The sequence below is a fragment of the Brevundimonas sp. LPMIX5 genome (genome assembly GCF_003576505.1).
GTDB lineage: Bacteria > Pseudomonadota > Alphaproteobacteria > Caulobacterales > Caulobacteraceae > Brevundimonas > Brevundimonas naejangsanensis.
The window spans coordinates 115,344-170,832 of record NZ_QWTZ01000005.1; the positions used below are offsets into that span (position 1 = coordinate 115,344).

Below are 55,489 nucleotides of genomic sequence, written 5' to 3' on the forward strand. Positions count from 1 at the left end.
CGGTCATCGACAGCCAGCCATAGATCACCAGGTTCAGGTGCAGGGTGCGGACCCGGCCGAAGGTCAGCGGCGCGACGTCCGTCAGCCAGTCCGGCCAGTGGAGCTTCAGCGAGGCCATCAGGCCGAAGATCGAGCCGATGACCAGCCAGGCGATGCCGCTGCCGATCAGGATCATCACGGGGCGGCGCGAAACCGCATCGATGCCCTCGCGCTCGGTGTCATAGTGATGCGGCCCGACCGATTGGGTGTCCTCGCCGGACATCGTCGCATCGTCGGGCGTGCCCGCCTCCCCGGGCGTGAAGACCGTGTAGGCCTGCCCTTGGTGCAGTTGGAGCTGCCGGTTGGTCACCGCCCAGATCAGAAAGGCCAGGGCCAGCAGCGACACGAGGAAGCTGAGCGCCAGCAGAAGGCCGATGGTCACCGACATCAGGCGAGGACTCCGTCAGAAGGCATAGGTCACGTCCACATAGCCGTAGGTGGTGTCGTCGGGCGCCGGCGCGTTCGGCGCGTCGGTCAGGGCGCGGCCCTTGAAGAGCCGGGCGCCGCCGGTCTCCAGGGTGACGTCAGGCGTCAGCTTGTAACGGACCCGCGCCTCGATCTGGGTTCCACCAAAGCGGCCGCTGTCGCCCGACGGGTCGATGACCCCCGTCGCGCCCAGGCTGTCGCGCGCGTCTTCGAGCCAGAGTCCCCGCACGGCGACGAAGCCGTCCAGCTTGCGGGAGGGCTTCATCTCCAGGCGCACGTCGGGCGACACGAGGTTGGCGCGTGAGACCGGGCCGTAGAGACCGGCGGGGCCGAACTCGAAGCGGCGTGCGCCGTAAAGAGTGTCGAACCGGCCATAGTCGCCCTGTCCCCCATCACCCGTGACATAGTCGAACTGGGCCGCCAGTCTCGGCGACCAGTCGTGCCGGAATGTGCGCCCCGCCTCCAGATGGATCAAGCCCGCCCTGACATCCACGTCCTGGGTGTCCGTCGGCGAGGCGGAGCGCCGGACCTGGCCGACCTGGGCCGCCGCCTCGACCTCAACATCCCATAGCCCGGCCGCCGGCGACTGGCGCCAACGGACGCCGGGCGTCGCCAGCCGGCGGTTGCGGGTCTGCTGGTCCGCGTCATCGCTTTCGGTCAGGCCGTAGACATAGAGGTCGAGCGACCGCCGCTGGCCGAGGTCGCGAGTCCAGAACAGGCCGGCGAACTGAAGATCGGCATCCTCGCGATCCCACGCGACCCGGTTGTCCTCGATGGCGGCCCTGTCGTCCGGCAGCCGCACCTGCGGCATGACCCAGAAGGCCGTCAGCGCCCCGTCGGCCAGGGGCGTGTCGAAACGGGCGCCTGTATAGGCGTTGGTAGTGTTGCGGAAGTTCTGGCGAGAGACGAAACGCTTGGATCCCAGGTCCATGGTGAACCGGCCCAGCTGCAATGTCCGCGCGTCTCCCGCGCCGAGACGGACTTTGGCGTAAGCCTGCACCAGCTCCAGCGCATTGACCTCGCCGACGCCGACCGACGACCGCGGCCCCTGACCGAAAGCCCGGGAATCGAACAGCTCGCCGCCGAACGTCACGCGACCCACATCCCGCTCGACGGCCAGCGTCAGCCGCGTCGTCAAAACGGCGTCGCTCGGCTCCGCCGTTGGACGAAACTGGCCAGACAGCGTCTCTCCGCGCGCTCGCGCTGACCCGGACACACGCCAGCCGTTGTCGGCGACCGCCTGCTGCCCGCTGGCGGCGAGGGCGCCGCTCATGAGGATAGAAATCAGCACCGGACACGCGTTCCCATGGCTGGCGCGGGCCTCTTGATGTCTCCCATCGGCGTTTCCTGCTGCGTTTTGTCGCAACAGGCCGGGTCAAGCTTAAGTCAGCCTTAAGGTGACCGCGACGGCGTCCGGCGCCCAAACCAGCGGTGCACGCGATCGGCGTAGGCCGACCAGGCTGACCCGAAGAGGAGCGCCAGGTGTCGTTCCTCGCGCCGGATGGCGAGACGGTCGGTGGCGAAGGCGGCGACGGGGGCGGCCACGAAGAACCAGGCGTTGTCGAACAGGCCCCCGAGGCCGAGCAGCAGCAGGCCGTTGGCGAGATAGATCGGGTTGCGGCTCCAGGCGAACGGACCGGTCGTGACCAGGGCGGTCGCCGCCCGGTGCGGCAGGATGTTGGCGCGCCGCCGCCGCATCTCCAGCATGGCCCAGAGGTCCAGACCAAGGGCGAGCCCGACCAGAAGGCCGCCGGCGGCGAAGGCGCCGGGGAAGAGGGCGGGCGGAGTCCATAGACGCGCCGTGATGAGCGCGACAAGGACGGCGCCGCCCGTGATGAGCGGCGGCCAGGGCCAGCGGTTCGGCGCCTGCGGCCTCACCCGCCGGCCAGCTTGAGAACGCCGCGCAGCAGATAGGCGACGACGCCCAGGACGCCCACGCCCAGCACCCAGAGGGCGACGAACCAAAGGCCCTGCCGAAGCCCGTTTGTGGAGCCGCGACGCATCAGTGGTAACCGTCGTCGCCGACCTTGCCGCGAAACACCCAGTAGGCATAGGCGGTGTAGGCTAGGATGATCGGGATCAGGATCAGGGCGCCGACCAGCATGAACAGCTGGCTGGAGGCGGGGGCGGCGGCCTGCCACAGGGTGATCTCGTCGGGCACAGCGTAGGGGAAGACGCTGACGCCCAGCCCCGCGAAGGTGACGGCGAACAGGCCCAGAGACAGCAGGAAGGGCCAGACCTCACGCTTCTGACGCATGGTCCAGAAGAAGGCGGCTGCGACGATCAGAACGAGCAACGGCACCTGGGCCGTCAGAAGCACGCCGGGCCAGTCGAACCACCGGCGGGCGTATTCGCCGTCGAGGAACGGGGTGGCCAGGCTGACCGCGCCGATCATCAGCAAGGTCGCCGGCCCCAACTTCCAGGCCTGGGACCGGGCGTGGGTCTGGAGCGCGCCATCCGTCTTCATGTTCAGCCAGGTGGCCCCCAGAAGGGCGTAGCCGACGACGACGGCCACACCGGTCAGCAGGCTGAAGGGGCTGAGCCAGTCCCACCAGCCGCCGCCATAGGCGCGACCGGACACTTCGACCCCCTGCAGGATGGCCCCCAGGGTGACGCCCTGGGAGAAGGCGGCCAGGAGGGAGCCGCCGAAGAAGGCGACATCCCAAACGGGCTTGGCCCGTACCGTACGCCAGCGGTATTCAAAGGCGACGCCGCGGAAGACCAGGCCCAGCAGCATGGCGATGATCGGCGTATAGACCGCCGGCATCAACACGGCGTAGGCGAGGGGAAAGGCCGCGAACAGGCCGCCGCCGCCCAGGATCAGCCAGGTCTCGTTGCCGTCCCACACCGGAGCGATCGAGTTCATCGCCTTGTCGCGCTGATCGCCGGCCTTCAGCGTCGGGAACAGGATGCCGACGCCCAGGTCGAACCCGTCCATGACGATATAGGCGAAGACGGCGAAGGCCAGCAGGCCGGCCCAGACCAGGGTCAGATCAACGCTCATGATCGGTCTCCTCGCCGGTCGGGATGGGGCGGTCCGGGTCGATGGCGGGGGCGGGGGTGATGCCCGCCGTGCGGATCGGGGTTTCCGCCACGCCCGGCTCGTCCCGGTGCGGCGCATGGCTCATCAGACGCAGGATGTAGAAGACCCCGGCGCCGAAGACGGTGAAATAGACCACAGCGAAGGCGGCCAGGGAGGTTGCGACGGCGGGCGCCGCCAGGGGCGCAGCGCTGTCGGCGGTGCGCAACAGGCCGTAGACGGTCCAGGGCTGACGGCCGACCTCGGTGGTGATCCAGCCGGCCAGCACGGCGACGAAGCCCATCGGCCCCATGACCAGGGCGAAGCGGTGCAGCCAGGGCGCATCGTAGAGGCGTTTGCGCAGGCGAGCATATAGCCCCCAGAGCCCCAGCAGCAGCATGGCCATGCCCAGACCGACCATGACGCGGAAGGACCAGAAGACGATCTCCACCGGCGGCCAGTCGGCGCGGGCGACGGTGTCGAGACCGGCCAGAGGCGCGTTTGGATCATGCTTCAGGATCAGGGACGACAGCTTCGGAACCTCGACCGCGCCATGGACGGTGGCGGCCTCGCGATCGGGCAGGCCGAACAGGATCAGCGGCGCCCCGTCCGGGTGGCTTTCGAAGTGGCCTTCCATCGCCATGACCTTGGCGGGCTGGTGCTCCAGGGTGTTCAACCCGTGCATGTCGCCGATGAAGATCTGCACCGGAGCGGCGACCAGGATCATGCCCATGGCCATGGCGAACATCTTGCGCGCGCCCTTGTTGGTCCGCTCCTTCATGAGGTGCCAGGCGCCGACCGCGCCGACCACCAGACCGGTCGTCAGGTAGGCCGCCAGCAGCATGTGGGCGAGGCGATAGGGGAAGGACGGGTTGAAGACGATCTTGAACCAGTCGGCCGGGATGAACTGGCCGACCTCGTTGATGGCGTAGCCTTGCGGCGTCTGCATCCAGCTGTTGACGGACAGGATCCAGAAGGCCGAGGCGAAGGTGCCGATGGCGACCATCAGGGTGGCCAGGAAGTGCAGCTTCTTGCCGACCCGGTTCAGGCCGAACAGCATCACGCCCAGGAAGCCCGCCTCGAGGAAGAAGGCGCTGAGCACCTCATAGGCCATCAGGGGGCCGATGACGGGTCCGGCCTTGTCGGAGAAGACCGACCAGTTGGTGCCGAACTGATAGGACATCACCAGACCCGAGACGACGCCCATGCCGAAGGCGACGGCGAAGATCTTCAGCCAGTATTTGAAAAGGTTCAGATAGAGCTCGCGCCCTGTCTTCAGCCACAGGGCCTCCAGCACGGCCAGATAGCTGGCCAGGCCGATAGAGAAGGCCGGGAAGACGATGTGGAAGGCGACGGTGAAGGCGAACTGCATCCGAGCCAGGATCAGGGCGTCAAGTTCCATGGAAGCGTTTCAACCGATCAAGCCGAGCGCGCCGGCGCTGCGGTAAAGCATATATAAGGCGACGACGAAGATCAGCCCCGCGAAGACGGTATTCAAGACGCCTTTCTGTCCCGACAGGGCCTTGGCGAGCCGTGCGCCGACCAGACCGCCCAGCACGCCGCCGCCGATGAAGACGGCCGCCAGGGGCCAGTCGACCCAGCCATCAAGGGCGTAGTTGAAGGCCGTGGTCAGGCCGAAGGCGGTGACGCCGACCAAGGAAGAGCCGACGGCATAGTAGATCGGCATGCGGGTCGAGAACATCAGGCTGGGCACGATAAGGAAGCCGCCGCCGATGCCGAAGAAGCCCGACATCACGCCCGTGGCCAGGCCCGTGCCGACGAGCTTGGGTGCATTGCGCCGATCAAGCTGGACGTTCGGGTCTCCGCCGGCGGAGCGGCCCCGCAACATCAGTACGCCGACGACCAGCATCAGGACGGCGAAAAGGGCCAGCAGCTTCTGACCATCCACGGCCTTGCCCAGGCTCGAACCCAGAAAGGCTCCGAGCACCCCGGCGACCGCGAACAGACTGGCAATTTTCCATTTCACCGTGCCGTGGCGGGCATGATTGATCACATTGGCGAAGGCGTTGGCGGCCACGGCGAAGGCGCTGGTGCCGATCGCCAGGTGCGGCTCCTTGACCCCGACCAGATAGACGATCAGCGGCACGGCCAGGATGGACCCGCCGCCGCCGACCAGGCCCAGGGTGAAGCCGACGAGCGAGCCGGCGCCGGCGCCGAGGCCGTACTGCAGCGGAGACAGGTCCATGATCAGGCTCAGGCGACAGCAGGGCGAAGCTGGGGGGCGGGTTCGATGTGGTGGGGGCCGGCCAGCCATTCGCGACCGCGCAACATCCCAAGCCAGTAGATTTCGGGCAGGGCCTGGGCCTTCAGATGCCAGGCCAGACGGGTCGGCTTGGTCCCGTCGAGCATCCATTTCGGGAAGCTGGGCAGGAGCTTGCCGCCATAGCCGAACTCGGCCAGCACGATCTTGCCGCGCTCGACCGTGAGCGGACATGAGCCATAGCCGTCATAGACCGCCCGCATCGGCTGGCCGTCCAGCAGCGACAGGATGTTCTCGGCCACCACGGGCGCCTGTTTGCGGGCGGCCGCAGCAGTCTTGGCGTTGGGTGCCGAACAGGCGTCGCCCAGACCGAAGACGTTTTCGAACCGCTTGTGGCGCAAGGTGGCGTCATCCACCTCGATCCAGCCGCTTTCGGCGGCCAGCGGACTTTCGCGAATGAAGTCCGGCGCCGTCTGCGGCGGGCAGACGTGCAGGAAGTCGAACTCGCGCCGAACCTGGCGAACTTCACCGTCCGCACCGGTCACGGCGAAGGTCGCGATCCGCGCCGGGCCGTCCACCGCCACCAGTTTCGATCCGAAGTTCAGGTCGATGCGGTATTTGCTGACATATTCCATCAGGGCCGGAACGTAGTCCTTGACCCCGAACAGCACCGGGCCGGCGTTGTGGAATTCGATCTCGATGTCGTTTCGACCGTGGTCGCGCCAGTGATCGGCCGACAGATACATGGCCTTCTGCGGGGCGCCGGCGCATTTGATCGGCATGGGCGGCTGGGTGAAGATCGCCCGACCGCTCTGCATCGCCTGGACCAGCTTCCAGGTGTAGGGCGCGGTCTCATAGCCGTAGTTGGAGGTGACGTTGTTGCGCCCGAGCGTTTCCGCCAGGCCCGGAATGGCGCCCCAGTCCAGCTTCAGTCCCGGCGCCGCGACCAGCATGCGATAGCCGATCCAGCGGCCGTCGGTCAGTTCGACGCGATCGTGGATGGGGTCGAAAGCCGCGACCGAGCCGCGCACCCACTGGGCGCCTTGGGGGATCAGGTCCTCGGTGCGGCGCCGGGTCCGCTCGGGCGTGAAGACGCCGGCGCCGACCATGGTCCAGCCGGGCTGATAGTAGTGATGTTCGGATGGCTCGACGATGCGGACATCAAGGTCGGGGCGACGACGCAGGAGGCTGGCGGCTGTGGCGATGCCGGCGGATCCGCCGCCGACGATCAGGACATCGCAGGACTCCAGGGGGGCGTACTGGGCGCTCATGACGCGGCTCCTTCGAGACGGGGACGCAGGGCGCCGAGGTCGTAGCCGGCGCTCTTGGCGCGTGCGATCAGATCGTCAGCGCTTATCGAGGCGACGTTCGCCAGCGCCCACAGGGTGGTCGTGCGCGTGCCGGTGCGGCAGAAGCCGAACACAGGCTGGGGCAGGTTGGCCAGAGCCTCGCGGAAGTCCGCCACGTCCTGGTCGGAGATTGCGCCGCCGACCACGGGAACATGGGCGAAAGCCAGTCCCGCAGCCTCGGCGGCCTGGCGCAGATCTTCGGAGCTGGGCTGGCCGGGCTCTTCGCCGTCGGGTCGGTTGGAGATCACCGACCGGAACCCTTGGGCCGCGATGTCGGGCAGGTCTTCCGGGGCGATCTGGGGCGAGGCGGACAGGGCCTCGTCCAAAGGGCGAATATGCATGGCTTTGTCTCCCTAGGGTCTTTTCTGGTTCAGGCGTTTCGGTCGAGGGTCAGGCGGAACAGCGCCATGCCGGCCGCGAGGGCGCCGACGAAGACGAAGGCCTGCCAGGCGCCGGTCGTCAGCGCCGCAAGCGCCGGGCCGGGGCACAGGCCGACCAAGCCCCAGCCAAGGCCGAACAGGGCGGCCCCGCCGACCAGAGGGGTGTCGATGGTCCGGCCCTCGGGCACATGGAAGGTGTCGGCCGCGACCGGAGCCTCCATGCGCCGGCGGATCAGCCAGGCTATGGCGGAGGGGATCAGCGCCCCGCCCATGACGAAGGCCAGAGAGGGGTCCCAGGCGCCCGTCACATCCAGGAAGGCCAGGACGCGGGCCGGGTTGATCATGTCGGACACCACCATGCCGGCGCCGAACAACAAGCCGCACAGGACGGCGACGATCAGCCGGCTCACGCCAGGCCTCCCAACAGGTGGCGGGTGACGAAGACGGTCAGGGCCGCGACGGCCATGAAGACGCCGGTGGCGACGATGGAGCGGGGCGACAGGCGGGCCAGGCCGCAGACGCCGTGGCCGCTGGTGCAGCCCGAGCCCCAGCGGGTGCCGAAGCCGACGATCAGGCCGCCGAGCACCAGCAGCCAGACCTCCGAAGTGATCTGCACCTCGGGCCTGCGGATCAGCGCCGAGGCCAGGGCCGCGCCGCCCAGCAGGCCGGCGATGAAAAGCAGGCCCAGAATGCGCGGCGCGCCTTTCGACAGGCCGGTCGCTGCGGCGGTCAGGCCGGAAATCCCGGCCACGCGCCCGTTGAGCAGCAGATAGAGGCCAGCCGACAGGCCGACCAGCAGACCGCCGGCCAGCGGCCAGATGAAGGGGAGAGGCTCAAGCATCGGGGGCTCATCTCACAGCGCGTTGAGCGGGACTTTGAGGTAGCGCACCCCATTGTCCTCGGGCTCGGGCGGGCGGCCGCCGTTCATGTTCACCTGAACCGACGGCAGGATCAGCCTGGGCATCGGCAGGGTGGCGTCGCGCTGGGTGCGCATGGCCACGAACTCGTCCTCGCTGACGTCGTCGCGGATATGAATATTGCCGGTGCGTTGGGCGCCGATGGTGGTCTCCCAGGCGAACTCGGTCCGGCCCGGGGGCGCCTTGTAATCGTGACACAGGAAGACCCGCGCCTCGTCCGGCAGGGAGGTCAGGCGATGGATCGAGCGGTACAGCGTCCGCGCGTCGCCGCCGGGGAAGTCGCAGCGCGCCGTACCGTAGTCGGGCATGAACATGGTGTCGCCGGGGAAGACGGCGTCGCCGATGACATAGGCCAGACAGGCCGGGGTGTGGCCGGGCACATGCAGGACCGTGGCCTTCAACCCGCCGATCTCGAACCGGTCGCCGTCGTTGAACAGATGGTCGAACTGGCTGCCGTCGCGGCGGAAGTCGGTTCCTTCGTTGAAGATCTTGCCGAAGACCGCCTGGACGGTGAGGATCTCATGGCCGATGGCCAGCTGACCGCCGAGCTTTTCCTGGAGATAGGGCGCCGCCGACAGGTGATCGGCATGGGCGTGCGTCTCGAGCAGCCACTGAACCCTGAGACCTTCGGATTTTACGTAATCAATGAGGGCGTCGGCCGAGGCGTGGGCGGTGCGGCCCGACGCCGGATCGTAGTCCAGAACGCTGTCGATGATGGCGCAGGCGTCTGAGCCGCGATCGCGCACGACATGGCTGACGGTGAAGGTGGCCTCGTCAAAGAATGATTTGACCAGGGGACGTTGAGCGGGATCGGCGAGCGCGGCGCGCACGATGTCGGCGGCGTGGTCGCGGGCGGGATCGGGGATGGGCGAGGACATGGCGTGTCTCCGTTTCGGTGACTCAACACATATACCCATTCATAGTTCGTGCAAGTATGTAGTTTAATGTAGCGGAAACGGTGGGAAGCGCTTAGCTTGCGGCCATGGAAACGATCGACACCGGACCAGCCATCTCTCCCACCGCGATGCGCGCCCTCCGCATCAACGACACGGCGCCGGATTTCACCGCGCGCACGACCCAGGGCGAAAAGCGCCTCAGCGACTACCGTGGACGCTGGCTGGTGCTGTTCTCGCATCCGGCGGACTTCACCCCAGTCTGCACCAGCGAGTTCGTGGCCCTGGCCCGGCAGGCCGACGCCTTCGCGGCGATCGACTGCGATCTGATGGCCCTGTCAGTCGACAGTCTGTATTCGCACCTGGCCTGGCTGAAGGACATCTACCGCCGCTTCGGCGTGAAGGTGCCCTTCCCGATCATCGAAGATCCCTCCATGGCCATCGGCCACGCCTTCGGCATGGTGGACGCCGGCTCAAGCGACAGCGCGACGGTGCGCGCCACTTTCGTGATCGATCCCGAAGGCGTGGTGCGCGCCATCAGCTGGTATCCGATGAACATCGGCCGCTCGGTTGATGAGCTGCTGCGTCTCGTCACCGCCTTGCAGACCTCGGACCGTGAGGCGGCCTCCACGCCGGCGGGCTGGACGCCCGGCGACGCCCTGCTGGAGCCGGCCGCCACCACCCTGGATGCGGCCATCGCCGACGGTGACGGCGATGCGCCCTGGTACTATCGCGAGCGCCGCGCATGACCGACGATCAAGCGGCCGCCATGGCGCGGTTGAAGGAAAAGGCGCCGGAGGCCGCAGAGCTGTTACGCCAGCTGGCCAACGCCAACCGGCTGCTGATCCTGTGTCACATCGCCGAAGAGGAGCGCTCGGTGGGCCAGCTCGAGGCGGACCTCGGCATCAAGCAGCCGGCGCTATCCCAACAACTGGCTGAGCTGCGCCAGTATGGCCTGGTCAAGACCCGCCGTCAGTCCCGCTCGATCTTCTATTCGATCGCCGACGACCGGGCCCAGGCGGTCATGGGCATGCTCTACGAAATCTTCTGCGGCGATGCGAAGGCGGTCGGCGCGCGCGTCGCCGCCCCGGCGCCCCGCTCATCGACGCCGGCGCGCGGCGACACGGCGCAATTCGCCCGCATCACCGCCGTCGCACGGCGCTGACGGCCAACCCGCACAGGAGACTCTCGTGAAGGGCTTCATCGACAATATCGAACGTCTGACGGAAGAGAACACAGACTTTCGCCGCGTTCTCTACACCGGCCACAATCTGCAGCTCGTCCTCATGGCCATTCCGCCCGGTCAGGAGATCGGCGAAGAGGTCCACGACGACCGCGACCAGTTCTTCCGCATCGAGGCGGGCGAGGGCGAAATCTGGATCGACGGCGTCCGTCACGCCGTGAAGGCGGACGACGGGGTCATCGTCCCTCAGGGCGCCCGCCACAATGTGGTCAGCACGGGGTCCGAACCGCTTCGGCTCTACACCCTCTATGGTCCGCCCGAGCATCGCGACGGCACGGTTCACGCCACGGTGGAACAGGCCTCCGCCGACCACCAGCATTTCGACGGCCGCACGACCGAATAACCATCAAGGGCCGACGTCGTCCGCATCGGCGCGCCGGTCGTCGGGCCGCGGCAGGTGCAGGGCGATACCCAACGCCTCCGCCAGACGGGTGTCGCGACGATAGATGTCATCGCGAAAGGCGACGCGGCCCTGGCCGTCCAGAAAGGCCGTCCAATACAGCAGGCGCACGTCGATCGGCCGACCGGTCGCCACCCGGACGGTCTCGCCGCTGTCCAGCGCGGCGTCGAATCGGGCGAGCCTTGCGGGGTCGGGCGCGAGCAGTAGCCGAGCGAAGCCGACCGCGTCCTGCACCCGCACGCAGCCGTGACTGAGATGGCGGAAGCTCCGCTCGAACGCACCCCGCGACGGGGTGTCGTGCAGGAAGATGGCGTAGCTGTCCTGAAGTTCGAACTTGACCTGGCCCAGGGCGGCGTTCGGGCCGGCGCGCTGAACCACCATGCCATTCTGAACCGTCATGTTGTTCGCCCGCATATAGGCGGCGCCGCGTGGCAGGATCTCGCGCTGGGCGATGGAAGTCGGCACCGTCCAGGGCGGATTGGCGACCACCGAGGCGAAGGGCCGTTCGAGGCTGGGCGTCGCATTGTCGGCGTCACCCGTCACGACCCGCATCGAATGCACGGGCCGACCGTCCTTCCAGTAGACCATGATGGAGGCGGCGGTGTTCACCTCGATCCGTTCCGGGGCGACGTCTCTCTTCAGCCAACGGCGGCGTTCCAAATTCAGCGCGATCTGGCGAGCGCGGGCCTCGGCCGAAATCGAGAGCGCCCGCTGTGTCGCCGGGCCGATGCGGGCGTCCGCTTCAAGACCGTGGCGCACCTGGAACGCCCGAACGGCCTCTTGCAGAACGGAGCCGTATTCACCGCCAGACGGGCCGACCATCGCGGCGGCGGCTTCGCTCAAATCGCCTTCCACCCGAAGGCGCGGCAGGAGGGCGGGAAGGCGGGGGTCGGACGCAAACGGTTCGATCGTTGCGCCCAGGGCGAAGGGCGGCCAACCGCCGCGGTCGGCGATGGCGCGATAGCGGAGGAAGCCGTCGCACAGGCCCTGATAGCCGCGGTCCTGGGGTGCGAGGCCGGCCATCGTCTCCGCAAGTGTTCGGTCGTCGACCGCCTTTGCGAGGAGAGGCGGCGTGTCGACCTGGTTGCGATCCATTTCCCAAAGCGTCTCGACGGATGCTGGATTGACCCGGCCATGGGCGAGCGCCTCAGCCAGGATCAGGACGGCCTGGGTCAGTTCGACTTCGCCCAGGGCGAGACCGTGGGGCGCCGACAGCCCGTGGCGGTCCGCCAGAGCCAGGGCGTCCATGGCTTGCCGGCGCGCTGGCCCCGCCCAGGCGGGGCGTCCGCCGCGGGCGGCGTAGAAGGCTGTGGTCAGAGCAGTGATGTCAAAGGCGGCGGGCGCGGGTGCTGCTCGCGCCGCCGTCGAAACCCAAAGCGGCGCCGCTGCGGCCGCCAGCAGGTGTCGGCGGTTCAGGGTGAAGGAGCGACGGTCGGCCATGCCGCCGACACGGCAGGGTTCACCTTAAGGCAGGCTTAAGGTTGGCCGGTCCGCCAGCCCCACCGCGCGAAGATGGCGGCCCCCTCGTCGGACTTCAAAAAGTCTAGGAAGGGCTGGGCGTCGGCGTCCTGGCGGCCGGTCTCTGTCACAACGGCGCCGGCGTCGCGGTAGATGCGGTAGGGCTCTTCGACCTCGACCACATCAGCGAGGTCCGGATTGGCGACCTGCCAGATGCCCCAGATGATCCAGGCGTCCAGCGTCGGGTCGTCGATCCAGGCCTGTCGGGCCTCGGCGCTGTTGCGGGCGTAGACGACGATGTTGCGACGCAGCGCGCGCACCTTGGCGATGTCGCCGGTGCGAGCGGCCATGTCCTCCCACAGGCCGTTCTGGCCCGCGCCGTTGACGACCAGGACCCGGCGACCCGGCTGGAAAAGATCCTCCAGGCCGCCGATGCTGTTCGGATTTCCCGGCCGAACGAGGATGGAGGCGGTGCGCAGATAGAGCGGCTCGACCGCCTCTGCGCGGATGCGGCCCTCCAGGGCGCTGACAAAGTCGGTCATCATCGTCTCGGAGCCCGAGAAGATCAGGTCGCCGTCCACCTTGGCCTGGTCCAGCCATTGGGGCGTAGGTCCGGCGACGACGGCCACGGCGCGACCGGTGCGCGCCTCATAAGCCTTCGCCGCGTCGCGCATGGCGGGGGCGGGGCCGCCTGGACCGTAGACATGAAGAGGATCGGCAGGCGTCTGGGCGTGGGCGGCCAGGGCCGTTGCGCTCAGGAGGGCGGCCAGCGTCAGTGCGGACAGGCGCATCAAGAATTCTCCTGGGGCGGGGCGAAGTGATTGGCGGGGATCTTGAAATAGACGCGCCCGTCCGGCGCGGCCGGCGGCAGCACCCCGCCGCGGATGTTCACCTGAAGCGCGTAGAGCATCAGGTTCGGCAAGGGCAGGGTGGCGTCCCGGCCGTCGCGAAGCCGCACGAAATCCGCTTCTCCGCGTCCGCCGCCGACATGGATGTTGTCCGCCTTCTGCTCTCTCACGGTGCTGAAGCAGGCGGGCTCGCGGCCATCGGGACCGTAGTCGTGGCCGACGAAGACGCCGGTCTCCTCGGGCAGGGCCAGGATGTCCTGGATGCTTCGGTAGAGGGCCTTGGAATCGCCGCCCGGAAAGTCGGCGCGCGAAGTGCCGGCATAGGGCATCATCAGGGTGTCGTGGACGAAGGCGTTGCCGCCGATCACATAGGTGATGGACGCCAGGGTGTGGCCTGGGGAGAAGATGACCCGCCCCGGCAGGCCGCCGACAGCAAACGCATCGCCGGCCTGGAAGAGACGGTCCCACTGGCGACCGTCGGTCGGGAAGTCGTCGTCCAGGCCGTAGATGTCCTTCCACAGCCTCTGGACGCCAACCACTTTCTCGCCGATGGCGGTTGGAGCCTCCAGCTTCTCGTTGAGATAGGGCGCGGCCGAGAAATGGTCGGCATGGGGATGGGTGTCCAGCAGCCATTCGACGGTCAGGCCTTCAGCCTTGACGTAGTCCAGGATGGCGTCGGCGTTGCGGGTCGAGGTCGCCGCGGCCTTCTCGTCGAAATCCCAGACCGGATCGATGATCGCGCATTTGCGGCTGACCGGGTCGGAGACGACATATTGCCAACTGCCGGTCTTCTTGTCGTGGAGCGCCGCGATGCGCGCTCCGCCGTGGTCGATGATCTGCATGAAGGCTCCGTTTGGTTTGCGAAGAAAAGGGCCGGACCGCTTGCGCGGCCCGGCCAGCGTCCGATCAGGCGGCTTTCGGGGCGTCGGGGAGGTCGCGCGTTGAGAAATACCAGTCGGTGTAGACGTAACCCTCGGAGGCGCGGGCCTCAGCCGCCTCGGCGGTCTTGGGTGGGGGGACGATGGCCGGCTGGCCAGGGCGCCAGTTCTCAGGCGTCGCGACCCCGTTGGCGTCGGACGCCTGGAGCGCGGTGAGCAGCCGAACGAACTCTTCGATGCTGCGGCCATTGCTCATGGGATAGTAGACCATGGCGCGCAGCTTGCCTTCCGGATCGATCAGGAAGGTGGCGCGAACAGCCGAGGTGTCGGCCGCGCCAGGGTGGATCATCCCGTAAGCCTGGGCCACCTCCATCTTCAGATCCTCGATGATGGGGAAGGGGATTTCGACGCCGAACTTCTCCTTGATGTTCCGGGTCCAGGCCAGGTGCGAGAAGATGCTGTCGATCGAGAGCCCCAGGAGCTCGCAGTTCATGGCGGCGAATTCATCCGCGTGCTTGGCGAAGCCGATGAACTCGGTCGTGCAGACCGGGGTGAAGTCCGACGGGTGGGAGAAGAGGATCAGCCATTTGCCGCGGTAATCGGCCAGGCTGCGGTCCCCGTGCGTGGTGCGGGCGTGAAAGTCGGGGGCGGGTTCGTTGAGGCGGGGCAGTCCGGTCATGTCGATATCTCCTTCAGACGCCCCAATGAACAATTACATACATACTTACGCAAACTAATAGTTCTTATGCTCAGGAAAGGTTCCGCCTATGCCGAGCCGTCAGTTCACAACCAGGGCGTATCCGGCCTGTTGAAGGTGGATGACCGTCATCAGGGCGGCGAGATCAACGCTCACGCCCGCTTCGAGATCGGCTTGCGCGATGCCGTTCCCCGCCATGGCCTGGCCGCACAGTCGAACCTGGACGCCGGCGGCGATGAGGGCGCGGATCAGGGCGCTGTTGGGGTTGGCGTCGCCCTTGCCGCGCGCGGTCCAGGCGGCGTCGGAGAGAACTGCAGGGGTGGCGGCGCCGTGCAGGACGACCACGATCTGACGGTGGTCGGCGTCCACGCCGCCCGCCGCCAGCATATTCACCAGCCGCGCGACGCGATCCAATCCCTTCAGCGGCCTGTCGTCCGCACCGCCCTGGGACACGTCGAAGATGACCCGATAGATGCGCGACGGATCCGGCTGTTCGCCGGCCTCGGGCAGGGGCTTGAAGCCGCCGAAGCCTGAGACAGCCTGGGCGAAGCTCGGGGAGGCCGCCAGGGAGGCGGCCAAGGACAGGGCGATCACGAGGGTTTTCATGGCGGGTTCCGGTGTGCGGGCGCTGGGGGTCAGGGACGGCGGGCGATGAGATCGATCAGGGCGGACCGGCCGCTGTGGCCGGCGCCTTCGGAGACGTCGCTGTCGTGGCTTTTCAGATGCAGGATGTCGAAGTCGGCGAAGGCGTCGCGGAGCAGCGCCTCGGCGTAGAGGTTCTCGACCTGCCCCGGACCGCCGGTGCCATAGGCGATCTGTTCCGGCCGATAGCCCTGCAACAGGACCAGGCCGCCAGGCTTCACGGCCGCCTTCATACGCTCGAAAAGTCGGTCGCGCTGGGGAGGCGGGGCGAACTGAATGAAGACGGCGACCACGACGTCGAACGCACCCTGCGGCCAGCCCCAGGTCTCGAAGTCCGCCACCTGGGCGTCCAGTGTGACGCCACGTCGCTCGGCCAGGGCGAGGGCCTTCTCGACCGCGCGCGGGGCGATATCCGTGGTGGTGACGGCCAGGCCCTGTTCGGCGAGCCACACGCCGTTTCGGCCCTCGCCGTCGGCGACCGCCAGAGCGGTCATGCCGGGCTGGAGCCGCGCGATCTGAGCGGCCAGGAAGGCGTTGGGCGTCTCGCCGAACAGATAGTCCTGGCGGTCATAGCGGCTGTTCCAGAAGTCGCGGGCGGCGACGGAGTCCATAAGGTGTTCCTTCAGATGATGAGGACGCTGACGGGCAGATCGGTCTCGCCAGGCGTATGGTCGGCGAACCAGGATTCAAGCGCGCCCACAGTGTCGATGTCGAGCGTCCGGCGGTCTCGCCCGTAATGTTCGGGCACCCCTTGGGCGGTGACGAAGGCCACCAGATAGTCCGCCTCCGGCTCGACAGGGCGGTCTCCGACCAGCAGGCGGTCGAGGCGCTGCCCCTTGGGATTCTCAAGCTTCACGAAGGCCGTGAGACCCCGGCAACGTTTGATGTAGCCGCCCATCTGCTCATACGGGTCGGCGGCGAAGGTGCGCTCCAGATTTTCTTCCAGCATCGCTTGCAACTCGGCCCCGGTCAGCGTCGTGCGTGAGATCGGCGGATTCATCGGCGCCATATTGTAGAGGTCGCCCAGAGTGACCGGACCCGGCGCGACGGGCGCGCCGTAGCGCCAGCCGTTGGAGAAGGCGATGTCCACGCCCGCCGCCTGCGCCGCCGCCGCCAGCAGGACGTCGTCCATCGGCGCGCTGGCCATGGCGTAGCGGTGAAGGGGGATGGCGGTGCGGCCGACGATGCGCGCCAGACGCTCGCGCTCGGGCGCCAGGGCCATCTCCACCAAGCCGGCGACTTGATCGTCTTCGGGGCCAGCGTCCACGGCTATGAGCCGATGGCGCCGCAGGCACACGCGGCCCTCTGCAATCTCCAGATCCAGCCGGCCGATATAGGCGCCGTGGCAGCCGGACTGGATGATCAGGGTGTCGCCGACGCGGGCCGGTTCGTGCAGGCGGTTATGGGTATGACCGCTCAGGATCACGTCGATGCCCGGCGTTTCGGCGGCCAGCTTCAGATCCTGCGGAAAGCCCAGGTGCGACAGCAGGACGACCAGATCGACCTTTTCCTCGCGGAGCTGGTGCAGCTGCTCGCGGGCTTCGGCCACACCCATTTCAAACCGCACGCCTTCAGAGAAGGCGGGGGGCATCGTCTTGTCGATGATGGGGCAGGCCAGGCCGATCACGCCGATCCTCAGACCGCCGCGCTCGAACACCCACCGCCCGTCGAACTCCGGCGCGCCGTCATCCTTGCGGAAGACATTGGCGGCCAGGACGGGATAATCCAGTCCCGCCGCCAACGCCTTGAACCCCGCCGGGCCATAGGCGAACTCCCAGTGCGCCGTCATGGCGTCGATCTTCAGGGCGTTCATGATCGGAACCAGCGCCTCGCCCCGGCTGGCGACGGCGACCCGCGTGCCATGGAAGGTGTCGCCGTTGTCCAGGGTCAGGCATGCACCTTCGGCGCGCGCCTCTTCGAAGAGGCGCGCGATGCGGGCGACCCCGCCCAGCCGTTCGAACCGCCAGCCGCCTTCGGTGCGCACCAGTTCGGGATGCGGCTCGAGATAGCCGTGGAGGTCGTTCAGCTGGAGCAGGGTCAGGGTGGTCATGGTCGGCTTCAGCGCAGCGGTTGTCCGGAGCGGATACGACCGATCACCGCTTCGAGTTGCGCCTGGGGCATGCCGCCGGGGATCAGATTGCCGTTGATGATAAAGGCGGGCGTGCCCTGCAGGGCCAGGGCCGCCGCTTCTCGACCATTTCGGTCCAGCACCGCGTCGATGTCTGCGCGGTGTTCGGCCAGGTCCTGATTCAGGCGCGCCATGTCCACGCCGGCCGACTGGACCAGACGGGTGATGTCCGCCTGGTCGCCGATGCGCGACGGCGACAGCATGAAGGCGTTATGGACGGCCTCGTACTTGCCCTGATAGGCGGCGGCGAGGGCGGTCCGGGCGGCGGTCTCCGAGACGTCGCCGAAGATCGGCCAATCCTTGTACAGGACGCGCACCTTGGTGTCCGCCTTCAGCAGGCCGTCGATCTCAGGCTGCATCTTCTTGCAGTAGGGGCAGTTGTAATCGACGAAGCCGATGATGGTCACATCGGCGTTCTCGGCGCCGATGAAGGGCGCTGCGGGATCGCGCAGCAGGTCATTGAAGCCGACCTGGGCGATGGGCGGCATGTCTTGTCCGGAGGCGGCGGAAGGGCTGGCGGGCGCCGCGCCGTTGTCGGCGTCGGCCGGGCCGCAGGCGGCGAGCGCCAGGACGGCGGCGAAGGCAGGGGCGAAGGTGCGGTTCATGGAAGCTCCGTGAGGCGAGGGGGTCAGTGCAGACGCGCGATTTCGGTCGCGATCTGTTCGGGGGCGATTTCCCCCATGTGGGCCTTGGCCAGACGGCCGTCGGCGTGGAGGAACAGGGTCACCGGAATGCCGGCCGTACCGTAGTGGCGGGGCAGCGCCATGGCCTCGTCGAACAGCACATGGTCGAGGGCCAGCCCCTGGCTCTGCAGAAAGGCCCGAACGCCGGCTTCGCCCTCGCCCTGGTTGACGAAGAGGAAGCGCACATTCGGATGGGCTTTTTCGGCCTGGGCCAAAGCCGGCATCTCGCGCCGGCAGGGCGGGCACCAGGTGGCCCAGAGATTGATCACCGTAGGCCGATCGATCGGCGCCGAAAGGTCGATCGCCGGTGCGTCCATCGCGGCCAGCGTCAGGGCGGGCGGCGCCATGGGCTGCGTCGCCGAGGCCAACTGATGGGCGGTGGTCCAAACCAAGGCGCTGGCCAGCACAGGCGCAATGGCCCAGGCGCGTTCGCGCGTCGTGCGCAGCAGCAGAATGGTGGCCAGGATCACGACCGGCGCGACCCAGATCCAACTGAATCCGCCCTGCCAGACCGCGAGCGCCCGCCACGGGTCAGCCCCGAAATACTCCCAGTGCGTCGCCACGTGACCGAGGCGGGCGACCGCCAGACCGCCGAAGACTAGGACCGTGCTCCACAGGTTGAAGCGCGGGCTGACCCGGCTGGCCAACAGCCCGACGCCGATCATGAAGACGAACACGCCGGCGATGATGGCGAACCGCTCGCCCGACAGGACGAGCGGGCCCAGGGTGATGGCGTTCATGCGGCGGCTCCGGCGCTCTGCAGGGCGGAGGCGACGTCTTGGGCCGACATCTCTCCGATCAGTCGGCTGCCCGGCGCTTCGGTCGCCGAGGGCGACAGGAAGATCATCGTCGGCGGTCCGATCACTCCGTGCCGCTCAAGAAGCGCGCGCGCCTCGGGCGTGCTGCGCGTGACGTCGACCTTGATGAGGTCGGTGTTCGAAAGGCCGGCGATGACCGCGGGGTCCTCGAACACCGTCCGCTCGATCACCTTGCAGCTGACGCACCAGTCGGCGGTGAAATAGACCAGGGCGGGACGTTCGCGCGCGGCGGCATCGGCGACGGCGCGGTCGAGCGCCGTCTGATCCAGCACGACCGCTGCGGTTTCGACCGGCGCGGCGGCTGAGATTCCAGCGGGCCGCGCCAGGGGCTCAAGCGGACGCCACGGGTCGTCCGCCCCGAGACTGAGGCCGACCAGCAGCAACAGGCCCCAGGTCGCGGCCGCCAGGCCAGCGACACGTGCGACGCCGTTTCTCAGATTCGGGCTCAGCGGCTGGAACAGGCCGAGAGCCGCCGCCAGACCGAGCGCCAGCGCCGCGCCGAAAGCCAGCGTCGCGCTCGGCGGCAGGATGCGGCCGGCCAGCCACCAGGCCATGCCCAGGAAGATGAAGCCGAACAGCATCTTCACCCGGTCCATCCACGGCCCAGCCTTGGGCAGGAAGCGCGCGCCGACCGTGCCGAACACGATCAAGGGCACCCCCTTGCCCAGGCCCAGGAAGAACAGGGCCGCCGCGCCCAGCCCAACGTCGCCGGTCTGTGCGATATAGAGCAGGGCACCCGCCAAGGGCGCGGTGACGCAAGGGCCCACGATGAGGGCGGAGACGAAGCCCAGACCTGCGGCTGAGGGCAGGGACCGCCGTCCGTCACCGCTGTCGCGGGACAGGCGGCTGGTCCAGGCCGAGGGCAGTTGCAACTCGAAGCCGCCGAACATGGACGCGGCGAGAACGACGAAGACGACAACCAGAGCGCCGATCGCCCAAACCGACTGGAGCGCCATCTGCAGGTTCTGTCCGGACCAGGCGGCCGCGACGCCCAGCAGGGCGAAGGCGACGGAAAGGCCCAGCACATAGGCGACCGAGAGCATCAGGCCTCGGCGCGTACCGCGCCCGTCCACGCCGCGTCCGATGACGCCGGCCAGGATCGGGTACATGGGAAAGACGCAGGGCGTGAAGGCCAGAAGCACGCCGAAACCGAAGAAGGCGAGCAGGACCCAGGTGGCCCCGCCCTGCAGCGCCAAGCGATCGACGAAGCCCGGGCTGGGGTCCGGGATGACCGCCGGCGATGGCGCGACCGGCGGAGGCGCCAACGCGCCCTCATCACTCGCGAGTGCGGGTGTGGGTGCAGCGCCCGGCGCCTGGATCGCCAGCAGAGCGGCGGCCTGAGCGGTCTGCGCATCGGCCTCCCGAGCGGCAACCTCGGACTGCGGCCGGGTCGGCACGTCCACTGTCCGCGTCATCGGCGGGTAGCAGATCGAGTCCTCGAGGCACCCCTGGTAGGTGATGTTGACCGACGTCGGGCCGCCAACCTGCGTCAGGGTCTGCGCCGATAGGGTCGCGCGACCCTCGTCATGCCAGACGTCGACGACGCCAAAGCCCGGATCGTCCTTGGTTTCGCCGGTCGCAAGCTCCAGAGGCAGCGATGCTTTCCCGCCCGGCGTGCTGGCGACGGTGTGGTCACGATAGAGATAATGGCCGGGCGCAATGTCCCAGGCGAAGGCCAGGTCGCCGTCAGCCTCACGCGTCACCGTCAGGGAGAAGGCCTTGTCAGGCGATAGCGGAGCCTGACCCAATGCCGAACCCGGAAGGGTGAAGGACAGGATCGCGAGAGCGGCGGGCAACAGTCGGCGGAAAAACCTCATGGCCATCTCGTCGGCAAACGAGCTTAAGTCAGGCTTAAGCCGCAACTTCCACCTCACGCCGCATGAGACTGCTCGCCATAGAAGATGATCCCGTTCTCGCCGACGGCCTCCAGGTCGGGCTCAGCGCCTGCGGCTGGACGGTCGAAGTCGTCGGGCGGGTCGAGGACGCCCTCGCGGCGCTGGAAAGCTCGGCGTTCGATGCGGTCGTGCTGGATTTGGGTCTTCCTGATGGCGACGGCCTTTCGGTGCTGCGTTTCGTTCGCGAGCGCGACATGGATGTCGGCGTGGTGGTCTTGTCGGCGCGCGATGACAGTCGGGACCGCATTGTGGGTCTGGACGCCGGCGCGGACGACTATGTCGGCAAGCCTTTCGATCTCGACGAACTGGCGGCGCGACTGCGCGCGGTGCGGCGTCGCCTGCTTGGGCGCTCGGCGCCCGCCTTGCGCCACGGCGGGGTGACCCTTGATCCCCAGTCGCGTCTGGCTTGGCGTGAAGAGGGGGACCTGCCCCTTTCGAGACGTGAGTTCGCCATCCTGGAGGCCCTGATGGAACGGCCTGCACAGGTCCTCTCGCGCAGTCAGCTAGAAGAACGCCTGTACGGTTGGCAGGAGGAGATCGGCTCTAACGCGGTGGAAGTGCACATCCACTATCTCCGGGCCAAGTTGGGAGCCGGCTTCATCCGCACCGTCCGCGGCGTAGGATACACCCTGCAATGAGCTCGATCCGCCTGCGTCTGTTCGCCACCCTCGCGCTCGTGACCGCCCTCGTCTGGGGCGGCGCGGTCGTCTGGGTCGAGATCCAGACCCGGGCCGAGGTGCAACGGGTGCTGGACCGGCGCCTGATGGAGTCGGCCCGCATGGTCTCGTCCCTGATGCAGGCCGGCAGCGTGCGCCCGGCGATGCAGGCTCCGGAAAGCGGGGCCGCCGATGTCTACGACCGTCAGCTCTCCTGCCAGATCTGGTCGCTGGAAGGCGATCTGATTGGTCGGTCCCAAAGCGCGCCTGCGGAGCGGTTGTCGGAAGGGGGCGACGGTTTTTCAGAACGCACGATCCGGGGCGAGCGCTGGCGCGTCTACACGGTGCATGATCGTGATGCCGGTTTCAGGGTCATGGTCGGGGACAATCTGGCCGTTCGCGAGCACCTGGTCGGCAATGTCGTCACCGCTTTGATCGGTCCGGCGGTCCTTGGTCTGCTGGTGCTTGGCGTATTGATCTGGTGGTCGGTAGGGCGGGGGCTGACCCCTATTCGACAAATGACCCGCAGCCTTGCGGTACGGGATGCGGAAGATCTGACGGCGTTGGACGTATCGCCGGACGCCCGCGAACTCCGTCCCTTCGCCCTGGCGCTGAACGACCTGATGTCACGCCTTGGCGCAGCGCGGCGTCGCGAGGCCGAGTTCACGGCCGCCGCCGCGCACGAGTTGCGTACGCCTCTGGCAGGCCTGCGCGTCCAGGCGCAGATTGCGGCGTCGTCTTCGGATACGGCCGTTCGAAGACGCGCGCTGGAGCAGATCCAGACCTCTGTCGATCGCACTGCCCGCCTCGTCACAGGTCTTCTCGTCTTGGCGCGCGAGGACGAGATGCCGGTTAGCGACGAAGATCGCCGCTGGGTGACGCTTCGGTCGCTGTTTGCAGGAGCGGAAGGCGATGATCGGGTGTCGATCGTTGAAGGTGACGCGCTGCTTAACGTGGATCCAGATCGCTTCGAGGCAGCGGCTGCCAATCTCCTCGCCAACGCGCAGGCGCATGCGGCATCCTCAGTCGTGATCAGTTACGACCCGACTTCCGGGCGTTTAATCGTCGAGGACGACGGCCCGGGCGTGGCCTTCTCGGATCTGCATCGGCTGGGTAGGCGCTTCTTCCGTGCGGCCAATGCACCTTCCGGAGGGAGCGGTCTGGGCCTCTCTATCGTCCTCGCCACAGTGAAGGCCCATGGGGGACAGGTGCAGTTCTTGCGCTCACCAGGAGGCGGTCTCCGTGTCGAGGTGATAGTTGCTATTGAGGCTTCGGGGTCGATGCATAAGCCTAGCACGCTGACCGACTAACAACGATCTCGGCACGCCGAAAGGGTGAGCTCGGGGCCGATCGCGGATCGGAGGCGGACATTAGATGTTCTCACCTCCAGCGTCTGCTGATGCAAACGGCTGCTGGTCGCACAGCGAGGATAGCCCGCACGCACCCCACTGCTGGCTCACTAAGTTGGGCTAGGGCTTTCGGCGGCTCAGCGGCCGCTGGTCGGGAGATTTCCGACCGGGTTTCTGCTATGGGATTTCAGGAAGTGGGTATTGATCCAGATTGCTGGCTCTTCCCCTCTTCTGGTGACCATATGGTGACCAATCGTCGCTGAGATTTCCTAAGGTCTTAGAAAAATCAGCTTTATCAATAGGATAGAACGAGAGTTCGCGGCATCGAATATCCTCTACTGGGACATCGAACTGGAGCCCTAGTTGCTCGAAATGGCTCAAACACCCTTGTGGGGGCAGGTTCAGGGTTCGTTCTTTTCCCGCTGATTTCTCGATTACCCGGCGTTTGATCGCCGGGAAGACGGCGGTCGCATCCATATCGAGGACTTCGCCCAGGTCTTCGGCGTGTATCCGGGCGAGAAGTACGACAGGGAATCCTACCGCTATCTGGAGAAAGTCCTCTGGCTGGAAACCGGCGAAGCCGGGGTGCGCGAGTTCATCCGGCGGCTGGTGTTCAACACTCTGATCGGCAACGCCGACATGCACCTAAAAACTGGTCGCTGATCTATCGCGACGGCCGAACACCCGAGCTGTCCCCTGGCTACGACTTCCCGTCGACGACCGTCTGCATCCCTAATGAGAACATGGCTTTGAAATTCGCTCGAACGAAGCGGATGAACGAATTTACCGTGGACGAGCTCAGCTATATGGCGGCTCGCGCCGGACTCCCGGCAGCCCTGGCTCGCGATGCGGCGACAGCGGCCGTAGATCGTTTCCATGAGGTCTGGCGCGCGGAACGTGCACACCTGCCGATCGCGAAGACCTCGCCGCCGAGATCGAAAGGCTGCTCGTCCCCCTGGCTAAAAACAGGTAGTGGTCAGTTCCTGAGATCGTTGATGGAAGAGTGTCGTTGTGGACGCGGACCATCGAGCGGGAAGACATGGCGCGGCGGTTTGGGTCGTTGCTCAATCGCCAGAATGCGGGCGACCCTGCCTATCGCCCGCTCGCGCCCGCCTATGACGGCCCGGCGTGGCAGGCGGCCTGCGATCTGGTGTTAAGGGCAGGGAGCAGCCGAACGGCTATACCGAGCACCTGCTGACCCACTGGCTCAGCAAGGCCAAGGCGCAATAACCCAGACCATAACGCGGGTGTCCCGAAATGGGGCAAAAGCTTGCCAAGGGGTAACAACGCTCTTAGAACGTCGGATGTTAACGTTTCGTTAAGCCTTTGGGACAAGGGGACTTGCCGCTGCGCTTATCGCGGATGTGTGTCAAAATGGGACGGCACGCCTCTTGGAACGCTGATCAGCGAACCGCTCATCGCAGCGGGGCGCCGCCGTAATGCGGTTTGGGGAGGCAAGTGATGAGCAGGTTTCGGAACGCGTCAGGGATAGTCGGCGCCATGAAGCCGATCGCGCGATTGGTCGGCATGAGCGTCGCAGCGGCGGCCGGGATCGCAGCCTCTGCCGCTGCGGCGGAGCCGCCGGACCTCCGGCGCGGATATGAGGTCGGCGCTCGCTTGGAGGTAGCTCTGGAGGGGCGCATTGTCGAGCGTTGCGAAATCGTCGGCGGAGGCGATGTCGATCTCGGAGAATTAACGGGCGGAAAGGAGATGTCGACCTCCTTCGGCCTGGATTGCAACCTGCCTTTCCAGATCGATCTCCGATCGGAGCGCGGGGGTCTAGCGCACGCTGTCCAGCCGCAGGGCGAGGGGCCGTACGCGGGCGTCTTGGCCTATGATCTGAAGGTGGCGGTGCCGACTTTGCAACCACGCGGCGAACGGGTGGTGGTCGAGGGGGACTTCTCGTCGATGGAATTGATCGGCGTACGATCGATCAGCAGCGGAGAAGGGATATCGGCGGGGCGGGGTGACATCCTGCTCAAGACCCGCACGCCTCCCGGGGCCGGCCTGTTGGCGGGGCGATACCAGGAAACCCTGACCATGACGATTGTTCCCCGTGTCTAGGTCTCTCTAAGTAATAAAACTCGAATATCGCTTGACGTTTAAGCATAAAGGTCCGTGCTTTTATGTAATTGCGCCTGTCTATGCAGCATTACGTGAAAAATAAGCAGTTTTACGTAATAAGGCCGTAGACAATAGTGTAAAGTTTGTGTTTACGATCGCGGCAGGTCGGGAGTTCGTGTCCGGCTTAATTGATTGTTTATTCCTTCATCACTGCCTGGAGAGTTGAAAATGAAAATCGCTTCGCTTATCGCCGGCGTGGCCGCCGTAGCTCTGATCGCTGGCTCGGCCTCGGCTCAAACCGCCGTGACCAGCTCGAGCACGGTCATCGGTCATCCGGACAACACCTCGGCGCCGGGACCCAGCACCGCCACTTTCGACATCACGGCTTCGGTCGCCGCCGACTGTGTCCTGGGTCTGAGCAACAGCAACGACCTGAACTTTGGCGAGTTGGGTATTCAGGCTGACGGCGACGCGGGCGTGGAAAACGCCTTCCGCCTGGCTCCCGGCAACAACTACGGCACCATCGACACCAATATGGCGGGCTGCAATGCGCGCAACACCGTCAAGCTGGCCAAGACGAACGGTGTCGACGGTATGAAGAACGATTCGGACGCCGGCTACGACAGCAACGTCTTCCAGGCCAACCTGCCCTACGACGCCTTCGTTCATTACACCGCCGGCGACATCGGCGACGTGGGCGCGGGTCAAACCGATTATCACGTCAGCGCCTACAGCAACGCCGCTGAAGGTTTTAAGGACCACGGCGCCTGGCGTTCGGCCCTGTCGGTCTATGTCAATATTCCGGCTCCGGCCAAGGCCGTGCTGGCTGGCGACTACAAGGACGAGCTAACGCTCACCCTGACGCCGAGCCTGTAAGTCCCTCAAGGCTTCTAGCGAGAGGGGGGAGTGAAAGCTCCCCCCGCTTTTGTTTCAGCTTCGGCGCACCTTCTTAACCTCGACGGGTTCATGGAGGAGGGGCGAGGACGGGGGAAAGAAAAATGCTGAATCGCAGGATCGGCTGGGCCGTGGTGCTGGTTTGCATCCTGGGCGCGTGTGTTGTCGCGCCCATGGCTTGGGCCATGCGAGTCTCGCCCATGGTGGCGGAACTTTCCACCGTCGGCGCCGGCGCCGTCGCCCGCATCGAAGTCGGCAACGCCGGCGGCGCGGCCATGCCCTACGAAACCTCGATCACGCGGATCGAATTCCAAGATGACGGCTCCATGGTCGAAACGCCGGACGACGAGGATTTTCTGGTATTTCCACCTCAGGGCCTGGTGCCCGTGGGCGGCCGGCAGGTCGTGCGCGTGCAGTGGGTGGGAGATCGCGATCCGACGCAATCGCGAGCCTATTATCTTCAGGTTCGACAACTGCCCGTATCGACTGATGTGGAGGCCGGAGCCGAAGAACGACCTAATCTAGCCGTCACCGTGCTTTACAGCATGAAGGTGCTCCTGGTCGTAGCTCCTCCCGGATCCACGCCCGACGTGCGCGTGGTCTCGGCCGACCCGGACATCGAACCAACCTTCCTGCCGGCGCCGCGCGGCGAAAACGGCGCCCCGACCGCCCCGCCTGAGCGCGGACCCGATCAAACAGGGATCAGGGTGGTGGTCGCCAATACGGGCACGCGATACGCCCTGATGAGCGGCGCGAATTGGATTGTCGAAGGCGCGGGCGCGGACGGGCAGCCGTTCCATAAGCGATACGAGAGCGCGGAAATCGCTCAGGCTCTGGGCGTGGGTTATGTGGAGCCCGGCGGAGGTAGGCGCAGCTTCTTCCTGCCCACCCCTGTGGCGCTGGATCCCGCCAAACCCGTCAGCATCCGGTTCGCGCGATGAAAGTCGGCCGGATCTGTCTGGCGGCCGTCCTCGCCCTGGCGCAATCCGGGCCGGCCTGGGCGTATCAGGCGTCCGGGAAGACCGCCGAGCCGGCGCCGCAAGCCAGGCCCAGGATCAATGTCTATGGCCGCGACATCCACATCACGGCGCCGCTTCAGTTCAACCGACGAATCCTCGGAGAGGTCGGCGTCCTCTTGACGAAGGACGATCGCTTCTTTGTCGATAGCGCGGATTTCATGCGGATCGTGGCGCCGCTCTTGACGCCGGAAGCTCAGGCGACGTTGCGCGCGACCCTGCAGGGCCGGGATTCCTTTGAACCCGGTGGTGTTTCCGGCGCCGGCATCTGGCTGGAATATGATCCGGGCCAGCTGGCCTTGCTCGTGGTGAAGATCGACCCTGCGAACAGGGTGCTGGAAAGTCTGTACCAGCAGGGACGGGCGGAGGCGCCCGCCGAGGCGCCTGAACCGTTTTCCGCTTATCTGAACGCCAATATGGTGGCCAGCTATCGCCACGCGGAAAAGGAGGCTGCGGCCCCGAGCGTCTTTCTGGATACGGCCATTCGCTATCGCAATCTGGTGTTTGAAGCGGATATCCAGGGAGGAGAGGATCTTTTCGACGGGGGCTATCAGGTCGATCGCCGCTACGCTCGGTTCGTCTATGATCAGCCGGAGGATTTTCGCCGTTGGTATCTCGGCGACCTTTCGATGGAGACGCGCGGTCGCCAGGGGTTCGCCGAGTTGGGCGGCGTAGGCGTGTCCCGCCGACGTCAGCGGTTCGATTCCTTCCGCAACAACGTCATCATGGGCGGACGTCAGCTCCTTTTGCAGGAAGTGTCCACGGTCCGCGTGCTCCGCAATGGCGTCTTCCAGCGCGAATTCCGCCTGGATCCTGGGCAATACGACATCTCGGGACTGCCGCTGGACACGGGCAGCAACGATGTTCGCCTTGAAATTCAGGGGGAGTCCGGCCGACTTCAGGAGGTCAGCTACCGCGCCTATGTCGATGCGATCGACCTCGAGCCAGGCGATTATGAATATGCAGCGTTTCTGGGCGTCAGCAGCCAGGCGCCGTTCGGTGGGCGGGACTATTCCGACGGAGACCTCGTTTTCAGCGGCTATTGGCGCAAGGCTTTCTTCAACAAGCCGGCGCTCGGCTTTGGGCTGCAATTGTCGGACGACGTGCAGGCGGTCAGCGGCCAGACCCAGTTCATCCTCGATAACGGCGCGCGTTTCGCTGTGGACGGGGCGGCCAGCAACGGTCCGCGAGGGACGGGCTACGCCTACGCCTTCAGCTATGATTTCGCCTTTGTGGACGAGAAGGATCAGTACAGCAGCTGGACCTTCGTGGCTGACTATAGTTCGGCTGACTATGCGACGATCGGCGGCATGTCGACCAACCCCACGTCCTGGGTGTTCACGGGAAGCTATTCGCGTCGCTTCACGGCGGATTGGTTCGGCAATGTGAACCTCTCTTACCGTAAGTCGCGCAGCGACCTCGTCGACGATTCCTATAGTTTGTCGATCTCCACCACCTATCGACTGAACCCGGAATGGTCGGTGCGCGTGGGCGGGGAGTTCTCAGACTATGGCGACCGGTTCGGCGGGCGCGACGGCGTGGGCGCGACCTTCGCCCTGATCTGGCAGCCGCGTTTCGATCGTCGCGCCGAGGCGGAATACGGCTCTGTCCGCAACAATGCGTCCGTGCGGTACCAGCAGATGTCGACGGGACGCGCGGGCTCGCTCGGCTATTCCGTGGCCTCGACCTATGCGGATGGGCCGGGTTCGCTATCGGGCCAAGTAGACTATGTGGGCAATCGTTTCGACGCCAGCCTGTCCCACGCCGCCTATGGGGACAGTTTCTCGGACATAACAGACCGTCAGGTGACGAGCGTTCGGTTCGGCACGTCGATCGCCACGGCGGGCGGGAAGGTCGGGGTCGGCCGGGTGATCCAGGACAGCTTCGCCCTTGTCTATCCGCATGAATCCCTGGGCGGTCGCAAGGTGATCGCCGGCGACAGTCTGCAAGGTGGACAACATGCGGCCGAGAGCGGGTCTTTCGGGCCCGCAGTGATCAATCGCCTGACCTCCTATGTGAATCAGTCGGTGCGCTACGACGTGGTGAATCCGCCGGTGGGCTATAATGTAGGCGAAGGCGTGCGTCGCGTTCATCCGACTTATCGCAGCGGTTACGCCATCGAAGTGGGCGGCGCCCGGTTTGTGAGCGCAGTCGGACGCTTGGTCGGTCTGGAGGACCGTCCCGTGGCCTTGATTTCCGGGCGGATTCGCGAAGTCGGCGACGAGACGGCGCCTGCGGAACTGTTCTTCACCAACTCGGTGGGACGGTTCGCAGTTCAGAATCTGGAGCCCGGCAAACGCTATCGCGTTGAAGTCTTCTCCGACCCGGCGACCGGGTTCGAATTCGAAGTGCCCGCCGATAACGAGGGTCTGCTAGACTTGCAGGTCATTCGTACGGATCTTGAAATTCCCGAAGCCTGAAGTGAGGGGACCGAAATGACTCAGGGTCGATCATTGATGATGGGGGCGATCGCGCTGGTCGCCCTGATCGGGGCGGGGCAGGTCCAGGCCCAGGATGGGGATTGCCGGTTGGTCGTGGAAACCGGCGCCGAGGAGTGGCGGTTGGAGTTTGATCCCCTGGATCAGGACGCCGCCCTGCAGACTTTCGATTTGGCGGTGGTCAATCAGGGACAATCGACCTGCGTGGTGCGCCCTCGCGTCAACCTCAGGGGCGAGAGTTTCGGCCTGATGAACGGCGAGGGCGGGGGCCGCCTGGACTATGTCCTGTTCGAGGAAAGAGCGGGCGTGGATGTCACGCCTCGCGCCGGTCTCAGCGCTCGTCGGTCGGGTGGCAGGGCCCTGACGGTGGCGCCGGGGGAACGGAGCCTGCTGCGCTTCTCCTTCGGAACCCGTGCGACGGAGACCTTGGCCGCGGGGCGCTATAGCCAGAGCGCCTTCATCGACCTGGAGACCGAGGACGGCCAGGTCGAGGCGGAACGACCCGTGACCTTGAGCGTGGAGGTGCCTCGCGTCGCCCTGATGGGCCTGAAGGGGGAGTTTCGTCGCGAGGGGGGGCTCACGATCATAGATGTCGGCGAACTGTCCCAGGGCGCACGCCCCCTGGGAGCGACGCTCTATGTGGTGAGCACCGGCGGCTACAGCATTTCCGTGACGTCCCAGAACCAGGGACGTCTGACCCAGGGGGGCGGATGGTTCGTGCCCTATGCGCTGACGCTTGGCGGTCAAGCGGTCGATCTGAGCGGAGAAGGGCGTCGCGAGGTGCTGTCGCATCGTCCTCGGCTGGACGACTACCCTCTGGCCATCGTGGTGGGGGAGACGGCCGGCAAGCGCGCCGGCGAATATCGCGACGTCCTGACCTTCACCGTCGCGGCCATTTGATCTCCCGGCATCGCCCGTAGGCGAAACGCCCACGATGCGGCGCGGGGCCTTTGTCGTTGCGGCGGTACGAAATCTTCAGATGGGCTGGATCGTAAGCGACAGGATCAACGGCTGTTCAAGCTCGACATCGTCGAAGCGGTAATCGACCGCGCGAATGGTCGCGATGCTTGAACGGCGCAACTCCAATATACCGCCCTTGGCCAGATCCAGAGAGCGATCTCCATAGACCATCCGCACTTTTTCGGTTGCGGCGAGAGGGCGGTACTGGGCTGAGACGGTGAAGCCGCCGGGGCTGTTGCAGGCTTCGACGACCGAACCTGCGCCGCCAGCTTCGGCCATGACGGTCTTGTCCGGTCGCACCCAGCAAGCGACGGGCACGGTGGCGCGCAAGCGATAGGTATGACTCGCCCCCGGCCCCGCCGTCGCGATCTGCGGCGCCAGCATGGCTGCCAGGCCTGCGGCGAAAGGCAGAAGTGCGCGGCGTTTTGCCGAATTCAACCTGGTCATAATGTCCTCATCACCCTTTATTTGGAGAAGAGGATATCTGCCGGCTCTTAACTTCAGGCGATCAGACAGTCTTAGCGGGGACTTAAATCCTATCGTGAATCCCTGCTAACCTTATCGGTCCGAGGGCTGGATGGCGCTTTGATCGGAGGCTGAACCAAGAACGACGTGCGCGATGCGGATGCGCCTCCGATAAGTGACTGTTTCAAAACTCAGCTAGTTCGGCGCAGTGCCCGAGCGCAGGTTATCGATAGGACCCTTGCGACGCTGATCCAGTGCTGTCGCACGGCGGTGTCCGGCGCCGTCTGCGCGGCGGCGGTCTTCAGGGCGGCTGAGGCGGCCGTGTGATCGGTCTTGATCATCTGGCCAATTTCCTTGACCTAGACATTCTGCGACCGTTCCAGGGCGATGTTCGGTGGTCTGGATTTCGTTCAGGTCGCCTATGGCGGCATTGGTAACATAGGCGCTGCCCAATTGGCGCCCGACAAGAGGCGCCCAGGAACCTTGCCAGAACAATGAGCGTGCTTCGTGCCAGTCTGCTTTCCACCCCTCCCAGGTTTTCGGGGCGTCCGCTTGCTGGGCGTGAAGTCGGCGGCGGATTCGCGCCGACGTGGACAATCACGAGATTTTTCTATCGGGTGGTGGGGCAAACCTGATGCGTTTGAGGGCTTAGCCAAAGGGTGGATGGGCATTTGGAGGAGCGACGATCGAAGATTATTCGATCGTCGCTTGGGCATAGATCAGTCCGCCTGAGGGCCGTCATCGCTCGCATTCGTTACCGGTTGCGAAGGTGATTGGGCTTGAGGAACGGGGGTGCGCAACGCTCCAGTGAGCCCGTTCAGATCAGCGCCGGACAACCCAACCTCAGAGAGAAGTTGATCAACCAGGGGCGCCTGAGCGCGATATCGCAGGGCGCTGCTGACCACCTGATCTGAGAGATTGCCCTCCTGCGAACCGCCGCCGACGCCCGCTGCGCCGCCGCCGCCATTCAGACCTTCGACCTGCACGATCTTGATGGAGTCGATGTTCTCCATCGGCTTGACCGACTCGGCGATGATCCGATCCAGGTTCTCCAGCAGCTTGAGCTTGATCTGCAGGGCGACCTGTTCCGGGGACAGCAGATTGGCCGCGGTGTTCAGGGCGTGCTGGCCGGCGGCGTCGACTTCATAGCGGACGCGCGACGCCTCGGCCTCGACGCGGATGGCCTCGGCCTGACCTTCGGCTTCGATGCGGGTCTTGTCGGCCATACCACGCGCCTGTTCGCGCTGCGCCTCGGCGTGGTCTGCGGCGGCGACCTTTTCAGCCTCGGCGGCGACGCGGATCGCAATGGCTTCGCGCTCGGCCTCCTTGGCGGCTTCGATCAGCTCGATGATCTTCTGACGGTCGGCGGCCTCGCGGTCGCGCACCGTCTTGACCTGCTCCTCGGCCTGGACGGCCAGGGCCAGAGCGCGGTCGGCCTCGGCCTTGGCCTCGGATTCGGCGCGCGACTTCTCGGCGACGGCGATGTTGCGGTCCTGTTCGGACAGTTCGATGGCCTTGGCCTTTTCGATGTCCTGCACCTCGACCGCGCGCGCCTTGGAGATTTCGCGCTCTGCGACTTCCTGCTCCATGGCGATGCGCTGTTGGGCCACCAGACGGTCAGCCTCGATCTTGGCCTGCTCGATCTGCTGTTGCGAGGTGATCTTGGCGGCTTCCGCTTCGCGGGCCTTCTCGGCTTCCTGACGGGCGACGTCGGCGGACTGTTCAGCGCGGCGGTTCGAGATTTCCCGCTCCTGCTCCAGCTGTGCGTATTCCTCGTCGCGGCTGATCTCCAGCGTGCGGCGCTGTGCCTCCAGGTTCTTCACCCGGATCTGGACCTGGGTGTCCTGCTCGATGTCGTTGCGCAACTTCTTGCGCAGTTCGATCTCCTGCGTCAGCCGCGTCAAACCTTCGGCGTCAAAGGCGTTCGACGGGTTGAAATGCTCCATCGCCGTCTGGTCGAGGCCCGTCAGCGAGACGGTCTCCAACTCAAGGCCGTTCTTCAGCAGGTCTTCGGACGACACCTGCTGCACCTTCTGGACGAAGTGGGTGCGCTGTTCGTGCAGTTCAGTCATGGTCAGTTCGGCCGCGACCGAGCGCAGGGCGTCGACGAACTTGCCTTCGACCAACTCCTTCAGCTCGACCGGGTTCATCGTCCGCAGACCCAGGGTCTGGGCGGCCGAGGCGATGGCGTCGGCGCTGGGCTGCACCCGCACATAGAACTCGGCCAACACGTCGACGCGCATTCTGTCCTTGGTGATCAGGGCCTGCTCGTTGGAGCGCTGCACCGCCAGACGCAGGGTGTTCATATTGACCGAGATGGTCTCATGCAGCACCGGCAAAACGAGCGCGCCGCCGTTCATGACGACCTTCTCGCCGCCAAAGCCGGTGCGCACGAAGGCGGTCTCCTTGGAGGCGCGCTTGTACAGGCGTGCGAAGATCAAACCCAGGATCAGCAGAGCGACCAGCCCCACGCCTGAAATGATGCCGATCTCGATGATCGAGTTCATTCAAAAAGCCCCTAATCTGTAGAAGTCGTCAGACCGCCGCGTCGCGCAGCGACACGCTGGTGTTGTGAATAGCGAAATATTTGGCGCCCGCATGCCGCACCAGAAGCACGCTGCTGCCTTGCGTAAAGACGTCCGATGCATTGTCAGGCTCGACCATGACGTAATGAACCTGGCCATGCTCGTCGCGAACGCGGGCCTGTGCGGCGCTGGCGTGCGCTGCATCACCGGTGACGATCACCGCCACGCGACCGACCAGACTGTCGCGCGATACAGCTGAGGTCTCATCGCGAGGCATAATCCGGGCCACCGCCTGACCAAAGACGCGCGTCACCGGCAGGGCGATTGCAAAGGCCAGCGGCGCCGCCAGGAACCAGGGCCCCGGCTGGCCTATGACCGCCGCGATGATCCTCTGCCCGATCAGCCCCGTCATGCCGAAGCCGAACAGGAAGACGACGATCAGCATCAGCAGCGGCAGCCGCCCAACGTTGATCCAGGACAGCAGCGAAGGCGTCTCGACATTGACGTCGCCGTCCAACCCATCGAGCCCTTCGCCGACCGCCAGCCCCCCGCCCAGGCCCAGGGCCTCGACGACGCCGATCAGCAGCATCAGCACCAGGGCCGCTATAAACGGCACATTGTCGGGCGAGAGAAGAAAGGCCCACATTGGCGGTGTCAGCCCTTGTCGCCTGCGCGCGCCTTGATGGCGGCCAGGCGTTCCTCGACCCGGTTGCGACGCGCCAGACCGTCCAACTCCGCCAACCTGGCGCCCTGTTCGCGCTCAACCCCACCGAGAGCCGGAGCGCCCTCGCGCGCCATAAGGCGGTCAAAGGCGCCCGTGGCGTTCTCGACGCGGCGGGCCACGCTCGGCTGATCGTCCGAACCGACGCCGCCTGTCGAGGCGCTCGCTTGATCGGCGCCGCGCGCTCGCGCCAGCAGCATAGACTGGAAGGCCTCTTCCATCTCGCGGCGCTTGGCCGTGAGCGCCGCGACATAACCTTCCAACTCGACTTCGCGCTTGCCCGCCTCGGCCACGGTCGCTTCCAGAACCGGGACCTGGGCCTCGACGTCCAGCTGGTGTTCGACTGCGGCGCGTGCCAGGTCTTCACGACCTTCACGCAGCGCCAACTCAATCTGACCGGCCAGTTCTTCGTGGCGGCTGCTCTGCTCGGTCAACCGCTTGTTGGCCAGGTGCTTGCTGGCGATGGTCCGGCCCAGTTCGGCGCGGACATCGTCCACCGCCTTGTCAATCTCGCGCAGGGTCTGCTGCACGACTGCGTCCGGCATTGCGCCTTCGATCGCGTCGATCAGCGCATGGGCGCTGCCCGAGACGATGCGGCCGACACGCGCGCCCAATGTATCCGCCATGATCCTGATCCTTCCGTTAGCGCGCGGCCAGGGCCGCAGAAACAAGCTTCATCAAGTCCGAGAGTTCGGCAAGTCGCCGCGAGATGACAGCGGGCTCGTAGGCCGGCGCCGTGGGCGTCACAGCCCATCGCAGCAACTGGTCGGTCATCCGCGCGGCGCAATCGACCAAACGCGCTTCATGCCGCACCAAGTCGTCCGCTCCGCTAGCCGAACCAGGACGGGGCGCCGCCAGGGCCAGAGCCAGTAATTCCTCAGCGGCGGTCATCAGGCCCACGGTCACGTCGGAATGACGATCCAGATCCTGTTCGATAATCCTCACGGCGCGCACCGCCGCCGCCAGTTGCTCATGGCTGATGACCAAGGCGGCGGAAAAGTTCTCCAGCGGCTCGGCTCGCTGCCGCGCCTGCCTGATCAGGCCTCGGATCTTGTCGCTGGCCGTGACCGCGCCATCGACCTCCAGCTTCGCCAGAAAGCTGGTGTCCTCATCGGAGAGCCTGACGCTCAGGGGGGTGTTTAGGGACGCCATGACTTTTTGTATTACATTGTAGCGCGCATGTAAACATCCACCGTTCTCTAGGCGGGAATACGCAGCGCTTGAGCCTAAGCGGCTCGGAGTTTAGCGCGCCTTGGGCAGCCTTAGCGTACGCGCGCGCTGCCGCAGATGATTCTGAGGACTGGTTCGCCATGGCCAGGTGAGCCACATAAATCGGAAACGCGCGGAGTTTGTTGAAAAAGGCGGCTGTTGAGATCGCCGCGAGATCGCCAGGGCCGACGCCTACGCCGTTTCCCGACGCGAACGGAAGAAGGTTGAGATGCTTTTTGCCCACCTCAAGCGCATCTTGAAGCTGAACCGACTGCGCCTGAGAGGCCAGAAGGCTTCCGCCGCAAGCGAGCGGTTTAACGGCGTGGATAAGGCGGTTTCAGCTATCTCTATTGGGACATCGAGCTGGAGCCCTGATGGGCGAGCGTCTTGGCGCTCGATCTTGATGCGTGGGGTGATTTTAAGCGGTATCTTTGACGAGGTGCGGCTTGTTGCACGTCTTTTCAGATGATGTTCAGCTTCATTGCTGTTCCCTAGCGTCAATAGAGCCCGACATCAGCTATCTTTTTATGTTTCGTCTTGTCGTGCCGTGAATAACGCGCGAGGCTTCATGCCATGATGCAGTTGGGGGGCGAGGAATAGTATGGGGTGGCTGCCCTTAGTCGCCGCTGTCGTCATGGGGCATGGCGGAGCTTCGGCTGAAGCGGCGGCGGGGCAGAATGTGCGCCCGGATCTTGATCTGGAAGAGCCGGTCCAGGTTGAGGATGTGGAGGTGTTCGGGCGGCGCGGCGCGGCGCTGACGCCCCCGGAGATCGAATTAGACGGCGCCGATATTGATGCTCTGGGCGCGTGGAGCATCGACGATGTTTTGAAGCGCATGGATGAAACCCTGGCGCTTGGCGGCCAGCCTCTGGTGCTGATCAATGGGCGACCGACGCCTAATGTCAGCGCTTATACGGGGTTTCCGCCTGACGCCCTTGTGCGCGCCGAAGTTCTGCCTCCTGAAGCTGCAGGCCTCTACGGCGCCGTTCCGGGACAACGTGTCGTCAATCTGGTGCTGCAGCAGAATTTCTCCAGCTATGACGGGCGGGCTGTCGGATCGCGGCCGACCCAGGGCGGAACTTCGACTTTGTCCGGCGATCTGAGGCGTTCCGCTATCGCCGGAAGAAATACGCATCAACTCGGCCTGCGTCTCTCGCGCGACACGGCGCTGCGGGCAGGGGAAAGAGACCGCGCCCTGGCGACAGATGGACCGGACGCGGACCTCGTGACGTTGCGCCCGCAATCGGAACTCCTTTCGGCTAATATCAGCCTTACGCGCGGGCTGGGCGAGTGGTCCGGGGTCTTCAGCCTGAATGGACAGGCGCAAGAGAGTCGTTCAGTGGCGCAGATAGGCGTCGGCGTGGTCGAAAGCCGTCGCCGTTCGCAAAGCCTCGGCATGTCCGGCGGCGCCAGTGGGCAAGTGGCCGGCTGGATGGTGCAGACGAATCTGAACGGCCAGATTGCGCGCAGTCAGGAAGACGGCCTGCAGGACATGAGCAGCGACACCTTGTCGTTCGGGATTACGGGTGCAGGTCAGCGGTCGCTTATTGCACTGCCGTCCGGACCTATGACCGCCAATGTGAGCGCCGGCTTCCAGGGCAGCCGGGCGACTGTTGAGCGTGACCTGGACCGGTCGGTTCACAGTTTCCAGACGAACAGTGCTCGAGGCGCGCTGAGCATCCCCTTGACGAAGTCAGGCGGTCCCGGAGGGAGGGATCGCCTGGGTGATATTGTGGCGACCTTCGGCGTGGGAATGCGCAACAGCGGCGGCGCCAGTGGCGAGGATGTCAGCGCAGGGCTGGCCTGGACTCCCCGCCGGGGCATACGTTTAAACGGCGAATGGGGGGCGTCGACGGATAGCGTGCCGGATATCCAGCGTTCTGAGCCGGAGTATTACGGCCCTCCGATCGTTGTTTTCGACTTCCGGAGCGGAGAGGCAGTCGAGGTTTTGCCTATCAGGGGGGGCAATCCGGATCTGACGCCGCCCGAATCCGAACGTTGGAGCGTCTCGGCCTCATGGGGGCCTTTCACATCATGGGGACTGTCGGGCAATCTGGGTTATGTGCGCAACGCCCATACAAATGGGATCGGCTCGCTGCCCGAGTTGACCGAAGACGTGGAGATGGCGTTTCCCGACCGTTTCCATCGGGATATCAATGGTAGGTTGGTAAGTATCGACTATCGGCCGCTTAATCTGAGTTCGACGTTTTCCGAGAGTCTGACCACGGGCGCGAACTTTAATCTTCCTCGTCCGGCAGGGGCGGCGGGGCAAGAGGCGACGATCATGCGCGTCGCGATCAGTCACAGTCTTCAACTCGCCAGCGTCACGCGTTTGCGCGCAGGGTTGGCCGAATTAGATCGCCTCAAGGGAGATGGCGGAGGAATTTCACGCCAGAACGCCAGCGTTTTGATTGACGCTCAGCGGGGGCGGTGGGGCGCGAATCTTTCGGCTCATTGGCAGGAAGGTTATCGAACGCGGCGCCTTGGCGGAGTGGATGGTCCCGATGACCTGGTCATCGCGGATTTCATGACGGCTGATCTGAGGTTCAGCTTTCAGATGATGTCCGGTCGCAGTCGATCCGGAACCGGAGCCATCGAGACGCCTCGTCGTCGCAGTACAGGCCTGCAGGTCAATCTGGAGATCAGCAATCTGTTCGATACGCGCCGTGAGGCGCGCCTGGGCGACGGATCGCCAGCTCAAGGCTATGGGCGCGACATGCAGGATCCCTTGGGCCGCGCCGTGCGCCTGACGTTGCAGCGCCGGTTCTGATGGAAGGGGCGACTTGACGAAGTCCGCACGCTTCGTGAGAGTGTCAATCTAGCGAACAATGGTCTGGGGAGAGACCATGGGCGAGAGGCAAGCACGGATTACAGCGCCACATGAACTGGACGAGACGTTTCGATCCAGCGCACAAGGTTTGCGCGCGATCACGCGCCGCGTGCAGGGAGACGAAGCCGATCTTGCTCAGGACGCTTGTTTAAAGCTTGTCGAAACAGCAAGGCGCGAGCCGGTTAAAGCACCGACTCATTTGCTTTTCCGTCTCGCACGCAATCTGGTGATTGATCGACTGCGCAGTCGGGCGCGGACGCTGCGCTTGTTTCGCCCGGAAGACCATTATGAGCAGGGGCCCTGCAGTCTGGCTGATCCAGAGCGCGTCCTGCTTGCGACTGAAAGGCTACGCAGGGCGCTGGCGGTCATCGACGCCATGCCTGGCCGCCGACGCGAGGCCTTTCTCCTGCATCGCATCGACGGTCTCAGCTATCTCGAAATCGCCCGTACAATGGGAATTGGCGTGAAGGCGGTGGAAAAGCATCTTTCGGCCGCCATGCTGGAATTGGTACAAAAAATGCAGGCAGACGAATTGGATGAGTAGGGAATAAGCTCCTTCATTCGTCTATGGTGGTAATCCTTCGGCTCTACACGCCGCCAATTCGCCGGTCATGATCTTAAACGAAGAAATCCAGCAGGAGGCTGCTCGGTGGTTCGCCGCCCAGCGAAGAGGCCCTATGTCGCTGGAAGAGCGACAGGCTTTTGACGTCTGGCGTTCCCATCCTCTGCATCAGGCCGCCTTGAACAGTATGCACGAGGTGTGGGGCGAGCTTTCAAACGTCGCTGAAATGGTTCCGGCGCCGCGCCGCAGGGCTCCCAGACAGGTCCGCCTCGCCGCCATAGCCGCCGTTCTGGTGTTGGGACTGACTGCGAGCGTGGGCCTGGGCGCCCTCTGGCGGCTGGATCGCACGTCCAGTGAAACGGGTGTCGGCGAACAACGCAGTCAGGAGTTGCCGGATGGCAGTATTGTCGCGCTGAACGTCGTAACGCGCGCTCAATATGATCTTAATCGCCGCGAACGAGTGGTGAATCTGAAAGAAGGCGAGGCGACCTTCGTCGTCCGTAAGGACCCTGATCGTCCCTTCCTGGTTCGGGCGAGCGGCTATGAAGTCCGGGCGGTCGGCACGGCGTTCAATGTTCGTAGCCGTGACCACAGCCTGGACGTAGCCGTCAAGGAAGGGGTAGTCGAGGTCCGCTCCCTGGCAGGGGGCGGAAAGCCGATCCTCCTGCGCGCCGGGCAGAGATTTCAAGTTAAGAATACGAACCAACACACGTTCAAGCAGACGCGGATCTCGACGATCCCGACGACGTCTGTCGATGAATGGCGCCAGCGTGTCCTGACTTATGAAGATGCGCCGGTCGATCAGGTGATCCGCGACCTCAATCGCTTCTACGAGCGCCCTGTTTCGGCAGAACCCTCCTTGGGACGCCGTCATGTGACGCTGCGCCTTGTGATCGACGACCGGGCCGATACGGTGCAGCGCCTCGCCGCCCTGCTCGACGCCGACATCCGCGATGCGGGTCGCGAGGACCGCCTCAAGCCCGCAAGCTGAGATTTTACGATCCCTGCAAAAATATGCGTCGGGGCAGGTAGGGTTTCTGTCGCCTGAAACGTCAATCTCTCAAAACAACCATCTCTTGGGAGGGAGAGGTCTATGGTGTTGCGGTCTTCGCGCGTCGGTATTTCACGTTTGCGCATGTTGGCGGGGGCGGGATGCGCCGCATTGATGATTGCGGCGTCGCCCGTGGGCGCGACAGCTCAGTCGGCGGTGACCTCATTCAACATCCGTTCGGCGCCGCTGTCGCAAAGCCTGCTTGAATTCGGACGCCAGGCCGGAATTTCGGTCGCTGTAGATCAATCTCTGACATCCGGCCTGCGCGGCCGCGCCGTGTCGGGCGACCTGCCGGTCGGCGAAGCCCTGGACCGACTGTTGGTCGGTACGGGGCTTACCGCCGAATTCGCCGGCCCGAATGCTGTTCGTCTGGTACGCGGCGGCCAGGGCGATGCGGGGGGAAACGACCTTCTGCAGGGCCCGATCGCCCAAGAGACGACCAGCGTCGCCGACGTGATCGTGACGGCTCAGAAGCGTGAGGAATCCATTCAGAGCGTGCCCATCGCGGTCTCCGCCTTCTCGGCAGAGAACTTGGACGCGATGAAGATTGAAGGCGGTTCGGAACTGATGCGCGCCATCCCGAACGTGGCTTTCTCCAAGGGCAATTTCAGCATGTACAATTTCTCGATCCGTGGGATCGGGACCAAGGCGGTTTCAGCATCGTCTGACCCTGCTGTCGCCGTCAGTTTCAACAATACCCCCCTCATCCGAAACCGTCTTTTCGAACAGGAATACCTGGACGTGAACCGGGTAGAGGTCCTGCGCGGGCCGCAGGGAACGCTCTATGGCCGTAACGCTACGGCCGGCGTGGTCAACATGTTCCCCAAACTGCCCGGTCCGGACTTTGAGGCGATGCTGAAGGCTGAGACCGGCAACTTCGGCACGATGCGCGGCCAGATGATGGTCAATGTCCCGATCACCGACACCTTCTGGGTTCGGGCGGCTGCGGGCCTGACCAAGCGGGATGGATTTGATTACAACTCCTTCAACGATACACACGTCAACGGACGTGATCTGCATTCTGTGCGGCTGTCCGCAGCTTGGGAGCCGACGGATCGTTTCCGCGCCAATCTGATCTGGGAACATTTCGGGGAAGACGACAATCGTTCTCGTACCGGCAAGCAACTGTGTACGACTGACGACGGCCCGACGCAGGTGGGGAATTTTACGCTCACCAGTAAATTCCTGCAGGGGGTTCTAAGTCAGGGCTGTCAGCCGGGGAGCCTTTATGAAGATGCGGCCTATGGCACGCCTAATGGCACTAGCATGGGCCAGATCTGGGCGGCAGCGAACGTCGGTTATGGGCAGCGTCTCGTAAATGGCGTCAGAATTTCAACACGGGGAATTGATGTAGGGATAAATCCCTATGAAGGCGTCGTTCAATCAACAGATCTTCGTGAGGTCTCTACGAGCTATGATCCGAAATTTGTAGCTAATAATGATGTTTATCAGCTAAATCTTGAGTATGATTTTAATCCTAATCTTACACTTGTGTCGCAAACTACATATGCAAAAGACTATTTCTGGTCGTCTCAGGACTATATGAGATATGTTTCTAATGAAATTTTTAATAAGAGTAATTACGACGATATTATAGATGCGTGGGGAAATCCGCGACCTCTTCATGGGAGTATTTACAATGCAGCGCCGGAGGGGGTGTATACGGATCCGCAGCTCGGGCCATCTAAAAGAATGCTTGCCGTTGATCTTAGTAAGTCAAAAAATGAGCAATTTTTCCAAGAGTTTAGGTTGCAATCAAACTACTCCGGACGATTTAATTTTAATCTAGGAGTGAATTACCTCAAATTTGATACGAGGGATGATTATTATGTATTCAATAATGTTTTCACACTTATCGCTGAGTACTGGTACAATAGGGTTCCTATAGATCCTTCAAATCCAACTGACGGTGGCATGTCGATCCCCTGTGTGGATGGAAGCCAGAATGAATGTGTCTACGTTGACCGATCCTCTATCAAAAACATTGCGGGCGACGGGCATAATTATTTTAGAAGTAAAAATGAAGTAACAACTGAATCTTATGGCGTATTTGGTGAGATATATGTTGATATTTCAGAGATTTTTCGCCTTACGGCTGGCCTGCGCTATACCGACGACAGCAAGACGTCAACGCCATATCCGACGCAACTGCTTTTAGGGACCAGGGATAGTCTAGGTTACGGTCATTTGACTGGCGGTTCGTTCTCCAGGGGCTTTGAAGCCTTGCCGGACATTGAGCAAAACTGGTCTGAAATGACGGGCCGTCTTGTTCTGGACTGGAAGCCGTCGGATAATCTGATGGCCTATGCGTCCTACGCGCGCGGCTATAAAGGCGGGGGGACCAACCCTCCGCGGGCGGGCCTCGATCCGAGGGTGGTGCAGTATCTGCCGCAGTCGAGCATTTTCGAGCCTGAATTCCTCAACGCCTATGAGCTCGGGATCAAGACCAGTCTGTTGGATCGCCGTCTGCGCTTGAACGCAACAGGCTTCTACTACGACTATACCGACTATCAGGTGTCTCAGATCGTTGACCGTATTTCTCTGAACGAGAATTTCGATGCGGAAAGCATGGGGTTAGAGCTTGAGGTCAATTATCAGGTCACGCCACGGTTCCGGATCGATGGCAACTTTGGTTATCTGAAAACGCGGATTGCCGACGGTGAAGGCTCCATCAATGTCATGGATCGCACTCAGGGAAATCCCGAGTGGATGGTATTGAGGCCCTGGGTCCAGGTGCCGTCAAATTGTGTGGCGCCGACCGCGCTTGTCGAAAAGATTGTAAGCAGCAACTTCGGCGACAGCCTGAATCAACTGGCCCTTCAGGTCTTGTGCGGAGGATCAAAGAACTATGGTTCGTTCGATCCGAGCTTTGTGGGCGGTACGCCATTCTGGGCATTGTACGGCATTACATATAATCCACTGACCGATGCGCCGAATAGCGGTCGCGGCTTCTTGGCGGACCTCAGTGGAAACGAACTGCCGAACTCGCCGCGATGGACGGCAAACATCGGAGCCCAGTACGTCTGGGATATCGGAGCCTCAAGCATTACGTTCAGAGCCGATTACTATAGGCAGGCTGAAAGCTATTTCCGCGTCTATAATACAGAGTATGATAGACTTAAGGGGTGGGGTAATGCAAACTTGTCTATATCTCTCGAGAATCCTTCTAACGGCCTGACTGTAAGCGCATACGTAAAGAATGTTTTTGACGATACTCCTATTGTGGATGCGTTTACCAATAGCGACGATACGATGTTAACCACAAATGTATTTACTCTTGATCCAAGAATTTTTGGATTCTCCTTACAAAAAACGTTCTAGTTTTGTTGGCTTTTTTTAGTAATTGTGTAGTATAAATCTCGCCTATAATGGCTACTTATGAAAGACGGAGTTATATGTTATGACTAAGACGCTTTCTGTAGTTTCTTGTGCGGCTGTTTTGGCTGTTTCCAGCTTTGGAGTGGCTAGTGCTCAATCCTTTCAACCGGCCCCAGGTATTTTTAAGGCTGTTGGAAATCTTGAGCTCTATCAGACGATTGATGGTGTAGACTGTAATGTTGACGCTACCATAGAGGTTAATGCTGCTGGTCAAGCTTACATCACCAGTATGACATTCTCTCCGGGGCATCCGCTTTGCGGCACCTTGATCCGCCCTCTGAGCCCCCCGCCGCCGCAACTCATCACCGGTTCCCCTAGTGGCACAGATGAAGGCTCTATCAATATTAATGTTAATATTCAGGCTGGAGCAGGAACATGCTCTGGTGTTCTGGCTCCACTAAAGCTTTATTGGGGCAGTAAGGGTCCTAATCGTATTGTAACTGATCCTACGGCTACTGTTACTGGATCTCCTTCTACTTGTTACGCAACAGGATATCTGAATATCACTCCAGTTGCTCCGACTACCGGCGAGCTAAAAATGTAAAGCTGGCTAATAGCTAAGCTATTAATGATAATCCTCTATGCTAATATTTAAGCTCCCCTGAGTTAACTAAACCGGATGATTTCATCCGGTTTTCTTTTTTAAGTGCTAGCATTCAGCAAGTCTGGATGGAGCCTAGGGCGCCTTCAAGCGCCACTGAAACGTCAGGTCTCGCTTACGATGCCTTCCACCGCTCCAGATACTCCAGCCGCCTCAGCACTTTTGAGCCGGGGTCTAGGAGGATGTGCGCGCGCGCAGGAGCGGTGAAGATTGCGCGGCCGTTGGTCATGGGCAGAGAGAGCAATTCGCCGTCGACCTCGACCTCGACCGGCAGGGGGAAAGGACGGCTGTTTCCGGTCTTCCACTCCAGCGTCACCTGCTCGCCCTGCCGTGTCATGGCCAGATCGGGCAGGGCGGCCTGATAGAGGTAGGCGTCGAAGAACCAGCCCATGTCGCGGCCGGTTACTTCATTGACGATGGCGACATAATCCGGCGTCGTGGCGTAGCGGGGCCGAAAGTTCCCCGGCTGCGGATCGGGGCGGCCGTAGACCAGGCGGCGCAGGCTCTCATAGAAGGCGCCGTCGCCGATGAAGAGGCGCAGGGTGTGGGCGATCAGTGCGCCCTTGTAATAGAGGTCCAGCGCCGGGCCGGTCTTGTCGTCATAGACGGTGGCCGCGTCCTGCGGCCTGCCTGACACCACGGGGAAGCGGTTGGCCAGGGTCAGCCGCATGGTCTGGAGCTCGGCCTGCATGGCCCGTTCGCCGTTCAGCCAGCGGGCGTAGAGGGGCTGCATATAGGTGCCGAACCCTTCGTGCAGCCACATGTCGTCCCAGTCGGCGTTGGTCAGCTGATTGCCGAACCATTCGTGCGCCAGTTCGTGCTGCAGCAGCCAGTCGTAGCCCTTGCCGTCCAGCTTATAGCCGTTGCCGTAAGCGTTGATGGTCTGGTGCTCCATGCCCAGGTGCGGCGTCTCGACCACGCCCATCTTCTCGTCGCCGAAGGGGAAGGGGCCGATCGTCGCCTCATAGAAGTCGAGCATCTGCGGGAACTCGTCGAACAGGCGCTGCGCCTTGGCCGGGTCAGCGGATGCCAGCCGCCAGAAACGCATGGGAATCACATTGCCGAACCGGCTTTGATAGGCGGCGGCCATCTCCACATAGGGGCCGATGTTCAGGCTGATGGCGTAGGTGTCGGGCTGGCGCGTGGTCCAGTTCCAGGTGGTCGTGCCGTCGCCGTTGTCGGTCTTGCCCAGGAAACGGCCATTAGCGGGGGCGCTGAGGGCAGAGGGCACGGTGATATGCAGGTCAACGCGCTCCGGCTCGCCCTGCGGATGGTCGATGCAGGGCCAGAACAGGTCGCAGCCCTCGCCCTGAACCGCGCTGGCGACCCACGGCTGGCCGTCGGGCGTTGTCGTCCAGACGAAGCCGCCGTCCCAGGGCGCGCGCCTGGCCTGATGCGGGCGGCCGGAATAGGCGATGCGCACAGTGGCTGTTTCGTCCGTCGAAAGCGGGCGGGGCAGGGGGATGGTCAGCCGCCCCTCGGGATTGGACCAGTCGGCGACGGCCTGACCGTCCACGGTGACGGCGGCGATGGCGAAGGCGGCGTCCAGTTCGACCACGACCGCCGCCGTCGGCGCTGTGGCGGTGAAGTCCAGAACGGCGACGCCTTCCAGCGACTGCGTCTCAGGCAGCAGTTTGAAGGACAGGTCCGCCTTGTCGAAACGCAGGGCCAGTTGTTCGGGTGTGCGCGGCGTGCCGCTGGACAGGGTGAAGGCGGAGGTTTCGCGCGCGGCCTCCTGCGCGACAGCGGGCCACGACAGCAGGGTCGTGGTCAGGATGAGGGCGGCGAGAGGACGCAAGGCTGAGGCTCCGGCTGGACGAGCCGTGAGGGTAGCGGGAGCGCGCTCAAAAGAAAAAGGCCGGTGTTTCCACCGGCCTCTTCAAAATCCGTCAGTCGGCGCCGATCAGGCGGCGGCTTGCTCGGCCAGCTTGGCGCGGACCTGACGCTTGATGCGCAGGGCGGCGATCGACAGCTGCTCGTCGCGGGCCTTGACGATAAAGGCGTCCAGGCCGCCCTTGAAGTCCAGGGTGCGCAGGGCGGCGTTCGAGATACGCAGCGAAAAGGTTTGGCCCAGAGCGTCCGACTGAACCTTGACCGTCTTCAGCGACGGCAGGAAACGACGCTTGGTCTTGATGTTGGAGTGGCTCACGTGATTGCCGACCATCGGGCCGATACCGGTGAGTTCGCAGCGACGCGACATCTGAAGATCCTCAAGGTCACATCCGCAATACCGGCGCGGACGCATGAAACAGGGGCGCGGCAAGCCAAAGAGGCCTGCGCGAGAGGGGGCCGTATAGAGGAATGAATCATCGCGCGTCAAGGCCAGAGTCGTCGTGCGGTCGTCGTGCGGCTGGCGCTGAGTCATTGTGAAGGCGAGGGATCGCCTTTGTTCAGCAGCCGTTCAAGCCGTGACTATATAAAGAACCCCATGATGAGTCCCATGAACGGCAAATCCATGAAGACCCTGCCCCACCTGGCCAAGCTGATGGCTGTCGCGGCCCCCATGGTCGCGGGCGCTGTGATGCTGGCCGCGCCCGCGTCGGCGCCCCAGGCCCAGTCGGCCGCCCAGTCCGAGGTCCTGCCCGGCTATTGGGAGTACACCACCAGCGTGATGGGTTCGCGCGACACTGAGCAGAAGTGCGTCCGTCCCAGCGAGATCAACCGTTTCTTCGGCGGTCTGTCGACGCGCAAATGGCGGTGCACCTATCCGACCCGCCAGGTCGGCGACGGCAAGGCCCGATTTGAAGGCAGCTGTCAGGATCACAAGGGCCGCCGCATCAATGTGCGCCTGAACGGCACCTATGAAGAACAGGCCTTCCGCTTCAACGGCGGCGCCCAACTGGCGCGCGGCACCCCCTACATTCCCGCCAGCATCACGGCGCGGCGTCTGGCCGCCCAATGCCCGGCCGGGGCGGAGTATTTCTAAACTTCGCCCTTGTCCCAAAAACAAAAGGCCCGGCGTCGCCGCCGGGCCTTTTTTATCATCAGTCGGTCGCCTGAGATCAGGCGGCTTCGGCCTCTTCTGCGGCGGGGGCGACCGGCTTCTTGGCGCTGAGCGACTTGCCCAGCAGAGCCATGGCGGCGTCCTTGTCGATCTTGTTGGCGGCGGCGACTTCGCGGGCCATGCGGTCCAGGGCCGATTCATAGAGCTGGCGCTCGGAATAGGACTGTTCCGGCTGGGTGTCGGCGCGGTGCAGGTCGCGGACCACTTCGGCGATAGAGATCAGGTCGCCCGAGTTGATCTTGGCTTCGTATTCCTGCGCGCGACGCGACCACATGGTGCGCTTGACGCGGGCGCGGCCCTTCAGGGTCGTCAGGGCCTTGGTCACGGTGTCGTCGGCGGCCAGGGTGCGCAGGCCGGCGGTCTTGGCCTTCTTGGTCGGGACGCGCAGGGTCATTTTTTCGTGCTCGAAGGTCACGACGTAGACTTCGAGCGCCATGCCGGCGACTTCCTGAGTCTCGATCGCGGCGACCTTGCCGACGCCATGCGCGGGATAGACCACCGCATCGCCAACCTTGAATTCCAGACCGGTCTTGCTCGTCATGTCATTCCTTTCCCGAACCGAAGGGGCGAGATCTCCGCCGCATCTTTGAAAGCAAAATCCACCCCGCCGCCGGGCGTAAGCCAGGCGGTTGAGCGGAAGGTCGCATTGTCAGACGCGAAAAAGGATCACCGAACCTCTGGCCGACCCCGTCCTCGCGGCGAGGTTCTGTCGTAAATGCGGGCGGCGCGCAGAGTTGCGGAACCGCCCGTTTCGAATAGGGAGGAACCTATCATAAAATTAGGAAATCTCAAAACATCCACAGGGCCGTCGGCGACGAGCGGCACATTGTGACTGCAATGTGGCGGATTATTAGGAGCCTTTGCCCGGCTTGGGGCTGAAATACTTCTCGAACTTGCCGGTTTCGCGTTCGTACTGCTCGCGGTCCGCCGGGGGGACGCCCTTGACCGTGATGTTGGGCCAGACCTTGGCGTATTCGGCGTTGACCTGCAGCCACTTGCCGTCCGGTTCGTCCTCAGTGTCGGGGACGATGGCGTCGACGGGGCACTCGGGCTCGCACACGCCGCAGTCGATGCATTCGTCGGGCGCGATGACCAGGAAGTTCTCGCCCTCATAGAAGCAGTCCACCGGACACACCTCGACGCAGTCCATGAACTTACATTTCACGCAGGCGTCGGTGACGATGTAGGTCATGGCGTTTCGGGCGGGCCTGTGGCAGCGAGGAGGTCGAGGGCGGGCACATGGCCCCGACGGAACCAACTGTCAACCGACGGCGCTGTTGCAACGCTGTTCAGGCCCGACGGCGCCGGGCCGCGCTTCCTTTTGCCAACGCCGAATCATTGTCTTCCTGGAGGCCGCCCTATGACTTTCAATCAAGGTTTCATCCCTCGCTCGGCTCTCGGCCGCATCGGCGCCGCCGGCGTGGCGCTTAGCCTGCTGACAGGCGGCGCGGTCGTCGCCCAGGCCGCTATGACCAAGGTCCCGGCCGAAGTGCAGCCTGGCGACTACAAGCTGGAGTCCGCGCACGGCAAGATCACCTGGTCCGTCGATCACCTCGGTTTCTCGACCTATGTCGGTCAGTTCGTGAACGTGCAGGCCGAGCTGAAGCTGGATCCCGCTAATCCGTCCGCCAGCACCCTGACCGCGACCATTCCGCTGACGGACGTGGCGTCCAACTCCGACGGCCTGAACAAACACCTGCAGACGGCGGACTTCTTCGACACGGCCAACCATCCCGTCGCCACCTTCCGTTCGACGCGGATCGTGATCGACGCCGACGAGCCCGACGAGGCGACCATCCATGGCGAACTGACCCTGCGCGGAGTCACACGCCCCGTGGTCATGGAAGTCGAGTTCAATCAGGCCGGTCCGACCCGCGGCGGCTACAAGGCCGGGTTCGACGGCGAGGCGACGATCAAGCGGTCCGACTTCGGCATCAACTTCGGCCTGCCCGCGCTGGGCGACGAGGTGAAGCTGCACATCGAAGGCGAGTTCGTGAAGCCGCAGGGCTGAGTTCTCCTCCCCATTGCATGGGGAGGAGGGGGGTTAGTCCAGCGCCTCGTACAGGGCGCGCGCTTCCTCTGGCGGGCCGCGCCTTTCGCCCGTCTGCACCACGCGCACGGCGACCAGCCGCCCGCCCTGGGCGAACAGCACCTCGTCGCCCGGGTGAACGCTGCGGCTCGGCTTGTCGAGGCGCGTCTGGACGCCGTTGTGCGTCAGCCGGATCGCGCCCTTCTCGACCATGGCGGCGGCCAGGCTGCGGGTCTTGGCGAAGCGTGCTCGCCACAGCCAGAGGTCGATGCGACAGCTCTCCACGCTCATTCGGCGGTCTTGCCGGCCGCCGCTCTGCGGGGGCGTCGCCGGGGTCTGCGCGCCGTCTTGGGGGTGGCTGAGGGGGCCGGGCGCGCCGGCTGGGCCAGCTGGGCGAGGGCGGCGAAGGGCGAATCCTTGGGCGGCGGCATGCGCGTGCCGGGGCGCGGCGCCCGTTCGGCGCGCAGCGTTCGCAGGGCGGCCTGGATCGCCTTGGCCTGATCCGCCGTCCAGCCGAGCGCATCCAGCGCTTCTGGTGACAGGGGCTCCTTGCCCGCCGCCCGCGCGGCGTCGGCGAAAGCTTCCAGCGCCTCGACCGGCGCTGTCCAGCGGTCGACCGCGCGTCGGCCGAAGGCGGACAGGGCCCGCGCCGAGGGCGCCGGCTCCGGCAGCGGCAGCAGGCCCTCACCCGCCAGGCCGTTCGTCGCCTCGCGCGGCAGGAAGGCCTGCGCCAGCGTCGCCCCGCGAGGCTTCATCACGCCGGGCAGCCAGACCGAATGGGCGCCGACGCGGATGGCGAAGGTCTTCAGCGTGCGCCGCTCATGCTGGCTCAAGGCCGCCAGGTCGCGCTCGACCTCGCGCCGGGGGATCAGGCCGCCCGCCTCGATCAGTCGGAACGCCAGCCCCCGGGGCAGGCCGGTCAGGGCGCCGCTCTCGATCGCGTGGCGCAGCCGTTTCAGCGGCTTCAGCGCCCGCCCGGCCTCGCCCGCCAGCCAGGCCTCCATGCGCCGTTCGGCCCGCTCGCGCGCCGGGACCGGCCCCAACTCGCCTAGCAGCCGCACGCGCGGCGAGAAGGGGTCTTCATTGACGATGCGCCCGGTCAGCGCCCCGTTCCATAGCACCCCGCCGTCCGGCGTAACGGAAAAGGCGGCGTCGTCGTCCGCCGCCAGCCGCCCCAGCCGCCGCGCCACCTCCGGCCCTACGGCGCGCGTCGCCGCCTGCCTTAGCGCCCGGTCGGCCAGCGCCGATCCGCCCGCATTGACGGTGAAGCAGACGCCGTCCAGATGACCGACGACCTCGCCCTCGACTGTGACCTCGCCGTCCTCGGCCACGCCCGCCAGCACGTCGGAGCGCACGTTCAGCGCCCGCATCAGGGCCGCCGTGCGCCGATCGACGAAACGCGCCGTCAGCCGTTCGTGCAGCACGTCGCTGAGCCGTTCCTCCAGCGCCTTCGTCCGGTCGCGCCACTCCTGCGCCCCCGCCATCCAGTCGGGCCGGTTGGCGATGTAGCTCAGCGTCCGCACCCCAGACAGCCGCGCCGAAAGCTGGTCGATCTGGCCGTCGTCGCGATCCAGATCATTGAAGCGCGGCGCTACCCAGTCCTCGGTCAGCCGCCCGCGACGGCTGGTCAGGGCGGTGAAGATCTCCTTCGACAGGCGGGCGTGTTCGTCCAGCGTCGTCTTCTGGAAGTCGGGCAGCTGACACGCCTCCCACAGCCGCATCAGGGCCCCGCGCGAGCTGGCGATCTTCCTGACGTCCTCATCGACCGCAAAGCGCCGCAGCAGGGTCTCGTCCAGCGCCTGGGCCGTCAGCCGCAGCCCATGACGATCCGGCGTCACCGTAAGCGAGCGCAGCAGGTCGGGCAGCGTGTCGAAATCCAGCCGCCCGCTGCGCCACTCGGCCGCCTCGACCGGATCGAAGCGGTGTTCGACCACCTGTTCGACCAGATCCTCGTCCAGCTCTTCCGCCTCGCCGGTGACGCCGAAGGTGCCGTCGCGCAGGTGCCGCCCCGCCCGCCCGGCGATCTGGCCGATCTCCGCGGCGTGCAGCCAGCGCGTGCGCCGCCCGTCGAACTTCCGCAGGCCCGCAAAGGCCACATGGTCCACGTCCATGTTCAGCCCCATGCCAATGGCGTCGGTGGCGACCAGGAAGTCCACCTCGCCCGACTGGAACAGCTCGACCTGGGCGTTGCGGGTGCGGGGCGAAAGCGAGCCCATGACTACGGCCGCCCCGCCTCTCTGACGCCGTAGCAGCTCGGCGATGGCGTAGACCTGCTCGGTCGAGAAGGCGACGACGGCGCTGCGCCGGGGCAGGCGGGTCAGCTTCTTCGACCCCGCGTAAGACAGCATCGACAGCCGGTCGCGGGTCACGATCTCCGCATCCGGAACCAGCGACCGCATCAGCGGGGCCATCGTCCCGGCGCCCAGGAACATGGTCTCGAACCGGCCGCGCGCGTGCAGCAGTCTTTGCGTAAAGACGTGGCCGCGCTCGGGATCGGCGACCAGCTGGATCTCATCCACCGCCAGGAAGTCGACCGACCGCTCCAGCGGCATGGCCTCGACCGTGCAGACGAAGAAGGCGGGACGCGGCGGGACGATCTTCTCCTCGCCGGTGATCAGGGCGACCGAGGCCGCCCCCCGCCGCTTGACGATCCGCTCATAGATTTCGCGCGCCAGCAGCCGCAGCGGCAGGCCGATCATGCCCGAGGCGTGACCCAGCATCCGCTCGACCGCCAGATGGGTCTTGCCGGTGTTGGTGGGCCCCAGGATCGCCGTGACGCGCGAAGGGGCCATGCCTGCGGAACGGTCGCTCATGACCGGCCCAAGGTGGCGAACCCCGCCTGCTTTCACAAGCGGCGCGGCGATCTCGATATGAACGAAAAAGAATTGGTAAGCGGAACCTTACCGGCCCCTGGAACACGGGCGAAACGAATCATGACCGAATCAGCGACGTTCGCCGATTCAGGCTTTGTTCCATACTAGGTATAGTAGCTTAACACGCCTTAACCACAAGGCCGAACCCTCGCACGGTCGCCGTCACGCGTTCAGGTTTCGCAGGGGCTTCCCTGACGCCCCAACCTCCTTTAGGCAGACGCGCGTGGCCCCGTAGCTCAGCTGCATAGAGCAAGGCTTTCCTAAAGCCGAGGTCGGAGGTTGGAGTCCTCCCGGGGTCGCCATTCTGTCGTGACCACTTAGAACTGGCTCAAAACCAGTTAGAAGTGGCTCAAAATGCGAACGACTCGCAATTCATGCTCGTGGCGCTGGTGCCTCATGAAGCGCCCGAGGCACCTCTCATGACTCAAAGCGGCGGCTGGCGACGTTCGCTTCAGGGCGCGGAGCTTATGAGACGCTAGGCTGCTCCTATGGAACCTGGCCCGCTCGGCCCGTCGGCGTCTACCGGCTGCCGCCCGGCTTCGCCGTTGAGGCGGACGCGATTGTAGGGCGGCAAAGGTCAGCGCGCCACGCAGCGCTGACGCCATATCAATCGCCTCGGGGCACCTGCGACCGGCTCTGACTATCAGAATGCGACCGAACGGTCGGCGATCTTATCCGGTGAACGGGTCGCCGAACCCAAACTCGCATGTTAACCTGATCTGAACGGCTGGCTTAGAACCTCCGGGCAGGAAGGCGATATGGCCCGAAGCGATCTTATTGTCTCATTGGTGAAGGCGGGTGCCGCCGGCGACCGGTCGATGTTCAAATCGACCGTCGAAGCCATGGTGGCTGACGAGAAGGCTCGCAGCCACCATGTGCTGGCGGACCGGCTTCAGCGTGCTCTGCAGAATGTCCCCGTCACCAACTCCGCTGAGCTCAGACGAGCACAGGGCGGCGGGCGAGACTTCGTAATTGAGACCGAACCGCAGGTTCAGCTCGACGATCTGATTCTGCCGTTGCCAGCCGATCGGCTTGCGCGCCAGCTGATTGAAGAGCAGTCCCGATCGGATCTTCTGCGAGCCCAGGGATTGCAACCTCGCCATCGCGTCCTCCTTTCCGGCCCCCCTGGCAACGGCAAGACCTCCCTAGCCGAGGCAATCGCCGAAGGTCTGGCTCTGCCGTTGCTGACGGTCCGCTACGACGCCTTGGTGGGGGCATATCTAGGCGAGACGAACGCCCGCTTGGCCAAGCTATTCGAATTCGCGCGGTCGACGCCCTGCGTTCTGTTCTTCGACGAGTTTGACGCTGTCGGGAAGGAGCGGGGAGATGTCCATGAGACCGGCGAGATCAAGCGTGTTGTGTCCTTCCTTTTGATGCAGCTGGACCAGCTGCCCAGCTATGTTGTGGCGGTCGCGGCGACCAATCACGCAGAGCTGCTTGATCGCGCCGTTTGGCGGCGTTTTCAGCTGCGGATTGATATGCCGGCGCCCGATGTCGATCGCCGCGCGGTTTTGGTCTCGCGTTTCTTCGACGCTTGGCCCGAGCCAGCGGGAATTAGCCCGTTACAGGCGGCCAAGCGGTTGGGAGACGTCAGTTTCGCTGAAGTATTCGAGTTCTGCCAAAATGTCAGAAGGCGCCATATCCTATCCATAGGTGGTGATTCGCTTCGCCGAATCGTCGCCGAGGAACTGGAACTTTGGGCGTCCCGCGTGACGCTGTGGGCAGATGGCCGAACCTCCGCAGTATCCCCTTCTGCGCCTCGACGCGCCCGAGCCGGTCGATCGCCAGAAAAGAGCGCCTGACCGACGGCAGTCGCGTAAATTCACGGCTGACCAGCAAGCTGGTCGTGAGCCTGGGCGGCGCATGCAGCGGCTGGCCCAAACCTTCGCGGCCGATCGCGATCCGATGACCTTGCGCCGGGACGCGACCGGCTTGGCGCCCGAGCGCCTGATCGTCTTCGAACTGACCAACGGGCTGAGAGACTTCGCCCGTGCGGCGGCGCTCGTGCCTGGCTTGGAGATCATCGGCGCCGAGGATCTGGATGAAGACGAAGAGGATGCCTCGCCCGTCCTGTACCTGATGATCCCGGACGCCCGCGCGCTCAAAGAGATGGTGCGCCTGTGGGCGCTGTTCCGAGCCGGCGACGTCTTCCCGCGCGGCTTCGCGCCCTGGCGCAATCTCTTCAGCCAGTTGCGTGATTTGCGGGCTTGGGGACCGCGCGATCGGGTATCGCCGGAAGACGCGGTCTTCCTTGCAGAGGCGAGCACCGACGTTCATGGAATGGTACGCATCGAACTGGAACTGGTGTACCGGGACGACGGCACGACAGTAGAGGCGGAGGCCCGCGCCGCCGTCGCGGAGGTCGGCGGACACGTGATCTCTGGAGCTCGAGTGGACGGTGCCCGCTACCAAGCCTTGTTGGCTGAGGTTCCCGCCGCCGAGTTGACCCGCATCCTCGAACGGGGAGCGGCGGGGCTGGTCGCCGCCGAGGCGATCATGCACATCCGGCCTCAAAGCGCGATGCATTTGACGCTGATCGAACAAGGGGCGGCGGTCCCGGACGGCACCGCGGCAGCACCGACGGGCGATCCCGTCGTCGCGGTCTTCGACGCCGTTCCCCAGGCCGGACACCCTCGGCTCGCGGGACGGCTGTCGGTGGACGATCCCTTCAACCTCGAACCGCTCGCCGTAGGCCGTCGCGTTCACGGCACGGCCATGGCTTCGGCAGTCCTTCACGGCGACCTAGCCGTGCCGTCGCCCATAGACCTCGAACGTCGCGTCTACTTCTTGAATGTCATGTATGCTCCGCCGACGGCGGACGGGGCCGAACGTTTCCCGGACCGGCTGCCGGCTGACCTGTTCCAGGCGGCCATACTCCACATGAAGTCCGGCCCTGACCCCGCGGCTCCTCAGGTGATTGTTATCAACGCCTCGCTCGGCGACCGCAACAAGCCGTTTAGCGGTCGGATGTCGGGCTGGGGACGGGTGCTGGATCATCTTGCCCATGAGCACGGTCTGCTGTTCGTGGTCAGCGCCGGCAACCACATGGGCGACCTCGAAAACGCTGCGACCGATGTCCTGGCCTTCGAGGCTTTGGACGAGCCAGGCAAGGCCCGCTCAGCTTTGCAATCCAGTGGTGCGATGATGGCCCATCGTCGTCTGCTGTCTCCGGCAGAATCGATGAACGCCCTGACAGTCGGCGCTCTGCACAGCGACGCGAGCGCGGCACCGCCCGCGCTTCCGGCTTCAACCTTCGATCCTTGGCGAGACACGGGCCTATGTACGGTCTCCAGCGCGCTAGGTCCGGGTCTTGGCAATGCGGTAAAGCCGGACGTGCTCGCGCCAGGCGGCCGTCACGTTGTCAGGTTATTGCCGGCGGGCGCAGGCCATCGCCTATCGCCCGTCGGCATCGGCTCGCCCCTGCTAGGCGGTGTCACCGTGGCGTCGCCATCGGCCGCCGCGGCGATGATGCCGAACCAAGTGGGCAGGTCTGTGGGAACAAGCGTGGCCGCCGCGACCCTGACGGGGCTGGCGGCGCGACTGCATGAGGTGTTGGAGGCCTGCTACGCCGACTTCACTCAGCTCTCGTCGCGCCGTCGGGCAGTCCTGCTTAAGGCGTTGCTGGTGCATGGCGCACGCTGGTCAGCGGCGCGTGACCTGATCATTGAGGTCTTGGGGCCCGCCGACGGCCGGCAGCATGTCCGCCAGAAAGACAATGTCCGTCGATACCTCGGCTACGGCGCGGTCGATGCGGACGCGGTCCTCGCCTGCGCTGAAGATCGCGCGACGCTTTGGTCGGTGGGTGAACTGGGCTCGGAGCAGGGACACGCCTTCAGTGTGCCTCTGCCGGCGGCGATGTCCGCGCGGGCGCAGGCGCATGAGATCTCCATCACGGTGGCGTGGTTCGCGCCGCCGCGGGTCGGTGCCGCG

Annotated in this window: 55 protein-coding genes and 1 tRNA gene (2 of these 56 only partly in view); 22 read left to right on the forward strand and 34 right to left on the reverse strand. The window is 64.6% G+C overall.

All coding sequences use genetic code 11. The annotated features are described in order from the left end of the window. From D1604_RS07450 to D1604_RS07500, 12 genes are all read right to left on the reverse strand, one after another. Positions 1–427, reverse strand: the beginning of a protein-coding gene (locus tag D1604_RS07450) for a cbb3-type cytochrome c oxidase subunit I (protein WP_119412801.1). 1,178 nt of this gene lie to the left of the window's left edge; the window shows 427 of its 1,605 coding nt (coding positions 1–427); it begins with the start codon at positions 425–427; its stop codon lies off the left edge, out of view. A gap of 15 nt (positions 428–442) precedes the next feature. Further along, on the reverse strand, positions 443–1,738 hold the full coding sequence (locus tag D1604_RS07455) for an alginate export family protein (protein WP_119412802.1): 1,296 nt from the start codon (positions 1,736–1,738) through the stop codon (positions 443–445). 119 nt (positions 1,739–1,857) lie between these two features. Further along, on the reverse strand, positions 1,858–2,343 hold the full coding sequence (locus D1604_RS07460; RefSeq protein WP_119412803.1) for a methyltransferase family protein: 486 nt from the start codon (positions 2,341–2,343) through the stop codon (positions 1,858–1,860). After that, a complete protein-coding gene (locus tag D1604_RS16010) occupies positions 2,340–2,468 on the reverse strand; it encodes a hypothetical protein (RefSeq protein WP_255413955.1) in 129 nt (42 codons plus the stop codon). Before D1604_RS16010 ends, D1604_RS07460 begins: the two co-directional genes overlap by 4 nt. After that, positions 2,468–3,469, reverse strand: coding sequence for a cytochrome d ubiquinol oxidase subunit II (gene cydB, locus D1604_RS07465; protein ID WP_035308644.1), 1,002 nt, complete (start codon positions 3,467–3,469; stop codon positions 2,468–2,470). Before cydB ends, D1604_RS16010 begins: the two co-directional genes overlap by 1 nt. After that, a complete protein-coding gene (locus D1604_RS07470; protein WP_119412804.1) occupies positions 3,459–4,886 on the reverse strand; it encodes a cytochrome ubiquinol oxidase subunit I in 1,428 nt (475 codons plus the stop codon). The genes cydB and D1604_RS07470 overlap by 11 nt, the downstream gene beginning before the upstream one ends. A 9-nt stretch (positions 4,887–4,895) precedes the next feature. Then, on the reverse strand, positions 4,896–5,690 hold the full coding sequence (locus D1604_RS07475) for a sulfite exporter TauE/SafE family protein (protein WP_035308649.1): 795 nt from the start codon (positions 5,688–5,690) through the stop codon (positions 4,896–4,898). Between the two features lie 8 nt (positions 5,691–5,698). Next, positions 5,699–6,976 (reverse strand): NAD(P)/FAD-dependent oxidoreductase, encoded by a 1,278-nt coding sequence (locus D1604_RS07480; protein WP_035308651.1) that lies wholly within the window; start codon positions 6,974–6,976, stop codon positions 5,699–5,701. Further along, positions 6,973–7,395 (reverse strand): TIGR01244 family sulfur transferase, encoded by a 423-nt coding sequence (locus tag D1604_RS07485; RefSeq protein ID WP_035308653.1) that lies wholly within the window; start codon positions 7,393–7,395, stop codon positions 6,973–6,975. The genes D1604_RS07480 and D1604_RS07485 overlap by 4 nt, the downstream gene beginning before the upstream one ends. A gap of 29 nt (positions 7,396–7,424) precedes the next feature. Then, positions 7,425–7,844, reverse strand: coding sequence for a DUF6691 family protein (locus tag D1604_RS07490; RefSeq protein WP_035308654.1), 420 nt, complete (start codon positions 7,842–7,844; stop codon positions 7,425–7,427). Then, positions 7,841–8,275, reverse strand: coding sequence for a YeeE/YedE family protein (locus D1604_RS07495; protein WP_035308657.1), 435 nt, complete (start codon positions 8,273–8,275; stop codon positions 7,841–7,843). The genes D1604_RS07490 and D1604_RS07495 overlap by 4 nt, the downstream gene beginning before the upstream one ends. Before the next feature lie 12 nt (positions 8,276–8,287). After that, positions 8,288–9,229 carry an MBL fold metallo-hydrolase gene (locus D1604_RS07500; protein ID WP_119412805.1) on the reverse strand — a complete coding sequence of 314 codons (942 nt, stop codon included), beginning with the start codon at positions 9,227–9,229 and terminating at the stop codon, positions 8,288–8,290. Between the two features lie 104 nt (positions 9,230–9,333). Here D1604_RS07500 and D1604_RS07505 point away from each other — a divergent pair, with 104 nt between their 5' ends. The 3 genes from D1604_RS07505 to D1604_RS07515 are packed head-to-tail and all read left to right on the forward strand — an operon-like array spanning position 9,334 to position 10,830. Beyond that, complete coding sequence (locus D1604_RS07505; protein ID WP_233551938.1) at positions 9,334–9,993, forward strand: peroxiredoxin; 660 nt, start codon at positions 9,334–9,336, stop codon at positions 9,991–9,993. Further along, positions 9,990–10,409 carry an ArsR/SmtB family transcription factor gene (locus D1604_RS07510; protein ID WP_119412806.1) on the forward strand — a complete coding sequence of 140 codons (420 nt, stop codon included), beginning with the start codon at positions 9,990–9,992 and terminating at the stop codon, positions 10,407–10,409. The genes D1604_RS07505 and D1604_RS07510 overlap by 4 nt, the downstream gene beginning before the upstream one ends. 25 nt (positions 10,410–10,434) lie before the next feature. After that, complete coding sequence (locus tag D1604_RS07515) at positions 10,435–10,830, forward strand: cupin domain-containing protein (protein ID WP_119412807.1); 396 nt, start codon at positions 10,435–10,437, stop codon at positions 10,828–10,830. A gap of 3 nt (positions 10,831–10,833) precedes the next feature. Here the strand turns inward: D1604_RS07515 and D1604_RS07520 are convergent, their stop codons facing one another. From D1604_RS07520 to dsbD, 10 genes are all read right to left on the reverse strand, one after another. Beyond that, positions 10,834–12,327: a L,D-transpeptidase family protein gene (locus tag D1604_RS07520; protein ID WP_119412808.1), complete on the reverse strand. Its 1,494-nt coding sequence runs from the start codon at positions 12,325–12,327 to the stop codon at positions 10,834–10,836. Between the two features lie 35 nt (positions 12,328–12,362). Beyond that, positions 12,363–13,136: a substrate-binding domain-containing protein gene (locus D1604_RS07525; protein ID WP_119412809.1), complete on the reverse strand. Its 774-nt coding sequence runs from the start codon at positions 13,134–13,136 to the stop codon at positions 12,363–12,365. Next, a complete protein-coding gene (locus tag D1604_RS07530; RefSeq protein ID WP_119412810.1) occupies positions 13,136–14,035 on the reverse strand; it encodes an MBL fold metallo-hydrolase in 900 nt (299 codons plus the stop codon). Before D1604_RS07530 ends, D1604_RS07525 begins: the two co-directional genes overlap by 1 nt. 64 nt (positions 14,036–14,099) lie before the next feature. Then, positions 14,100–14,750, reverse strand: coding sequence for a peroxiredoxin (locus D1604_RS07535; protein ID WP_119412811.1), 651 nt, complete (start codon positions 14,748–14,750; stop codon positions 14,100–14,102). A gap of 99 nt (positions 14,751–14,849) precedes the next feature. Then, the gene (locus tag D1604_RS07540; RefSeq protein WP_052005017.1) at positions 14,850–15,374 is read right to left on the reverse strand and encodes a DsrE family protein; all 525 of its coding nucleotides are present in this window, start codon (positions 15,372–15,374) and stop codon (positions 14,850–14,852) included. A gap of 29 nt (positions 15,375–15,403) precedes the next feature. Further along, the gene (locus D1604_RS07545) at positions 15,404–16,021 is read right to left on the reverse strand and encodes an SAM-dependent methyltransferase (RefSeq protein ID WP_119412812.1); all 618 of its coding nucleotides are present in this window, start codon (positions 16,019–16,021) and stop codon (positions 15,404–15,406) included. Positions 16,022–16,032: 11 nt separating this feature from the next. Further along, complete coding sequence (locus tag D1604_RS07550; RefSeq protein ID WP_035308671.1) at positions 16,033–17,460, reverse strand: bifunctional metallophosphatase/5'-nucleotidase; 1,428 nt, start codon at positions 17,458–17,460, stop codon at positions 16,033–16,035. Between the two features lie 8 nt (positions 17,461–17,468). Beyond that, on the reverse strand, positions 17,469–18,143 hold the full coding sequence (locus D1604_RS07555; protein WP_035308672.1) for a DsbA family protein: 675 nt from the start codon (positions 18,141–18,143) through the stop codon (positions 17,469–17,471). 23 nt (positions 18,144–18,166) lie between these two features. Next, a complete protein-coding gene (locus tag D1604_RS07560) occupies positions 18,167–18,961 on the reverse strand; it encodes a TlpA disulfide reductase family protein (RefSeq protein WP_035308673.1) in 795 nt (264 codons plus the stop codon). Beyond that, entirely contained in the window at positions 18,958–20,856 is a 1,899-nt protein-coding gene (gene dsbD, locus D1604_RS07565) for a protein-disulfide reductase DsbD (RefSeq protein ID WP_224764426.1), read from the reverse strand. The genes D1604_RS07560 and dsbD overlap by 4 nt, the downstream gene beginning before the upstream one ends. Positions 20,857–20,918: 62 nt before the next feature. Between dsbD and D1604_RS07570 the strand changes: the two genes are divergently transcribed. Next, positions 20,919–21,572, forward strand: coding sequence for a response regulator (locus D1604_RS07570; RefSeq protein WP_035308676.1), 654 nt, complete (start codon positions 20,919–20,921; stop codon positions 21,570–21,572). Beyond that, positions 21,569–22,900: an ATP-binding protein gene (locus D1604_RS07575; protein ID WP_035308677.1), complete on the forward strand. Its 1,332-nt coding sequence runs from the start codon at positions 21,569–21,571 to the stop codon at positions 22,898–22,900. Before D1604_RS07570 ends, D1604_RS07575 begins: the two co-directional genes overlap by 4 nt. Positions 22,901–23,116: 216 nt before the next feature. Here D1604_RS07575 and D1604_RS15610 read toward each other — a convergent pair whose 3' ends face one another. Continuing rightward, positions 23,117–23,416, reverse strand: a complete 300-nt coding sequence (locus D1604_RS15610) for a hypothetical protein (protein WP_147399893.1) — start codon at positions 23,414–23,416, stop codon at positions 23,117–23,119. 27 nt (positions 23,417–23,443) lie between these two features. Between D1604_RS15610 and D1604_RS07580 the strand changes: the two genes are divergently transcribed. From D1604_RS07580 to D1604_RS07610, 6 genes are all read left to right on the forward strand, one after another. Continuing rightward, the gene (locus D1604_RS07580; RefSeq protein ID WP_233551941.1) at positions 23,444–23,602 is read left to right on the forward strand and encodes a HipA domain-containing protein; all 159 of its coding nucleotides are present in this window, start codon (positions 23,444–23,446) and stop codon (positions 23,600–23,602) included. Positions 23,603–24,439: 837 nt separating this feature from the next. Beyond that, entirely contained in the window at positions 24,440–25,003 is a 564-nt protein-coding gene (locus tag D1604_RS07590; RefSeq protein ID WP_147399894.1) for a hypothetical protein, read from the forward strand. Positions 25,004–25,231: 228 nt separating this feature from the next. Beyond that, the gene (locus D1604_RS07595) at positions 25,232–25,879 is read left to right on the forward strand and encodes a spore coat protein U domain-containing protein (RefSeq protein ID WP_119412815.1); all 648 of its coding nucleotides are present in this window, start codon (positions 25,232–25,234) and stop codon (positions 25,877–25,879) included. 122 nt (positions 25,880–26,001) lie between these two features. Then, positions 26,002–26,838, forward strand: a complete 837-nt coding sequence (locus D1604_RS07600) for a molecular chaperone (RefSeq protein WP_119412816.1) — start codon at positions 26,002–26,004, stop codon at positions 26,836–26,838. Continuing rightward, positions 26,835–29,333 (forward strand): fimbria/pilus outer membrane usher protein, encoded by a 2,499-nt coding sequence (locus D1604_RS07605; RefSeq protein ID WP_119412817.1) that lies wholly within the window; start codon positions 26,835–26,837, stop codon positions 29,331–29,333. The genes D1604_RS07600 and D1604_RS07605 overlap by 4 nt, the downstream gene beginning before the upstream one ends. A gap of 36 nt (positions 29,334–29,369) precedes the next feature. Then, on the forward strand, positions 29,370–30,251 hold the full coding sequence (locus tag D1604_RS07610; RefSeq protein WP_119412818.1) for a hypothetical protein: 882 nt from the start codon (positions 29,370–29,372) through the stop codon (positions 30,249–30,251). Positions 30,252–30,326: 75 nt separating this feature from the next. Here D1604_RS07610 and D1604_RS07615 read toward each other — a convergent pair whose 3' ends face one another. The 5 genes from D1604_RS07615 to D1604_RS07640 all read right to left on the reverse strand — a co-directional run bounded on the left by D1604_RS07615 (position 30,327) and on the right by D1604_RS07640 (position 35,174). Continuing rightward, entirely contained in the window at positions 30,327–30,758 is a 432-nt protein-coding gene (locus tag D1604_RS07615) for a hypothetical protein (protein ID WP_119412819.1), read from the reverse strand. A gap of 737 nt (positions 30,759–31,495) precedes the next feature. Then, entirely contained in the window at positions 31,496–33,283 is a 1,788-nt protein-coding gene (locus D1604_RS07625) for a flotillin family protein (RefSeq protein WP_119412820.1), read from the reverse strand. Positions 33,284–33,311: 28 nt separating this feature from the next. Next, a complete protein-coding gene (locus D1604_RS07630; protein WP_119412821.1) occupies positions 33,312–33,947 on the reverse strand; it encodes a YqiJ family protein in 636 nt (211 codons plus the stop codon). Positions 33,948–33,955: 8 nt separating this feature from the next. Beyond that, positions 33,956–34,648, reverse strand: a complete 693-nt coding sequence (locus D1604_RS07635) for a PspA/IM30 family protein (RefSeq protein WP_119412822.1) — start codon at positions 34,646–34,648, stop codon at positions 33,956–33,958. Between the two features lie 16 nt (positions 34,649–34,664). Beyond that, positions 34,665–35,174, reverse strand: coding sequence for a hypothetical protein (locus D1604_RS07640; RefSeq protein ID WP_119412823.1), 510 nt, complete (start codon positions 35,172–35,174; stop codon positions 34,665–34,667). Between the two features lie 286 nt (positions 35,175–35,460). Between D1604_RS07640 and D1604_RS16080 the strand changes: the two genes are divergently transcribed. From D1604_RS16080 to D1604_RS15615, 6 genes are all read left to right on the forward strand, one after another. After that, entirely contained in the window at positions 35,461–35,700 is a 240-nt protein-coding gene (locus D1604_RS16080) for a hypothetical protein (RefSeq protein ID WP_119412824.1), read from the forward strand. Between the two features lie 132 nt (positions 35,701–35,832). Beyond that, on the forward strand, positions 35,833–38,001 hold the full coding sequence (locus tag D1604_RS07650) for a TonB-dependent receptor (RefSeq protein WP_119412825.1): 2,169 nt from the start codon (positions 35,833–35,835) through the stop codon (positions 37,999–38,001). Positions 38,002–38,077: 76 nt separating this feature from the next. Then, the gene (locus D1604_RS07655; RefSeq protein WP_158584921.1) at positions 38,078–38,605 is read left to right on the forward strand and encodes an RNA polymerase sigma factor; all 528 of its coding nucleotides are present in this window, start codon (positions 38,078–38,080) and stop codon (positions 38,603–38,605) included. 67 nt (positions 38,606–38,672) lie between these two features. Continuing rightward, complete coding sequence (locus D1604_RS07660; RefSeq protein WP_119412827.1) at positions 38,673–39,614, forward strand: FecR family protein; 942 nt, start codon at positions 38,673–38,675, stop codon at positions 39,612–39,614. A 102-nt stretch (positions 39,615–39,716) separates the two neighbouring features. Beyond that, the gene (locus D1604_RS07665; protein ID WP_233551946.1) at positions 39,717–42,995 is read left to right on the forward strand and encodes a TonB-dependent receptor domain-containing protein; all 3,279 of its coding nucleotides are present in this window, start codon (positions 39,717–39,719) and stop codon (positions 42,993–42,995) included. A 79-nt stretch (positions 42,996–43,074) separates the two neighbouring features. Continuing rightward, positions 43,075–43,596: a hypothetical protein gene (locus tag D1604_RS15615; protein ID WP_147399895.1), complete on the forward strand. Its 522-nt coding sequence runs from the start codon at positions 43,075–43,077 to the stop codon at positions 43,594–43,596. Positions 43,597–43,768: 172 nt separating this feature from the next. Here the strand turns inward: D1604_RS15615 and D1604_RS07670 are convergent, their stop codons facing one another. Together D1604_RS07670 and rpmB are read right to left on the reverse strand one after the other, a co-directional pair. Further along, positions 43,769–45,451, reverse strand: a complete 1,683-nt coding sequence (locus D1604_RS07670) for a M1 family metallopeptidase (RefSeq protein WP_119412828.1) — start codon at positions 45,449–45,451, stop codon at positions 43,769–43,771. Between the two features lie 105 nt (positions 45,452–45,556). Next, a complete protein-coding gene (gene rpmB, locus D1604_RS07675) occupies positions 45,557–45,853 on the reverse strand; it encodes a 50S ribosomal protein L28 (protein ID WP_003170390.1) in 297 nt (98 codons plus the stop codon). A gap of 240 nt (positions 45,854–46,093) precedes the next feature. Here rpmB and D1604_RS07680 point away from each other — a divergent pair, with 240 nt between their 5' ends. Continuing rightward, positions 46,094–46,579, forward strand: coding sequence for a DUF3617 domain-containing protein (locus tag D1604_RS07680; protein WP_233551947.1), 486 nt, complete (start codon positions 46,094–46,096; stop codon positions 46,577–46,579). Positions 46,580–46,655: 76 nt separating this feature from the next. Here the strand turns inward: D1604_RS07680 and D1604_RS07685 are convergent, their stop codons facing one another. Both D1604_RS07685 and fdxA read right to left on the reverse strand, forming a co-directional pair. Next, complete coding sequence (locus D1604_RS07685; RefSeq protein ID WP_024353585.1) at positions 46,656–47,198, reverse strand: CarD family transcriptional regulator; 543 nt, start codon at positions 47,196–47,198, stop codon at positions 46,656–46,658. A 309-nt stretch (positions 47,199–47,507) separates the two neighbouring features. Then, positions 47,508–47,849 carry a ferredoxin FdxA gene (gene fdxA, locus D1604_RS07690; protein WP_003166185.1) on the reverse strand — a complete coding sequence of 114 codons (342 nt, stop codon included), beginning with the start codon at positions 47,847–47,849 and terminating at the stop codon, positions 47,508–47,510. A 168-nt stretch (positions 47,850–48,017) separates the two neighbouring features. Here fdxA and D1604_RS07695 point away from each other — a divergent pair, with 168 nt between their 5' ends. Further along, positions 48,018–48,668, forward strand: coding sequence for a YceI family protein (locus tag D1604_RS07695; RefSeq protein ID WP_119412829.1), 651 nt, complete (start codon positions 48,018–48,020; stop codon positions 48,666–48,668). Between the two features lie 33 nt (positions 48,669–48,701). On the opposite strand, the gene D1604_RS07700 is transcribed toward D1604_RS07695, so the two are convergent. Both D1604_RS07700 and D1604_RS07705 read right to left on the reverse strand, forming a co-directional pair. Further along, positions 48,702–48,977 (reverse strand): RNA-binding S4 domain-containing protein, encoded by a 276-nt coding sequence (locus D1604_RS07700; protein ID WP_119412830.1) that lies wholly within the window; start codon positions 48,975–48,977, stop codon positions 48,702–48,704. Next, a complete protein-coding gene (locus D1604_RS07705) occupies positions 48,974–51,499 on the reverse strand; it encodes a helicase-related protein (protein ID WP_119412831.1) in 2,526 nt (841 codons plus the stop codon). Before D1604_RS07705 ends, D1604_RS07700 begins: the two co-directional genes overlap by 4 nt. A gap of 285 nt (positions 51,500–51,784) precedes the next feature. Here D1604_RS07705 and D1604_RS07710 point away from each other — a divergent pair. The 3 genes from D1604_RS07710 to D1604_RS07720 all read left to right on the forward strand — a co-directional run. Continuing rightward, positions 51,785–51,861, forward strand: a tRNA-Arg gene (locus D1604_RS07710). A gap of 456 nt (positions 51,862–52,317) precedes the next feature. After that, positions 52,318–53,361, forward strand: coding sequence for an AAA family ATPase (locus D1604_RS07715; RefSeq protein ID WP_119412832.1), 1,044 nt, complete (start codon positions 52,318–52,320; stop codon positions 53,359–53,361). A 61-nt stretch (positions 53,362–53,422) separates the two neighbouring features. Beyond that, positions 53,423–55,489, forward strand: the 5' portion of a protein-coding gene (locus D1604_RS07720; protein WP_199683727.1) for a S8 family peptidase. 327 nt of this gene lie beyond the right edge of the window; 2,067 of the gene's 2,394 nt are visible here — the first part of the coding sequence; its start codon is at positions 53,423–53,425; the stop codon falls past the right edge of the window.

Excerpts from the sequence above, each read along its gene's own strand:
- D1604_RS07455 (WP_119412802.1), bottom strand. The coding sequence starts at position 1,738 with ATGAGCGGCGCCCTCGCCGCCAGCGGGCAGCAGGCGGTCGCCGACAAC.
- D1604_RS16010 (WP_255413955.1), bottom strand. The coding sequence starts at position 2,468 with ATGCGTCGCGGCTCCACAAACGGGCTTCGGCAGGGCCTTTGGTTCGTC.
- cydB (WP_035308644.1), bottom strand. The coding sequence starts at position 3,469 with ATGAGCGTTGATCTGACCCTGGTCTGGGCCGGCCTGCTGGCCTTCGCC.
- D1604_RS07470 (WP_119412804.1), bottom strand. The coding sequence starts at position 4,886 with ATGGAACTTGACGCCCTGATCCTGGCTCGGATGCAGTTCGCCTTCACC.
- D1604_RS07475 (WP_035308649.1), bottom strand. The coding sequence starts at position 5,690 with ATGGACCTGTCTCCGCTGCAGTACGGCCTCGGCGCCGGCGCCGGCTCG.
- D1604_RS07480 (WP_035308651.1), bottom strand. The coding sequence starts at position 6,976 with ATGAGCGCCCAGTACGCCCCCCTGGAGTCCTGCGATGTCCTGATCGTC.
- D1604_RS07485 (WP_035308653.1), bottom strand. The coding sequence starts at position 7,395 with ATGCATATTCGCCCTTTGGACGAGGCCCTGTCCGCCTCGCCCCAGATC.
- D1604_RS07495 (WP_035308657.1), bottom strand. The coding sequence starts at position 8,275 with ATGCTTGAGCCTCTCCCCTTCATCTGGCCGCTGGCCGGCGGTCTGCTG.
- D1604_RS07500 (WP_119412805.1), bottom strand. The coding sequence starts at position 9,229 with ATGTCCTCGCCCATCCCCGATCCCGCCCGCGACCACGCCGCCGACATC.
- D1604_RS07505 (WP_233551938.1), top strand. The coding sequence starts at position 9,334 with ATGGAAACGATCGACACCGGACCAGCCATCTCTCCCACCGCGATGCGC.
- D1604_RS07510 (WP_119412806.1), top strand. The coding sequence starts at position 9,990 with ATGACCGACGATCAAGCGGCCGCCATGGCGCGGTTGAAGGAAAAGGCG.
- D1604_RS07520 (WP_119412808.1), bottom strand. The coding sequence starts at position 12,327 with ATGGCCGACCGTCGCTCCTTCACCCTGAACCGCCGACACCTGCTGGCG.
- D1604_RS07525 (WP_119412809.1), bottom strand. The coding sequence starts at position 13,136 with ATGCGCCTGTCCGCACTGACGCTGGCCGCCCTCCTGAGCGCAACGGCC.
- D1604_RS07530 (WP_119412810.1), bottom strand. The coding sequence starts at position 14,035 with ATGCAGATCATCGACCACGGCGGAGCGCGCATCGCGGCGCTCCACGAC.
- D1604_RS07535 (WP_119412811.1), bottom strand. The coding sequence starts at position 14,750 with ATGACCGGACTGCCCCGCCTCAACGAACCCGCCCCCGACTTTCACGCC.
- D1604_RS07540 (WP_052005017.1), bottom strand. The coding sequence starts at position 15,374 with ATGAAAACCCTCGTGATCGCCCTGTCCTTGGCCGCCTCCCTGGCGGCC.
- D1604_RS07545 (WP_119412812.1), bottom strand. The coding sequence starts at position 16,021 with ATGGACTCCGTCGCCGCCCGCGACTTCTGGAACAGCCGCTATGACCGC.
- D1604_RS07550 (WP_035308671.1), bottom strand. The coding sequence starts at position 17,460 with ATGACCACCCTGACCCTGCTCCAGCTGAACGACCTCCACGGCTATCTC.
- D1604_RS07555 (WP_035308672.1), bottom strand. The coding sequence starts at position 18,143 with ATGAACCGCACCTTCGCCCCTGCCTTCGCCGCCGTCCTGGCGCTCGCC.
- D1604_RS07560 (WP_035308673.1), bottom strand. The coding sequence starts at position 18,961 with ATGAACGCCATCACCCTGGGCCCGCTCGTCCTGTCGGGCGAGCGGTTC.
- dsbD (WP_224764426.1), bottom strand. The coding sequence starts at position 20,856 with ATGAGGTTTTTCCGCCGACTGTTGCCCGCCGCTCTCGCGATCCTGTCC.
- D1604_RS07570 (WP_035308676.1), top strand. The coding sequence starts at position 20,919 with ATGAGACTGCTCGCCATAGAAGATGATCCCGTTCTCGCCGACGGCCTC.
- D1604_RS07575 (WP_035308677.1), top strand. The coding sequence starts at position 21,569 with ATGAGCTCGATCCGCCTGCGTCTGTTCGCCACCCTCGCGCTCGTGACC.
- D1604_RS15610 (WP_147399893.1), bottom strand. The coding sequence starts at position 23,416 with ATGGATGCGACCGCCGTCTTCCCGGCGATCAAACGCCGGGTAATCGAG.
- D1604_RS07590 (WP_147399894.1), top strand. The coding sequence starts at position 24,440 with ATGAAGCCGATCGCGCGATTGGTCGGCATGAGCGTCGCAGCGGCGGCC.
- D1604_RS07595 (WP_119412815.1), top strand. The coding sequence starts at position 25,232 with ATGAAAATCGCTTCGCTTATCGCCGGCGTGGCCGCCGTAGCTCTGATC.
- D1604_RS07600 (WP_119412816.1), top strand. The coding sequence starts at position 26,002 with ATGCTGAATCGCAGGATCGGCTGGGCCGTGGTGCTGGTTTGCATCCTG.
- D1604_RS07605 (WP_119412817.1), top strand. The coding sequence starts at position 26,835 with ATGAAAGTCGGCCGGATCTGTCTGGCGGCCGTCCTCGCCCTGGCGCAA.
- D1604_RS07610 (WP_119412818.1), top strand. The coding sequence starts at position 29,370 with ATGATGGGGGCGATCGCGCTGGTCGCCCTGATCGGGGCGGGGCAGGTC.
- D1604_RS07615 (WP_119412819.1), bottom strand. The coding sequence starts at position 30,758 with ATGACCAGGTTGAATTCGGCAAAACGCCGCGCACTTCTGCCTTTCGCC.
- D1604_RS07625 (WP_119412820.1), bottom strand. The coding sequence starts at position 33,283 with ATGAACTCGATCATCGAGATCGGCATCATTTCAGGCGTGGGGCTGGTC.
- D1604_RS07630 (WP_119412821.1), bottom strand. The coding sequence starts at position 33,947 with ATGTGGGCCTTTCTTCTCTCGCCCGACAATGTGCCGTTTATAGCGGCC.
- D1604_RS07635 (WP_119412822.1), bottom strand. The coding sequence starts at position 34,648 with ATGGCGGATACATTGGGCGCGCGTGTCGGCCGCATCGTCTCGGGCAGC.
- D1604_RS07640 (WP_119412823.1), bottom strand. The coding sequence starts at position 35,174 with ATGGCGTCCCTAAACACCCCCCTGAGCGTCAGGCTCTCCGATGAGGAC.
- D1604_RS16080 (WP_119412824.1), top strand. The coding sequence starts at position 35,461 with ATGCTTTTTGCCCACCTCAAGCGCATCTTGAAGCTGAACCGACTGCGC.
- D1604_RS07650 (WP_119412825.1), top strand. The coding sequence starts at position 35,833 with ATGGGGTGGCTGCCCTTAGTCGCCGCTGTCGTCATGGGGCATGGCGGA.
- D1604_RS07655 (WP_158584921.1), top strand. The coding sequence starts at position 38,078 with ATGGGCGAGAGGCAAGCACGGATTACAGCGCCACATGAACTGGACGAG.
- D1604_RS07660 (WP_119412827.1), top strand. The coding sequence starts at position 38,673 with ATGATCTTAAACGAAGAAATCCAGCAGGAGGCTGCTCGGTGGTTCGCC.
- D1604_RS07665 (WP_233551946.1), top strand. The coding sequence starts at position 39,717 with ATGGTGTTGCGGTCTTCGCGCGTCGGTATTTCACGTTTGCGCATGTTG.
- D1604_RS15615 (WP_147399895.1), top strand. The coding sequence starts at position 43,075 with ATGACTAAGACGCTTTCTGTAGTTTCTTGTGCGGCTGTTTTGGCTGTT.
- rpmB (WP_003170390.1), bottom strand. The coding sequence starts at position 45,853 with ATGTCGCGTCGCTGCGAACTCACCGGTATCGGCCCGATGGTCGGCAAT.
- D1604_RS07680 (WP_233551947.1), top strand. The coding sequence starts at position 46,094 with ATGAACGGCAAATCCATGAAGACCCTGCCCCACCTGGCCAAGCTGATG.
- D1604_RS07685 (WP_024353585.1), bottom strand. The coding sequence starts at position 47,198 with ATGACGAGCAAGACCGGTCTGGAATTCAAGGTTGGCGATGCGGTGGTC.
- fdxA (WP_003166185.1), bottom strand. The coding sequence starts at position 47,849 with ATGACCTACATCGTCACCGACGCCTGCGTGAAATGTAAGTTCATGGAC.
- D1604_RS07695 (WP_119412829.1), top strand. The coding sequence starts at position 48,018 with ATGACTTTCAATCAAGGTTTCATCCCTCGCTCGGCTCTCGGCCGCATC.
- D1604_RS07700 (WP_119412830.1), bottom strand. The coding sequence starts at position 48,977 with ATGAGCGTGGAGAGCTGTCGCATCGACCTCTGGCTGTGGCGAGCACGC.
- D1604_RS07705 (WP_119412831.1), bottom strand. The coding sequence starts at position 51,499 with ATGAGCGACCGTTCCGCAGGCATGGCCCCTTCGCGCGTCACGGCGATC.
- D1604_RS07715 (WP_119412832.1), top strand. The coding sequence starts at position 52,318 with ATGGCCCGAAGCGATCTTATTGTCTCATTGGTGAAGGCGGGTGCCGCC.